This is a genomic window from Burkholderia sp. Bp9090, from assembly GCF_003857985.1.
Taxonomy (GTDB): Bacteria; Pseudomonadota; Gammaproteobacteria; order Burkholderiales; family Burkholderiaceae; genus Burkholderia.
The window spans coordinates 57,196-112,207 of the sequence record NZ_QTPV01000005.1; the positions used below are offsets into that span (position 1 = coordinate 57,196).

Below are 55,012 nucleotides of genomic sequence, written 5' to 3' on the forward strand. Positions count from 1 at the left end.
TGGCTAAATTTTATTTAGGAAAGTGCTTCGAGGCCTGCACGCACCGCGCATGCGGATCTGCGACATGTCGCGGCGGCCGAGCGCGCCGCGCACGCGAACCGGTTCGCTTGTACCATCGTCGGATGTTCGATCGATACCTCGACCTGTGGGGCCTCGTTCCCGACGGCGGCCCGATTCTGACCGCAAGCGGCGGCCTGTTGCCGGTCGTCTGGCACGCGCGGCCCGCGATGCTGAAGGTCGCCACTTGCGACGAAGAGCGGCGCGGCAATGCGTTGATGACCTGGTGGAACGGGCAAGGCGCCGCACAGGTGTGGCAGCACGACGGCGACGCGATCCTGCTCGAACGCGCACAGCCGGCGCCGTCGCTGGCAGCCTTGTCCGCATCGGGCCACGACGACGACACGATGCGCATCGCCTGCGACGTCGTCGCGCGGCTGCACGCGCATCGCGCGCCACGGGTGCCTCCGGTCGTACCGCTGCATGACTGGTTTTACGCGCTGCTGTCGAACGATGCCGACCACGACGCGCTGCGCCGCTCGGCGGCGGCCGCTCGTCAGTTGCTGGCAGGGCCATCCGTCGACGAAGTCGTGCTGCACGGTGACATTCACCACGACAACATTCTTCATTTCGGCGATCGAGGCTGGCGCGCAATCGACCCGAAAGGGCTGCGCGGCGAGCGCATGTTCGACTACGCGAACCTGTTCTGCAATCCCACGCATGACATCGCGGTCGATCCGGTGCGTTTCGAGCGGCGCGTTACGCTCGTGGCCGACGCCGCGCAACTCGACCGGCGCCGGCTGCTGCAATGGATTCTCGCTTGGGCTGGGCTGTCGGCCGTGTGGTTGATGGAAGACGGCCTGCCGGCCGATACGCGGCTGGAGGTCGCGACGCTCGCCGCGACCGCGCTCGGCCGGTAGCGGCGCAACGCACCACCAGCGCGCCGCCCACGAAAAAAAACCCGCCGGCATGCACCGGCGGGCTTTCGTGTCCGACCTGCTCGTCGCTTAGCGCGCCGGATTCAACGTCAGGTTCATGTGACGGTTCACATCCTTGTACAGCAGATAACGGAACCGCCCAGGCCCCCCCGAATAGCATGCCTGCGGGCAGAACGCGCGCAGCCACATGAAATCGCCGGCTTCGACCTCGACCCAGTCCTGGTTCAACCGATAAACGGCCTTCCCTTCCAGCACGTACAGGCCGTGCTCCATCACGTGCGTCTCGGCGAACGGAATCACGCCGCCCGGCTCGAAGGTCACGATGTTCACGTGCATGTCGTGACGCATGTCGCTCATGTCGACGAAGCGCGTCGTCACCCATGCGCCGTTGGTGCCCGGCATCGGGATCGGCTCGACGTCCTGCTCGTTGGTCACGAACGCTTCCGGCAGCGGAATGCCGTCGACGACCTGGTAGTGCTTGCGGATCCAGTGGAAACGCACGGCGGCATCGCTGACGTTGTGCAGCGTCCAGTCGGCGCCCGGCGGAATGAACGCGTAGCCGCCCGGCTTCAGCGTGTGCTGCTTGCCCTGCAGCGTCAGCTCGGCCTCGCCCTCGACGACGAACAGCACGGCTTCGGCGTTCTTGTCCTGCTCGGGCTTGTCGCTGCCGCCGCCCGGGTTCACTTCGACGATGTACTGCGAGAAGGTTTCGGCGAAACCCGACAGCGGACGCGCGATCACCCACAGGCGCGTGCTGGTCCAGAACGGCAGCCAGCTCGTGACGATGTCGCGCATCACTCCCTTCGGAATGACCGCGTACGCCTCGGTGAACATCGCGCGATCGGTCAGCAGATCGGTCTGCGGCGGGTGGCCGCCATGCGGCGCGTAATACGTTGTCTTAGACATAAAGCATCCAGGCAATGGGTTGGTCCGGCCCCGGGTCGCAACGGCAGGCGCGGCACGCGCGTGGGGCACGCATGCGGCGGCGGGACATCGTTGCCGGGGTGGCTTGAAAGCGCGGGCGCCTTCGTTCGGTCGGCCAGGCTTCGCGACGGGTCCGCCCGGTTCAGCGGGCGGGGCGCCCCATGCTTGCGGGTCCGGCGGCCGGGCCGCGGACACTCGGGGTGATGCGGCGGGGCACGGGGGACGGCACGGTTCGAGTCCGTACGCGGGCAGCGTTGACGATAGCGAAGTCGATCCTGATCGACCAATTAAATGTTGCGATGCCATCCATTCGATTTCCCACTACCCGCCGCGGTGCGCGACGGCCGGCGAACGCGTGCCGCGGATGCGTCGGCGCATGAGGGAAATCCTGATGACCGGACGCCAACGCGTCGACCAGCAAAATCGAATTAGGGTCGAACGAACCTGCCCGGCTGCATGTCGATGCAACGGGAGATGCCGTCTACAAGCGGGAAAAGTCAGGCGGGAGAGAAGGCGCCAAGCCGTCGAACGAGGCTGGGCATGAACTGCCGAAGGGGAGAAGCCGCCGGTCTTGCCGGCGACGGCCGCCCGGCTGAAGCTGCCGGGCCGGCTGTCGGATCGGGTGCCGACGCGTCGGGCGCGCCGGTGCGCAAAGCGCGCACCGTGCCGCGCCCGCGGGGATCAGTCCCAGTCGCGGTGATGGCGATGCTTGCGGTGACGATGGCCGCGATCGCCATAGTCGCCACGGTCGTACGAGTTGCGCGACAGGTTGCCGCCGAGCGCCGCGCCGGCGCCGCCGCCGACGGCTGCGCCCAGCAGGCCGCCCGTGCGGCCGCCCATCGCGTTGCCGGCCGCGGTACCCGCGCCGCCGCCGAGTGCGCCGCCGATGATCGCGCCGGTGCGTTCGCGACGGTTCGACGTCACGGCACCACCCGCGCCGCCGCCGATCGCGCCGCCGATCACGGAGCCCGTGCTGCCGCCGACCGCGCCGCCGACCGCTGCGCCGGCAACCCCGCCGAGCGCGCCGCCAAGCGCGTTGTTCATGTCACCGGCCATTGCCGGCAGTGCGGTCGCGCCGGTCAGCACGGCGACGACGAGAGTGGGGGCGATTTTCTTCCACATTCCCGTATTCTTCCTTGTTCGCAATCTGGTTATTAAAGGTCTGCTCGTTACGACGATCCGAATCGATCGACGTCGATGCCGGCATTGTGCCGAATCCCGGACCAATTCATTTCAATGAGCTTGCGGCGAAGAATAGCACCGGTCGTGTCCCCTTGCCGTCGACATTCTGGTAACAAGTTGTTTACCGCAACAGGACCGGAAAAGGTTGCCGAAAACCGCCTGCAAAGCCCGCCGGCACGGGCTCCGGCCGTGGGCCGGCCGCACTCGAAGGCGGTGCCGGAAGCGCCCGTCGCGCGGGTTCGGACACACGTGGCAACACATCGCGGGTGCGCCACGAGGCGGCCGGGATCGACCGGGCCATCCAGGGCGAACGAGGGTCAGTACACGCCCGGCAGCAGCCGCCACGTGTGTGCGCAGTACGCGTCGTATTCGGCGCCGAATTGCGCGCGCAGCAACGCTTCCTCGGAACGGATGCGGGCGACCAGCGGGATCATCGTCAACGCGACGAGCAGCAGCCCGATGCCCGAGCGGAACGCGCACGCCCAGCCGGCCGCATTGACGAGCAGGCCGAGATAGCTCGGGTTGCGAATTCTCCGATAGATACCGTCCGTCACCAGCGTGTGGCCCGGCTGGATCGCGACGAGCCCGCTGAAGCGCTTGCCGAGCACGAACACGGGCCAGATGCGCAGCACGCCGCCCGCGACGTACAGCACGACGCCGATCCAGCGCACCGTGTCGCCGCCGAAGGTCCATACGTCGAGCCGGTCGGTCAGCGCGGGCAGGTACGCGAGCAGGAACCCGCTGGCCGCAAAGGCCGCGAGCACCCAGCGGTTGTCGCGGTTCTCGCGTTCGCCGGCGCTCAGGTTGCCTTCGGTGAACAACGCGGCGACGGCCAGCGCGAGCGTCGCGACGGCAATGACGGTCAGTTGCGGATGCGAGAAGAAGGCGGCGAACCCGCCGATGCCGAGCACGGCGAGCCCGAGATAGACGAGCGTGGAGACGCTCGCCACGATTGCGACCTTGCGCGTAACGGCCATGGCTGCCTCGCCGGAGTGGGCTTTCCTGTGAAGTATAGGAACCCGGGCGGGCCATGCGCACGCGCGCCGTCATGCGGCGCGCGAGTCGTCCGTGCGGGAAGCGGCGGCCAAGCGTCGAACGACGGGGCCGCTCGACGTGCGGGCGGCGCCCGCGCCCGCCGCCCGGTCAGCGAATGCGGAAGTTGCCGCCGATGCCGACGCTGACGGGCGGTGCGTAATAGGCGGGTGCATAGCCGTAGTAGGCCGGCGCGGGCGCGTAGTAGCCGTAAGGCGGCGCGACATAGCAGCCGGACAGGCCGCCGATCAGCGCAAAGGTGATGAGGATTTTGTACATGACTCGATTCCCGGCGAAGAGGGCACGTTGCATCTCGCGAAAACCACGCCGTCGCAGCCTGCGACGGCCGGCACGGAAGAGACAACCGGCCCTTCCCGTCGCTCGATGCGGCAATGCGCGGAGTCTAGCGCCGGGGCCACCGGGACACGTTTCGCGAGCGGTTACACGTGTTACGTGGTGTGACCGCTGAAACAGGCGCGCACGGCGTCGCGGCACGCGCCCGCTGGCGCCGCCCGAACCACGCGCCGTCTACGCGTTACACGAAACGCGCGCGGATCCGCTCGGCGACCGATTCGAGCGTCGCCGAATCGGCGATGTCGCGCGCGTGCATCCGCAGCTCGACGCCTTCCCAGCGCGGAATCACGTGGAAATGCACGTGCGGGACCGTCTGGCCCGCCGCCGCGCCGTTGAACTGGCCGATGAACACGCCGTCCGGCCCGAGCGCCGCGCGCACGGCCGCCGCGACGCGCTGCGTCATGCGGATGCCGGCCGCGGCCGCCTCGCCGGACAGCTCGAAAATCTGCGCGGCCGGCTCCTTCGGGATCACGAGCACGTGACCGTCGGCCTGCGGCATGAGATCCATGATCGCGAGGGTTGCGTCGTCTTCGGCGACCTTCACGCACGGCAGTTCGCCGCGCAGGATCCGGGCGAACGGGTTGTTGTTGTCGTAGGACATGGGCGTTTTCCGATGTTTGCGATTGCGGTTTGACTGGGAACGATGCCGGACGATTATCGGCCGACGGCGGTCCGGATTTCAACTTGTCAGGCCGTGTCGCCATGGCGGCGAACAATGCGCGCCGACTCGCGTGCAATGCCCGTCGCCGGATGGAATATCCGGCCGTCGCGATCCGTTTATTTCGAGTGCGGACTCGCACGGCAAGACTGCGGATCCGCGCCGGACATCCGCGCGCTGCGCAGGCCGGCAGCCGGGATGACTGCTCGCGATCATCAACCGGAGTCATGCCATGGACCCTCTCCCCTCCTGTCGTTCGCCCGCCCCGCCCGTGTTTGACGCCGCGTTTGCCGATCACCCGCCGATCCTCGCCCACGCCTGCCGCACGATGGCGCGCACGCTATGCCGCGCGGCTTGCGGCGCGGGACTGATCGCGTTGTCGTCGGCTTTCGCGTGGGCCGGCGGCGGCAATTCGATCCTGCCGGTCTCGTCGGTCACGGCGTCGACCGTGCCCGCCAACGGCGACGTCAATCCGTACGGCATCGCGTTCGTGCCGCGCGGCGTGCCGAGCTGGAGCACGCTGAAACCGGGCGACGTCGTCGTATCCAACTTCAACGCGGCATCGAACACGCAAGGCACCGGCACGACGGTCGTCAAGCTGTCGCCCGGCAAGACGCCGGCAACGTTCTTCCAGGGCAGCAATGTCGGCCTGACGACCGCGCTCGCGGTGCTGCGCAGCGGCTTCGTGCTGGTCGGCAACGTGCCGGCACCGGACGGCAAGACCGTGGTCCCCCCGGGCTCGCTGCTCGTCATCGGTCCGCAAGGCAATCTCGTCACGCAACTGTCGAGCACCACACTGCTCGACGGACCGTGGGACATGACCGTGATCGACCGCGGCCAGCGCGTGACCGCGTTCGTGTCGAACGTGCTGAACGGGACGGTCGCACGGATCGAGCTGATGATCGGCAGCGACGGCGTCAGGATGCTGCCGGGCTCGCAGATCATCGCATCGGGCTACGTGAACCGGACCGATCCCGCTGCGCTCGTCGTCGGCCCGACCGGCCTCGCGTACGATCCCGACATCGACGTCCTGTATGTCGCCTCGACCGGCGACAACGCGGTGTTCGCGATCCAGAATGCCGCGACGACGCATCGCAACGGCGGCGTCGGACGGATGATCTACTTCGATGCGGCGCACCTGCACGGCCCGCTCGCGCTGGCGCTCGCGCCGAACGGCCATCTCGTGACCGCGAACGGCGACGCGGTCAACCCCGACCCGCTGCAACCGAGCGAGATCGTCGAATTCACGGTGGACGGGCGCTTCGTCGCGCAGATGCAGGTCGATACCGTGCCGGGCGCGGCATTCGGGCTCGCGTTCGGGCGCGGCAGCAAAGGCCAGCCGGAATTCGCGGCCGTCGACGACAACACGAATACCGCGACGGTCTGGACACTGCGTTCGGACAACGGCAACGCACAATGACGCATCACGCGAACGGGCCGCGTGCGGCCCGTTCGAACCTGCGCGATCGACACATGCGATTCGCAGACGCCGGGCACCATGCCGCCTGACCGACGCCGCCCGGCGTCACCCGCCCCCACGATTGCCACCGCTCGCGCGAACCTGCGACACTGCCGGATCGTTGCCATCGTTGCCGGCCGGCACGCCACCGAGGACGCTCGCGCATGACGATCCCCTTCAAATCGCTGATCCTGCGCGGTGCCGCCGTCGCGCTCGCCGCCGCGCTCGGCTACACCGGCTACATGCTGTCGCGGCTCGCGCCCATCGCGACGGGCTATGCCGCGAAGGCGCTGTGTTCGGGCGTGTTCGTGTCGGGCCGTCCGGCCGCGTCGGTGATCGACGTCGACATCATGGCCGGCGTGCATCCGCTGCTGAAGCTGGTGCGTCCGTCGATCGATCCCGAGCATCGTCGCGCCGTCGCGACCTTCGCCGGGTTCGCGCAACGCGAGGCGGACTTCCGGCCCGGGCTCGGCTGCACGCTTGCGCTCGGACCGTCGCCCGGCGGGCTGCCGGCCGCGCTGCCGCCCGCCACCGATCAGCCGCCCACGCACGAAGCGGCGCTGGCCGCACCGCCCGCCGGCATCGACGCACGCAAGCTGCAGGCCGCGCTCGACCGCGCGTTCGACGAACCCGATCCGGCGCGGCCGCGGCGCACCCGCGCGGTCGTCGTGATGTGGCGCGGCCAGGTGATCGCCGAACGCTATGCGCCCGGCTTCGCGGCCGACACACCGCTGCCCGGCTGGTCGATGACGAAGACCGTGACGGCCGCGCTGGCCGGCATGCTCGTCGCGCAGCACAAGCTGTCGCCGGACGCGTCGGCGCTGCTGCCCGAATGGCGCGACAGCGGCGATCCGCGCACGGCGATCACGCTCGACGAGCTGCTGCGGATGACGAGCGGCCTGCAATTCAACGAGGACTACGACGACCCGCTGTCCGACGTCGCCGTGATGCTGTTCACGCAGCCGGACACCGCGCGTTTCGCGTCGGCCATGCCGCTCGCCGCGCAGCCCGGCACGCAGTGGTACTACTCGAGCGGCACGAGCGCGATCGTCGCGCGCGTGATGCGCGAGGCGATGGGCGGCACCGAAGGCGACTACCTCGCGTTTCCGCGCCGCGCGCTGTTCGCGCCGCTCGGCATGCGCAGCGCGGTGTTCGAGCCCGATGCGGCCGGCACGCTCGGCAGCGCGTCGTTCATGTATGCGAGCGCGCGCGACTGGGCGCGCTTCGGGGAGCTTCTGCGGCAGGACGGAGTGTGGGACGGGCAGCGGCTGCTGCCGCAAGGCTGGGTGCGCTACCTGACGCGGGCGACGCCGCTGTCGACGCGCCAGGAATTCGGCGCGCATCTGTGGGTGAAGGTGCCGGAGCCGTTCAACGATCGCGATGCGCACGCGAGCCCGCTGCCCGTCGACGCGTTTCATGCGGTCGGCCATGAAGGCCAGTTCGTGAGCGTGGTGCCGAGCCGCGAGCTGGTGGTCGTGCGGCTCGGGCTGTCGCGGCCGGAATCCGCTTGGAATCACGAGGCGTTTCTCGCGCGCGTGCTCGAGGCCGTACCGGCATCGGGCTCGTGACGGCCGCGGCGCGGCGGCGATGCGGCGGCAAATCACGCCGCCGCGCCGCGCGCGACATGCGATGCGTTACGGGTTCGCGCTGCCCGCGTACTGCTGGAAACCTTCGCGCGTCGCCAGGCGCTCGATGTAGCGCTTCACTGCGGGGAAATCCGGATGCTCGAACGGCGTGCCGAACCAGCGGTTCACCGACAGGCCGATCGGAATGTCCGCGAGCGTGAAGCGGTCGCCGGCCACGAACGCGCCGGTCGCTTCGAGCTGCGCGTTCAGTATCTGCATGTGCTTCGTCCAGCCCACGATCGACTGCGCGATCGCCGCCGGGTCCTGGTGATCCGGCGACTTGCGCACGAGGCCGAGGAACGCGCCGACCCACGAGCGGTTCAGGTCCGTGCCCTGCCAGTCGATCCACTGATCGACCCGCGCGCGCGCCTGCGGCTCGGCCGGATAGAGCGCGTCGCCGCCATAGCGGTTCGCGAGATAGCGGATGATCGTGTTCGACTCCCACAACACGAAGTCGTCGTCCTTGATGACCGGCACGAGGCCGTTCGGATTCAGCGCGAGGTAGGCCGGGTCGTTGGTCGTGCGAAAGCCCGCGCCCCAGTCTTCCTGTTCGAACGGCAGGTTCAGTTCGGTGCACAGCCACAGCACCTTGCGGACGTTGATGGACGGGATCTTGCCGAGGATGTGCAGCATGCAGGCTCCTTGTGAGGTCGAATGCGAAGCGTTCGGGAGGCGCGACACGGCCCGGACGCGCTCCCGTCGAAGTTATACACGAGCCCGCGAGAATCGACAGCGCGTCAGGCGAAATCGCCGTTGCAGGCCGCGCTGCCTCGCTCACATCGGCTTGAGCACCATCAGGAAATAAACGCTGAGCATCGCGAAGAACGCCGGATAGCCGAGCAGCTCCCAGCGCTTCGCATAGCGCCAGTACCGTTCCGGCAGCGCGGCATCGCCGTTCGCATGCGCGAGCTTCGCCATCGCGGCCAGTTCGATCTGCAGCCATACGACCGGCAGCCAGCACGCGCCCGCGACCGCATACAGCACGATCGACGCGACCAGCCACGGCGTCGTCCACGGCCAGCCGGCCGTATGCGCGAGCCACAGCCCGGATGCGGGCTGGAACAGCACGGCCGGCGTCGTGAACCACCAGTCCGCGCGCACGACGAGGCGCGACACGGCGGCGATCGCCGGCACCGAGCGCGTGCGGTTCGCGAAGAACAGGTAGAACGCGGTACCGAAACCCGTGCCGACCATCAGCACCGAGGACAGGATATGCAGCGTCTTGATCACGAGATAGGTGTTCATGCGTGTTCTTCTTCTGAAAAGAGGATCAACAGGATCGCCAGAATCGGCACGTTCTTGAGCACGGGGCCGAACGGCTCGGCGAGCAGGCCGGGCATCGTGACCGCGATGACGGCCGAATACGCGACGATCAGCGCGCCCTGCGCGGCCCACAGCCGGCGGGACGGCGCGACGACGGTCGCCACGCCGAACGCGAAGTCAAGCGCGCAGGCCGCGTAGAGCGCGATCAGCGCGGGCAAGCCAGCCAGGTGCGCGCGGGCGAGCATCGCGAGGCTGTCGTGCCGCGGATGGATGAACGCGCTGACGATGGCCGTCCAGATCCAGACGATCGCGAGCGCGCCCAGCAGCAGCGGCCGCCGCCACATCGCGAGCGCGTCGCGGCGCAGCGCGGCCGCGTCCGCGCCGATGAAATGCCGCAGCCCGCGCGGCGGCCGGCCGAGCACGGCCGCGAGCGCCGCGGGGTCGCCGGTGTTGCCGCCGCGCAGCATCGTCCACGTGTCGCGGGTCAGCATCGCGCCCGGCAGCGCGCCGAGCACCGCGGCCGCCGCACCGACCAGCGGGCCCGGCAGCGCGATGCGCGCCGCCGGCGGGAAGCCCAGCGCGGCGCGATAGACGCTCAGCATCTCGCGATACTCGACTTCGTCGCTGCCGACCGCGTCGATGACCGGGTTGCCGGCCGCCGGCGCATCGACGAGCCGCGCGACGAGTTCGGCGAGATCGTCGATGTGCACGGGGCGCAGCGGCTGATGGCCGCCCGCCGGCAATACGTGCACGGGCAGGCTCGCGAGCATCCGGAAGAACCGTGCCGACGTGCCGGAAGCGCCGTAGACGAGCGCCGGGCGCACGATCCGGTAATCGAGCGGCAGCGTCCGCAGGAAGGTGTCGGCTGCGTATTTGCTGGCGAAATACGGCGTGTCGCCGCGCTCGACGCCCAGCGCCGAGATCTGGATCACGCGTCGCACGCGGGCACGACAGCACGCGGTGAAGAGCGCGCAGGGCGCCGCGCGATGCACGGCGTCGAACGTCGCGTCACGCCGGTCCGCAAGGATCCCGACCGCATTGATCACCACGTCGACGCCGTCGAGCCGGGCGAGCCACGCATCGGGATCGACGTCCTTCGTGAAGTCGATCGCGACGTCGTGCGGGCCGACCGCATGCCGCACGCCGCGCAGCACGCGATGGCCGCCGGCTTCGAGCCGCGCGCCCAGCGCCCGCCCGATGAAGCCGTTCGCGCCGCAGACGAGGATGTTCATGTCGCACTCCGCGGTGCGGCATGCCGGCGGATCGATCGCGATGCCCTGTTCATTTTCGTCCTCTACCTACAGTTATTTCTGTAATGACAGAAATTTCACTTTCAAAAAAAGCGGGCTGCGTGCCCGCACGTCCGGTACCGCTTACTTCGACGACTTGCGCCTGACCGTCTGGCTGATCTTCGCGCCGATGCCGAGCGCCTTCATCAGCGTGTCGGGCTTGAGCCGCAGCATCTCGTCCGACCAGGTCGTGAGCGTCTCGACGAACTGCAGCGTGTCGCGGATGCGCTGTTCGGTTTCGCGGCTCTCGTCGGCGATCTCCGGGCTCGTCAGGCAATCGCGCAGCACCGTGAGCGTCGGTTCGATCTCGCGTTGCCGCCGCCCTTCGACGATCAGCTTGAACAGTTCCCAGATGTCGGTCGACGTCTCGAAGTGGTCGCGCCGGTCGCCCAGCACGTGCACGACCTTCGCGAGCCGCCATGCCTGCAGTTCCTTCAGGCTCGTGCTGACGTTGGAACGCGCGACGTTGAGCGTCTCGGCGATCTCGTCGGCCGCAACCGGCCGGCCGGCCAGGTACAGCAGCGCGTGAATCTGCGAGACGGTGCGGTTGACGCCCCAGCGCGAGCCCATTTCGCCCCAGTGGAGGATGAATCGTTCGGCAATCGGTGTGAGTTCCATGTCGGGGAATTTAGTTTTTTCAGTTATTTCTGTCAAGAGAGAAATAACGGGCGGCGACGCGAATGGCTGCCTCGACGGTCCCGCCCGCGGGCGACTGCGACCGCGGCCACGGCTCACCTTTCCCGCCGTTGCGCCCGCTTCCATTACAATGCGCGGGATTTTTCCGATTTCAGGCCGTCCGCGCCTTTCTGACTAGAGGTTCTCCCATGATCATCAAACCGCGCGTGCGTGGCTTCATCTGCGTGACGACTCATCCGGTCGGCTGCGAAGCCAACGTCAAGGAACAGATCGACTACGTGACTTCGCACGGCCCGATCGCCAACGGTCCGAAGAAGGTGCTCGTGATCGGCGCGTCGACCGGCTACGGCCTCGCCGCCCGGATCTCGGCCGCATTCGGCTCGGGCGCGGACACGCTGGGCGTGTTCTTCGAGCGCGCCGGCAGCGAGACGAAGCCGGGCACCGCCGGCTGGTACAACAGCGCCGCGTTCGAGAAATTCGCCGCCGAAAAGGGGCTCTATGCGCGCAGCATCAACGGCGACGCCTTCTCCGACAAGGTCAAGCAGATCACGATCGACACCATCAAGCAGGATCTCGGCAAGGTCGACCTGGTCGTCTACAGCCTCGCGGCACCGCGCCGCACGCACCCGAAGACGGGCGAAACGATCAGCTCGACGCTGAAGCCGGTCGGCAAGTCGGTCACGTTCCGCGGCCTCGACACCGACAAGGAAGTGATCCGCGAAGTGTCGCTCGAGCCGGCGACGCAGGAAGAGATCGACGGCACCGTCGCCGTGATGGGCGGCGAGGACTGGCAGATGTGGATCGACGCGCTCGATGAAGCCGGCGTGCTGGCCGACGGCGCGAAGACGACCGCGTTCACGTATCTCGGCGAGCAGATCACGCACGACATCTACTGGAACGGCTCGATCGGCGAAGCGAAGAAGGATCTCGACAAGAAGGTGCTGTCGATCCGCGACAAGCTGGCCGCGCATGGCGGCGACGCGCGCGTGTCGGTGCTGAAGGCCGTCGTCACGCAGGCGAGCTCGGCGATCCCGATGATGCCGCTCTACCTGTCGCTGCTGTTCAAGGTGATGAAGGAAAAGGGCACGCACGAAGGCTGCATCGAGCAGGTGTACGGGCTCCTGAAGGACAGCCTGTACGGCGCGACGCCGCACATCGACGAGGAAGGCCGTCTGCGCGCGGACTACAAGGAGCTCGACCCGCAAGTGCAGGACAAGGTCGTCGCGATGTGGGACAAGGTCACGAACGAGAACCTGTACGAAATGACCGACTTCGCGGGCTACAAGACGGAATTCCTGCGCCTGTTCGGCTTCGAGATCGCCGGCGTCGACTACGACGCGGACGTGAACCCGGACGTGAAGATCCCGGGCATCATCGACACGACGGTCTGACGAAACGCCCCGCCGCCGCGCTCATCGAGCGGGCGGCGGGGTCGCGTTGCCGGCCGCGTCAACGCGGCGCCGGCTCCTCCAGATAGACGCCCGACGACAGCGTGGCCTTCACCTGCCGCGTGAACTCGTCGGTCGACACTTCCTCCTCCCCTGCTTCGATTGCCTCGTAGGCCTGGCGCACGACGTCGGCCGGCGTGGCCTTCGGCACGTCGAGGCCGGCCGTCAGGTCGGTATCGATGAACCCCGCATGCAGCCCGACGACCTGCGTATGCTGTTCGCGCAGCGAATGGCGCAGCCCGTTGGTCAGCGCCCACGCGGCCGACTTCGACACGCCGTAGCCCGACAGGATCGGCCGGTTCACCCAGCTCGCGACCGACAGCACGTTCAGGATCGCGCCGCCGCCATGGCCGGCCAGCGTTCCCGCGAAGGCGCGCGACATCGCCAGCATCCCGAACACGTTGGTTTCGAAGTGATCGCGCAACGCGTCGAGCGCGCCGTCGTCGGTCAGGCTGCCGAGCCGCGCGATGCCCGCGTTGTTGATCAGCAGCGTGACGTCGCGCGCGCTATCGGCGGCCGCGGCGACCGTCGCCGGATCGGTCACGTCGAGCCTCACGGGCACCACGCCCGGCAGCGTCACGCTGGCCGGATCGCGCGCGCCCGCATAGACCTTGCGCGCCCCGCGTTCGAGCGCCTGCTTCGCGAACTCTCGGCCGAGCCCGCGGTTCGCGCCCGTGACGAACACCACTGCACCTTCGATCTTCATGCTCGTTCCTTTCGGAGAAAGGATCCCGCTCGCGCCGGTTCGCCGCGCGCCCGGGATCCGGTGATAAACCACGCCGCCATTGCGGACCGAACCGTAGCTCCGCCGGTGCCGTGCCGGAAGCCGGGCAGTCCGCCGCCCACGCCACGCCGCACCGGGACCGATATCCATCCGTGCAGCGCCGGTCGCTTCGCTTCATTCGCGAAGTCGGCTACACTGGATGTCAATGTCGATCACCATTGTCTTTGCGGTGCATTGTGTCAGCGCGATTTCGACACGTCAATGGCGATCACCATTGTGTTTTTCAATCGACGCAATTGCCGGAATGAGGGAGGGATCGATGGGCGTCTCGAGACAACAGGCCGCCGAAAACCGCAACGCGATCGTCGCGGCCGCCGAGCGGCTGTTCCGGGTGCGCGGTGTCGACGCGGTGGGGTTGACGGAGCTGATGAAGGAAGCCGGCTTCACGCAGGGCGGCTTCTACAACCACTTCAAATCGAAGGATGCGCTGGTCGCCGCGGTGATGGAGAAAGCGATCCAGGACCGCGCGGATTCACCGAACGCCGGCAGCGTCGCGAAGCAGGCGACGGCGTACCTGTCGGCCGCGCATCGCGACAACGTCGAAGCCGGTTGCCCGCTGTCGGGTTTCGCGGGCGATGCGCCCCGGCTGACCGACGCGGCGCGCGCGTGCTACGCGCACGGCGTCGCCGCGTATCTCGACCGGCTGGAACGGATGGTGGCCGCCGAAGGCCCGGCCGCGGCGGACACGCGCCGCGACGCGATCGCCGTCTTCAGCCAGATGGTCGGTGCGCTCGTGCTGTCGCGCGCGATCGCCGGCACCGATCCGGCGCTGGCCGACGAGATCCTCGACGCGGGTCGGCGCACGCTCGGCGCGCAGCCCGACGATCCGGCCGTACCGGCGTAGCGGCACGACGGGCGCCGGTCGCGCGCGATCGCTATTGCACGGCCCTGGCGGCGTCCCACAACGGCCGCTGGCCGAGCGCCGCATGCCACGCTGCGAATTGCGTGCGCCACGACTCGAACGGCTCCGTCAGCGGATGACGCGGATCATCGCTCAACGCATACGCCATCCCCTCGATCAGCCAGCGCGGCTTGGTCGCGACCGCGAGGTTGCCGAGCACTTCGGCCTGCCGGTGGTGGATCAGCTCGTGGGCGAGAAAGTAGGTCTGCCAGCCGCGCGGCGCGACGACCACGCCGAAATCCCCGAGCGTCAGTGCCGCCCGTTCGCCGAGACCGAACTGGTCGGCGCACGCGCGCGTCGAGCAGAACACGACGCGCGGCGCGTCGCGAAACGGGCCGACGGCCGCGGCCGCGCGCGCGTAGCCGTCGCGATAGAGCTGCTGCGCGATGCCGAGCTTCGCGGCATCGTCGGTGCAGATGTCCGCGCTCGGGCATGACACGCCGGGCAGCAGCGCGGGCGCGACGACGCGCAGCGGCTTGACGAGCGCGTAGGCGGCGATCGGCACCGCGACGAGCAGGCCCGTGAGGGCGAAGGCGATACGGGAGCGTTTCATCGAGGCGGCAATTCCGTTGGCGTGGCGGTGACGTGTTCCAGCACGAATATATCGGAGCCGCGGCGGCGGCGGCCGGCTTTTCCGGTTCGCCCGGCTTCCGGCGGCGGTACTGCCGCGCCGCCGCGCCGCCGCGCATGCGCGCCGGTCGCGACCCGGATCGCGACCGCATCCGGCCCCGTTACGCGAGCTGCTTGTGAAAATACGTCGTCGCGCACAACGCGCCGTCGGGCATCAGCGCATAGTTCGGCACGACGCCGACGCGCTGCCAGCCGGCCCGCTCGTACAGGCGCTCGGCATCGCCGCCCGTCACGGTGTCGAGCACGAGCACGGTCTTGCCGGCGGCGCGCGCGGCGTCGTCGGCGGCCGCCATCAGCCGCGCGGCGACGCCCTGCCGTCGCGCATGACGCGACACGAGCATCTTCGCGAGGTCCGCTCGATGCGGCTGGTTTTCCGGCTGCGCGGTCACGAGTTGTACGGTGCCGACGATCCGGCCGGCCGCGTCCTCGGCGATCAGCAGGATGCGCTCGCCGCTCGCGACGCCGTCGGCAACCCTCGTCCAGAACGCGACGGCCGTCGAGCGTTCGATCGGCAACATGAAGCTGACGGACGCGCCGCCTTCGACGCAATCGATCAGCACGTCGGCCAGCGCGCCGATGCAGGCGCGGGCTTCGCCCGCGTCGACGCGGCGGACGGTCACAGGTTCTGTCATACCCTCTCCGGTATATCAGGCGGGGCACGCGTTCGGCCGACGTGCGCCCGGATCGAATGGAATGCCGCCGTGCGGTCGCACCCCGCGCAACATCGGCGGATGCCCGGCAACACGACGCCCGGCCCGGTCGGCGGGTGTTACCTCCCCATCATCCTAAGCGACGAAAATTCTCGTTGCATTGCCTATACTTAGCCGCATGGCTAACTTTGAACCCGGCATCAACGACGTATTCCAGGCGCTCGCCGATCCGACGCGCTGCGCGATCGTCAGCGCGCTCGGCAACGGCGTGCGGACCGTTTCGGAACTGGCCGCGCCGTTCGACATGGCGCTGCCGTCGCTGATGAAGCATGTCGCGGTGCTCGAGCGCAGCGGCCTCGTCACGACCCGGAAAACCGGCCGCACGCGCACCTGCGAGCTGGTCGGCGGCAGGCTGGCCGAAGCCGAGCAGTGGCTCGCCGCGCAGCGCACACTGTGGGAAGCGCGCGCCGATCGCCTGGTGGAATTCGTCGAACGCCGCCACCAGGAGGAGCACGCGCATGTCAACCCGCCACGTCGACCCCGCCGAAGCTCATGACCTCGTCATCACACGCACGCTGCACGCGCCGCGCCAGGCGCTCTGGCGCGCGTGGACCGATCCCGAACTGCTGAAGGAATGGTGGTGCCCGAAACCGTGGACCACCGAAGTCCGCGCGTTCGACCTGCGCCCGGGCGGCGCCTTCCACACGTTCATGCGCGGCCCCGACGGCGGCACGAGCGACAACCCCGGGTGCTTCCTCGACATCGTGCCGGAAGCGCGCATCGTGTTCACGTCGATGCTCGCGGGCGGCTGGCGGCCGCAGGTGCCGTGGCTGGGCTTCACGGCGATCATCACGATGGCGGATGACGCCGCCGGTTGCCGCTACGAGGCACGCGTGATGCATCCCGACGCCGCGACGCGCGAGCGCCACGAAGCCCTCGGCTTCTTCGAGGGCTGGAACACCTGCATCACGCAGCTCGACGAATTCGCGTCCGCATTGCGCTGAATCCGCACGTGCGCGGGCCATTGCATGCCGCCGCGCGCGCGCCTAGGATTCCTGAAGGAAGCGTGACGACACGCCGGCATCCGGCGTGCACCGTCGCGCGCGCTCCGCGGGAGGCCACACATGCTGCAGATGCACACGCATTCCACCCGGGTCAGCCGGCACCTGAACGCACCGCGCGGGCGCGTCTACCGCGCGCTGCTCGATCCGCACGCCGTCGAACAATGGAAGGTGCCGGACGGCATGACGTGCCGCGTGCTCGCCTACGACGCGCGCGAAGGCGGCGCGCTGCGCGTGTCGCTGAGCTACGACGAACCGTCGGACGGCACCGGCAAGACCACCGCGCACACCGACACCTATCACGGGCGCTTCGTGACGCTCGTGCCCGACGAACGGATCGTCGAAATCGACGTGTTCGAAACCGACGATCCGATGCTGCGCGGCGCGATGACGATCACGATCACGCTGTCCGACGAAGCTGGCGGCACACGCGTCGACGCGGTGCACGACGGTGTGCCGCCAGGCGTGCCGGCGGCCGACAACGAGACCGGCTGGCGCATGGCGCTCGCCCGGCTGGCGGCGCTGGTCGAGACGGGCTAGCTGGCGCGACGCGACGTGCGCGGTACGCGTCAACCGAGCCGGTACGCGTGCGAGACCGTCCCGCGGAACAGCGCATCGCGCTCGTCCGGGCTCGCGTGTGCGGTCAGCCGCTTGAACGCGTTCCAGCCGTTCACGTACGAATACGAGCCCTTGTCGACCGGAAAATTGCTCTCGAACATGCAGCGCTTCGCGCCGAATGCCTCGATGCACGTGAGCATCCACGGCTTCCACGCGGCGGCGAGCTGTTCGGACGACGGCGGCCGCGCGCCCTTCTCGAAATCGAACCCGTTGATCCGCATGCCGAGGCCACCGACCTTCACGAATACGTTCGGCAGCCGCGCGAGTTCGCGCATCGATGCCGACCAGCGCTGGAAGACTTCCGGCCGCTGGTCCGCGTAGCTCGCGATCCGCACGACGCCGCCGCAGTGATTGACGACGATCCGCGTGTCGGGGTTCGCCTTCGCCAGATCGAACAGCTCGGGCAATTGAGGAAAGAACAGCCACGCGTCGTACGACAGTCCGAGCGGCGCGAGCTGCGCGACGCCGGCCCGGTACGCGGGGTCGAGCAACAGCCCGCGCGGCACCGCCGACAACGGGTTGGCGAGCGACGGATCGGCATCCCAGGTACTCAGGTGTCGAACGCCGCGAAAGCGTCCGCGCCCCGCGTCGACATGCGCTTCGAGCACGTCGCGCACGCGCTCGCCGAGCCGCAGGTCCGCGTGCCCGACGATGCCTTTCGCGACGGCCGGGCCGCTGCGTTGCAGCGGCTCCGTCACGCCGGCGACGTAGGCCGTCTCGCCGACCGGCTTCAGTTCGGCCGGGCCCGCGTCGCGATAGCGCGTCAGCGCCTGCATGTAGACGGATGCCTGGACGTTGTGGCCGGATCGCGCGTCCTGCAGATAGTCGTCGAGCATGTAGATCCATCCCGGCCGCTCGTAGAAGTGATGATGCGCATCGACGATCGGCAGATCCGGATCGAGTGCGGGTTCGAGCGCAGATGCGAGCCAGTCGCTTCGCACTGCGAGATAGTTGCCTTGGGTCGTCATGCGGGAAGGTCCGTTTTCAGCCGGCGCGCGCGTATCGGCCCATGCAGGGAGCGCGAGCGATGCGGCGGCCGCACCGAGCAACCGGCGTCGTTTGATCGAAATGGTCGCATCCATGTCATTCGCTCCGGTCGAATGCGTACAGCGACAGCGTGAGCAGCGTCGTGATCGCCAGCACGATCGCGAGGCCGAGCATCCCGGCCGTGAAGGTGCCGAAGCCGTCCTTCAGGTAGCCAACGAGATAAGGTCCCGCGAATCCGCCGAGCGCGCCGATCGAATTGATCAGCGCGAGCCCGCCGGCCGCCGCCTGGCCGGACAGGAAGCGCGAGGGCAGCGTATAGAAGATCGTGCGGCCGGCAATCGTGCCGATCAGCGCGAGCGTGATGCCGACGAGTGCGGGCCCGAGCGTCAGGAAGTGGGTCGACACGCCGAGCGCCACCGCGCCGATGGCCAGCCCGATCGCCAGGTTCGCGACCGGGCCGCCGCGCCGGTCCACCCGCTTCGCCCACCACAGCAGCGCGACGGTCGCGAAGAAGTACGGCACCGCGGAAAGCCAGCCCGTCTGCATCGTCGACATGCCGTGTGCCTTGAGCATCTGCGGCAACCAGATGCCGATCCCGTAAGAACCCATCGTGAAACCGAACGAGATCAGCGCGAGCACGTACACACGCACGTCGCGCAGCGCGACGCCGAGGTGCTTCTTGCGGCCGGCGGCCGCGCCTTCGCGCTCGAACGCGCGCTGCAGCGCGGCACGCTCGTCGCTCGACAGCCACGCGGCATCCGCGGGCGAATCGGACAGCAGCTTCAGCACGAAAAAGCCGAGCGCGCACGCGGGCAGCCCTTCGACGATGAACATCCACTTCCAGCCCGCAAGGCCGAGCACGCCGTCGAGCTGCAGCAGCCACGTCGACAACGGGCCGCCGATCAGCGACGACAGCGGTGTCGACACGGTGAACCACGCCAGCACCCGCGTGCGGTAACTCGCCGGAAACCACACCGCGAGGAAAAAGATCACGCCCGGAAAGAAGCCCGCTTCGCCGATGCCGAGCAGCAGCCGGATCGCATAGAAACTCGTCGGCCCGGTCGCGAGCGCGGTCGCGGCCGCCATCAGCCCCCACGTGATCATGATGCGCGCGAGCCAGCGCCGCGCGCCGAAGCGGTACAGCGCGAGATTGCTCGGCACCTCGAACACGCAATAGCCGGCGAACATGATCCCCGCGCCCCAGCCGAACTGCGTCGCGGTCAAGCCGAGATCGCGGTTCATGGTCAGCGCCGCGAACCCGACGCTCGTGCGGTCGAGGTAGTTGAAGAAGTACGCGAGCGCGAGCAGCGGAATGAAACGCCACGCGGCCTTGCGCACGGCCCGTTGCTCGATCGACGCGTCGGTTTCGCGATCGGCGGCCAGCGCCGGGGAAGCGGATGTCATGGTTGTCTCCGTGGGTGCGGCGCTCCTCGCCCGCGCGATCGCACGGGCAGGACGCCTTTTGTTCGTTCGATGGATCGCGGCGGCGCTACGCGCTCGCCACTTCGTTCGCCGAAGGCGTATCGGCCGCCACGCCCGGCGGTTGGCCGTCCGCACCGTGTCCGTGCGACCCGGCGACGACGCCGGCTGCGATCAGCGCCCGGGCCTCGTCCGGCGTATAGCCGAGTTCGCCGAGCAACGCGCACGTGTCCTGACCGAGCGCGGGCGGCGCCGCGCGCAGGCGCAGGCGCTCGCCCGCGAGCGTGAGCGGCAGCAGCGCGGTGCGCGTGTCGACCGGCCGGCCGGCGCTGCTCGCGTCGGCCGGCAGCGTCACGGCTTCGAGCCCGCCCGTCGCGAGCAGATGCGGATCGTCGAACAGGTCCTGCGGCTTCGTGATCGGCGCATACGGCAGGCCGATCGATTCGAAGATCGCGCCGATCTCCGCGGCCGAATGCGCGGCGAGCCGCGCACGCAGTTCGGGCAGCAGCCACTCGCGGGCCTGCACGCGCAAGTTGTTGGTTGCAAGACGCGCATCGTCCTTCAGCGCGGCAAGGCCGAATGCGTCGCAGAACAGCGCCCATTGCGTGTCCGATACGACCGCGAGAAAGATCTGCTCGCCGTCCTTCACCGAAAACACGTCATAGACCGCCCACGCGGAAATGCGGCTCGGCATCGGCGACGCGGCCTGCCCCGTCACCGCGAACTGCATCATGTGCTGCGCGACGAGGAACACGTTGTTCTCGAACAGCGAACTCTGCACCTGCTGGCCGCGGCCGGTGCGTTCGCGCTGCGCGAGCGCGGCCATCGCGCCGATCGCGCCGAACATCCCGCCCATGATGTCGTTCACGCTCGAGCCCGCACGCAACGGCCGGCCTTCGGGGCCCGTCATGTACGCGAGACCGCCCATCATCTGCACCACTTCGTCGAGCGCGGTGCGATGTTCGTACGGCCCCGGCAGGAAACCCTTGTGCGACACGTACACCAGGCGCGGATTCAGCGCGGACAACGCGGCATGGCCGAGCCCGAGCCGATCCATCGTGCCGCACTTGAAGTTCTCGCTGAACACGTCTGCCGTCGCGACGAGCCGCCGCACGATCTCGAGCCCGCGCGGATCCTTCACGTCGACCGCGAGGCTCTTCTTGTTGCGGTTGAACATCCCGAAGAAGCCCGCGCCGGAACCGCGCAGCGCACGCGTGCTGTCGCCCGCGATCGGTTCGATCTTGATGACTTCCGCGCCGAGATCCGCGAGCAGCATGCCGCAGGTCGGGCCCATCACCATGTGCGTCATCTCGATCACGCGCACGCCTTCGTACGGCAGCGCCGCGGCCGGTTGGCGATCGTTCATTGCGCGACTCCCGTCAGGCAACCTTCCGGCTGGGCCGCCGACGGCGCACGGCCGTCCGCGTAACGGAATCCCTTCGGCAGCCCCGCGTCCGGCACGTGGCCGTACAGCGGCTCGGCAGGCAGCGCCGCGTGCAGGATCGCGCGCGCGGCGAGCAGCGCATCGGCGTCGATGCCCGTGTCGATCCCCATCGACTCCAGCAGGAACACGAGATCCTCGGTGACGATGTTGCCGGTCGCGCCCGGTGCATACGGGCAGCCGCCGAGACCGCCCAGGCTCGCGTCGATCGTCGTCACGCCGGCGTCGAGCGCCGCGACGACGTTGGCGAGCCCCTGCCCGCGGGTGTTGTGGAAGTGCGCGCCGCCCGCCTTGTCGCCGACTTCGCGTTGCAGGCGCGTGAACAGCCGGCGCACCTGCACCGGATTCGCATAGCCGCTCGTATCGGACAGACCGATCTCGTCGACCCCGCATTCGGCCATCGCAGCCGCCATCGCGATCGTCTCGTCGTCGGAGACAGCGCCGGCGATCGTGCAGCCGAACGCGACCGACACGCCGGCCTCGATCTGCACCGACGGAAACCGCGCATCGCGCAGCGCGACGATCGCGCGCACCTCGTCGATCATCTGCGCCGGCGTCTTGCGGATGTTCGCCAGCGAGTGCGCCTCGGTCACCGAGACCGGCAGCGTCAGCTTGTGGACGCCCGCCTCGAACGCGCTTTCGGCGCCGCGCAGGTTCGGCGCGAGCGCGGCGACGTGCAGCCCGGGAATCGCCAGCGCATGCGCGACGACTTCCCGCACGTCGGCCATCTGCGGCAACAGCCGCGCGGGCACGAACGACCCGACCTCGATCTCGCGCAGGCCGGCCGCGGCGAGCGCGGTGATCCAGCGCCGCTTGTCGGCCGTCTGCATCACGGCCTTGATGCTCTGCAGGCCGTCTCGCGGCCCGACCTCGCTGACCAGCACCTCTGGGTACCCGGAAACGCTCATTCGACACCTCATAGTTCTATCTAAAAGAACATCGTTCTGTTTGACGGAACTTTAGAGGCGCGTCGAATCGGCTGTAAGCGGGGTATACCCGTGAAATTGCGATTTTCTGGAACTTGTGTTCTATCAGACAGAACGATATAGTGGATCGACCGTCACCCAAGGACCTGCAAGCCGTGCCTCCGACCTCGCTCCCCGCAGAACCCACCGGCACCGCCCCCGACTCGTCGGCCGACGCCTCCAGCGGCGTCGCCGTCCTCGATCGCGCGTTCGCGATCCTCCATGCGTTCGGGCAAACCGACGACCGGCTGTCGCTCGCGGAACTGTCGCGCCGCACCGGGCTGTACAAGAGCACGATCCTGCGCCTGCTCGCCGCGCTCGAGCACGGCGGCTTCATGCGCAAGCTCGACGACGGCCAGTACGCGGTCGGACACGAGCCGCTGCGGCTCGCCGCGCTGTACCAGCGTTCGTTCCGGGTCGGCCCGGTCGTCGAGCCGCTGCTCGAGACGCTGAGCCGCGAACTCGGCGAAACGGCGTCGTTCTACGTGCGCCACGGCGAGATGCGCTCGGTGCTCTATCGTGTCGAACCCACGCGCACGGTGCGCGTGTCGATCCGGGTCGGCGAGGAGTTTCCGGTTCACCAGGGAGCGTCCGGGAAGGTGCTGCTCGCGTTCACCGACCCGCACGATGCGCGCTGGAACGACATACGCGAACAGTTGTGGGCCGCGTCGTACGGCGAGCGCGACCCGGAGACGGCGTCGGCGTCCGTGCCGGTGTTCGGCGCGGCCGGCGATTGCGTCGGCGCGCTCACGGTGTCGGGCCCGAAATCGCGGCTGGCCGCCGCGCCGGCGATGGCCGCGGCGCTCGCGCTGCTGTTGCCGCTCGCGCAGAAGGCGACCGTCGCGCTCGGTGGCACCGGCGCGCGCTACGACGCGCAGGCCGTGCGCGACAGTCTCGCGCGCTTCACCGCGGCCGCGGACGAACCCGCGCAGCCCTAGCCGGCACGCGCGTCCGGCGACGCGGCAGCGCAAACGCCGGCCGCATGCGACACTGGCCGCTGCCGCATGCAGCGCGCCGCCCGCCGGCGCGGCACATGCCACTGCCGTCCGGACACGCACAAGGGAACCCACGATGAACGCCCCGCGCACCGCCACCTGGTATTTCGATTTCGTCTCGCCGTTCGCCTACCTGCAGCAGGAACGGTTCGACGAGTTGCCGCCGGCGGCCGCCTACGAGCCGAAACCGATCGTGCTCGGCGCCGTGCTCACGCACTGGGGCCAGAAAGCGCCGGCCGAGATCGCGGCGAAGCGCATCTTCACCTATCGCCACGCGCAGTACCGCGCGGACAAGCTCGGCATTCCATTCCGGATGCCGCCCGCGCATCCGTTCAACCCGATCCGGCCGCTGCGTCTCGCGATCGCGATGGGCAACACGCCCGATGCGATCCGGCGAATCTTCCGGCACATCTGGCGCGACGGCCAGGACGTATCGACGCCAGAGGGTTTCGCCGCGCTGTGCGAGGCGGTGGGCTTTCCGGAAGGCGTGACGGCCGTCGACGCGCAAGCGGTGAAGGACGCGCTGCGCGCGAACACCGATCAGGCGATCGCGCATAGCGTGTTCGGCGTGCCGACCTTCGAACTCGATGGCGACCTGTTCTGGGGCGACGATGCGACCGACATGTTCGTCGATTGCGCGACGTCCCGCGCGTGGCTCGACTCGCCCGAAGTGCGCCGCATCAGCGCGCTGCCCGAAGGCATCCGGCGCGGCTGACGGCGCGCCTCGGCGCTGGCGGCTCACGTGTCGCGTCGTTCGACGCGCAGCCGCCTCGACGCGGTGCTGTTCTCGGCATGTTCATCGGGATGACGAGCGGCGCCGCGCTCGGCGGTTCGTTGCTCGCGCAACTTGACCGGCATGCGGTGATCGCGCCGGCGCCGACAACGTCGCCACCGGCACTGGCCGTGCGCACGTGGCGCCGTCGATTTTCGGCAGTGCGATTGCACGGCAGGCGGGTCCGCAGGGCTTGCCCGCCTTTTCTTTTATTTTCGATCGGTGCTGTGCGGCCCCGCGCGGCACGGCCGATTCGTGCGAGAGACAGCCGGCATTCGTTCATCCGATGCAATACTCGGAACGCGTCGCCGGGTTGCGCAGTTCAACCGATTATTTTTTCGCCCGCGCCCGGCCCCCGCGCGCAATCATCGGATCATTTCTCACGGCCGCACCGCACGGCCCTCCCGAATCCGGCCCCATCGGCAAAGTAGGTTTTCTCAGGGGATTCCCGGTATTTTTTCCCATTTTCTTCGAAATTACCGGTGACATACTTGCCCCCCATTGCGCTCCGGTGCGAGCGCGCTTCCTGATCCCTGCCGGTCGCATGTCCTGTGCTGCGTGTCCGCCGGGGTCGCAGAACATGAACAATTTCGACACCACGATCCAGATCTTCCTCACCCACATTACGTTCGGACCGCTGATGAATCATGCGATCCGCGTGATCGCCGGCCTCTATACGTTCAAGGGCTTCGTCCTGATCCCCGTGCTGTGCTGGCTGTGGTTCCAGCCGGGACCGCAGCGCGAACGGCAACGCGAGCTGGTCATCGCGACGGTCGCGAGCGGGCTCGTCGCGCTCGCGTTCGGCCGGTTGCTCGCGAAAGTCCTGCCGTTCCGCGTGCGGCCGATCTACAACCCCGACCTGCACCTGCACTTCCCGTCCGAGGAATTGCGTGCGGCCACGCTGCAGGCCTGGAGTTCGTTTCCGAGCGATCACGCGATGCTGTGGATGGCGATCGCGACGGGCATCTTCATCATCGCGCGACGCGCCGGCGTGTTCTCGCTGCTGTACGCGGTCGTGTTCATCTGCGTGCCGCGCGCGTATCTCGGCTATCACTACCCGACCGACCTGATCGCCGGCGCCGCGATCGGCATCGCGCTCGCGTGGCTGCTGACGCGCGATGCGATTCGATCGCGCTTCGCGCCGCAGGTGCTGGAGGCGATCCGGCGCTTCCCCGCGCCGGCCTATACGCTCGCGTTCCTGCTGTGCTTCGAGCTGATCACGCAGTTCGACGAACTGCTGACGCTCGCGCAGTCGGTCAAGCATACGGCGATGTAACGGGACGGCGCCGCCATGCATCCGCTGCTGTCGACACGACGCCCGGGCACACGCTGCCGGCCCTGCGCGGCGGCATCGCGCCCGGCGCGCCGCCGTCCGGATCGTCGCCGCCGCGGCGACGGCGGCCGCGCACGTCAGTCGCGGTCGGGCGCCCCGAGCGGGAAGAACGCGCGATACGGCCGCGCTTCGTCGACCGCACGCGCGAACGACGGCCGCGCAAGCAGCCGCCGGCGATATGCGATCACGTTCGCGAACGACGGATCGATCCGGTGCGTCCAGTCCGCGTAGAACAGGAACGGCGCCGCGCCGCAGTCGGCGAGGCTGAAGCGGTCGCCGGCCGCCCATTCGCGATCGGCCATCGTGCGATCCAGCCATGCGTACGACGTTTCGAGCATCGCGCGCGCATCGGCGACACCCCGCGCATCGCGCTCGTGTTCCGGCCGCAACGCATCGAACACGACCTTCTGCTGCGGGGTCGCGACATAGTTGTCGAAGAAACGATCCATCATCCGCACTTCCAGCGCCGCGCGCCGGTCGTCGGGCACCAGCCGCGCGGGGCCCGGGTGGTAGAGATCGAGATACTCGATGATGATCGTCGCCTCGATCACGGTACGGCCCGCGTCGACGAGCACCGGGAAGCGCTTCAGCGGCCACAGCGCGGCCAGTTCCTGCATCGGCTTCGGATCGTCGTGCGCGAGCACGCGATAGTCGAACGGCGTGCCGTTCTCGTACAGCGCGGTCAGCGCCTTCTGGCAATAGGACGAAAAGGGATGGGCGTAAAGCGTCGGCGTCATCGCGGGTCTCTCGGGGTTTCGGCGCCGCGTCATGCGGCGCCACGTGATCGGATACCTTGACGACGAACGGCGCCGGGCCGAATCGACACCGGGCCGAACATTTTTTTTCCGTTGCGCGGCATCGCGCCGCTACGACCGGCCATCCATCACGACGCGGCCTTCGCCGCGCCAGCGCAGCATCCCGCCGCCGAGGTTCGCGACGGCATCGAAGCCGGCCTTCAGCAGGATCACGGTCGCCTGCGCGGAGCGGCCGCCCGCGCGGCACACGGTCACGATCGGCCGGTCGCGCGCGAGTTCGCCGGTGCGCGCGGCCAGTTCGCCGAGCGGAATCGGCGTCGCGCCCGGCAGGTGGCCGAGCGGGCCGGTGAATTCGTCCGGCTCGCGCACGTCGACGACCTGCACCGCCGGCAGGTGATCCTCGAGCCACTGCGGATCGATTTCCCAGAATCCGGCGAACGTATAGACGAGCGGCGCCCAGTCGGGCGCCGCCTGCACGTCGGGCGCATTCGCGGCGAGTCCGCACTGCAGATTCGCGGGCACCGCGACGTCGATCTGGCGCGGATGCGCGAGCCCGAGGTTGCGCATGTAGCCCGCGAAATCGTCCTCGCTGAGATCGCCGCCGAGGCGCGGATTGAAACGCCGCTCCTCGCCGACGCTCGTGACCGTGAGCCCGCGATAGTCGTGCGCGGGATACAGCAGGCATGCGGCCGGCAGCGTGAAAAGCCGGCCGTGCACCGCGCGATACAGCGCGCGCGGGTCACCCTGCTGGAAGTCGGTACGGCCGGTGCCGCGAATCAGCAGGCAGTCGCCGGTAAACGCCATCGATTCATCGTCGAGCACGAGGCTGATGCAGCCGCTCGTGTGGCCCGGCGTCGCGCGCACGGTCAGGTAGCGCGGGCCGAATGCGCAGCGATCGCCGTCGTTCAGGTAGCGGTCGGCGCCCTGCGCGCCGCTCGCGGCCGAAATCGCGATCGCGCTGCCGGTGCGCTGCTTCAGCAGCCACGCACCCGTCACGTGATCGGCGTGCACGTGCGTATCGACGGTCGCGACGAGCCGCAGCCCGAGCTCGTCGAGCAGCGCCGCATCGCGGCGCACCTGCTCGAACACCGGGTCGATCAGCAACGCTTCGCGCGATGGGCGGTCGGCGAGCAGGTACGTGTAGGTCGACGATTGCGGGTCGAAGAGTTGCCGGAAGATCATCGCGAAGTCGCTCCGTCGGCTGGGCGTGTCGGTCGGGTGAAGGGTGCGGGTCGTGCAACCCGCACCGCGTGTGGCGCCGGCTCGCGGCGCACACGTTCATACAGCGTAGTTCAAAACACGCGCGCCACCGGCGTCGTTGCACGCGGCGAGACGTCACGCCGCATCCGGTCCGTCGCGCGTGCTGCCTTACACTACCGCCTGTTCTCGTCTTACGTTCACAAGAATTGCGTCGACATGTCTCTGACGATCGATCCGAAGCAAGCCGCCGCGCTGCTGGCCGTCGCCGACACCGGCAGCTTCGAGCAGGCCGCCGTGCGCCTGCACGTGACCGCGTCCGCCGTCACGCAGCGGGTCCGCGCGCTGGAGGCGAGCCTCGGCGCGCCGCTCGTGCTGCGCACGCGGCCGTGCCGGCCGACGGCGGCCGGGCAGCGCGTGCTGCAGCACCTGCGCCGCGTCGCGCTGCTGCAGGCCGACCTGCAAAGCACGCTCGCGACCGAGCGCGAATCGCCGATCTCGGTCACGATCGCGCTGAACTCCGACAGCCTCGGCACCTGGTTCCTGCCCGCATTGACGTCGGTGCTCGCGGGCGAGCGCATCCTGTTCGAGCTGATCGTCGAGGACCAGGACCACACGTTCGCGCTGCTCGAAAGCGGGATGGCCGTCGGCTGCGTGACGACCGAGCCGAAGCCGATGCGCGGCTGCGTCGCGACGCCGCTCGGCACGATGCGCTACCGGCTGCTCGCGGCCGCCGCGTTCGCGCTGCGCTGGTTTCCGCGCGGCCTGAACCGCACGGGCGCGCGCCATGCGCCGGTCGTCGCGTATTCGCGGCGCGACACGCTGCAGTCCTCGTTCCTGAAGGAGAAGCTCGGGTTGCCCGAAGGCGCGTATCCGTGCCACTACGTGCCGGGCACGCACGCGCATTTCGCGGCGGTGCGGCACGGGCTCGGCTACGCGATGGTGCCGGAACCGCTGCTCGGCGGCGCACCGCTCGACGCGCAGGGGCTCGTCGATCTCGCGCCGCTGCATCCGACCGACATCACGCTGTACTGGCACGCATGGACCGTGCAATCGCCGACGATGGCGTCGCTGTCCGCACGGGTGGTCGAAGCGGCGCGCCGGTTGCTCGCGCCGCTGCCGTGACGAACGGGTGATCGACACCGCCGGCGCGGCATGCGCGGCATGCGTGGCCAAGAGAAACGCCGCCGCGCCGCCTATACTTTTTCCATCGGCCCCGCGAACGCGCCGCGCGGCCGATCACGCACATCCGGCCGTTCCCTTTCCCGTGAGGAGAACATCATGCCCCGCCGCTATATCGATTGCCGCGAGTTTCCCAGCGCGATGAATTGCTCGGTCGCAATTTCCGCCGACTCCGACGACGAACTGCTGGAGGCCGCCGTGCAACACGCGGTCTCGGTGCACCAGCACACCGACAGCGCCGAACTGCGCACGCAGCTGAAAACACTGTTCCGCGACGGCACGCCGCCCGCCGACATGCTCCGGCAAGCGTAACCCGCCGGCACGCCAGATATCGACAGACGGGCTGCATCGCCGCCCCCGTCGCCTCCCTGCTCCTGCTTCGCGCCACGACGCGCCGGCGCCCCCGCCGGCCGGCGCACTCGGCTTTAAGTACGCCGCTGCGCGAAATACGCGCCGACCGCATCGATGAAGGTATCGATGTCCGCGCGCGCCACGTCGCAGTGCGTGACGAAGCGCGACGCGTACAGCATCTGCGTGAGGATCCCGCGCGCCTTGAGCCATGCCTCGAGCGGCGCGCAATCGGCTTCGGGGAATTGCGCGAACACCATGTTCGTCGCATGCGACAGCACCTTCACCGGCTCGATGCGCGCGAGGCCTGCCGCGAGATGCGCGGCGTTCGCGTGATCGTCGGCCAGCCGCTCGACATTGTGGTCGAGCGCATACAGGCAGGCCGCCGCGAGAATGCCAGACTGCCGCATCCCGCCGCCCAGCACCTTGCGCCAGCGCTGCGCGCGCTCGACCAGCGCGCGATTGCCGACCAGCACCGAACCGACCGGCGCGCCGAGCCCTTTCGAGAAGCAGATCGACACGGTATCGAACGGCGCGCACAGTTCCGCGATCGGACGGCCCGACGCGACGGCCGCATTGCACACGCGCGCGCCGTCGAGGTGCGTGGCCAGCCCGCGGCTGCGCGCGAGCGCGACGGCTTCCTGCACATAGCCGTCCGGCAACACCTGGCCGCCGATCGTGTTTTCGAGCGCGAGCAGGCGCGTGCGGGCGAAGTGATTGTCGAGCGGCTTGATCGCCGCGGCGATCTTCGCGAGCGGCAGCGTGCCGTCGGGCGCGTTCTCGATCGGCTGCGGCTGGATGCTGCCGAGCACGGCCGCGCCGCCGCCTTCGTACTTGTAGGTGTGCGCGAGCTGGCCGACGATGTATTCGTCGCCGCGTTCGCAATGGGCCATCAGCGCGGCGAGGTTGCTCTGCGTGCCGCTCGGGAAGAACAGGCCGGCTTCCTTGCCGGCCCGCTCGGCCGCGACCGCCTGCAGGCGCAGCACGGTCGGGTCGTCGCCCCATACGTCGTCGCCGACTTCGGCGGCAGTCATCGCGGCCAGCATCGCCTGGCTCGGACGTGTCACGGTATCGCTGCGTAAATCGATCATCTTCGTGCCCTGAGTGAACGCGGACCGGTACCGATGCGCCCGGCCCTGCCGAAACGAGACTCAGAGTGTACGCAATTCGCGCAGCGCTTGCCGATGCTTCGCGCCGGGCGAAAGCCACGTGACCGGGCGCCGCAGGTGCACGATCCGGATACAACCGGCACGACGCGACGCGGTCCACGCCGGCGCGGCATCGTCAACAACGCGGCGGCGGCCGGACACCCGGCATAGGCATAGGCCGCGCGTGCCAACGCGCGGCACCTTCGCGCACGCCGCATCGTTCCCGTGATGCGACGCGCCATATTGCCGCACGTGCGGCAGACCGCCACGCCACGGTCGCCTGCGGCGCGCGCCGCGATCTTGATACGAATCAACGATTTATCCCGAAACCGCGCGCGCCGGGCTGGACATCTGCGACGAGTTGGCGCATTTCGCGGCGCAACATCGCGGCACATACTCCAGCCAACCCCGATGCCCCCTCTGGCCGGGGTCCGCCGGCACCCCGCCGGCGGGTATCGTCAAGCCTCGGTCAACTGGTATGGACACCGCATTTTCGGCCCTCGATCTGGCCCGCCTGCAATTCGCGTTCACCGTCTCCTTTCACATCGTCTTCCCGGCGCTGAGCATCGGCCTCGCCAGCTTCATCGCCGTGCTCGAATATCGCTGGCTGAAGACCGGCAAGCAGTACTACAAGACACTCTGCCTGTTCTGGTCGAAGATCTTCGCGGTCGCGTTCGGAATGGGCGTGGTTTCCGGCGTCGTGATGAGCTATCAGTTCGGCACCAACTGGTCGGGCTTCTCGAGCTTCGCCGGCTCGGTCACCGGCCCGCTGCTGATGTACGAGGTGATGACGGCGTTCTTCCTCGAAGCCGGCTTCCTCGGCATCATGCTGTTCGGCTGGAACCGCGTCAGCCCGCGCGCGCACTTCGGCGCGACGCTGATGGTCGCGATCGGCACGCTGATCTCGACGTTCTGGATCCTCGCGTCGAACAGCTGGATGCAGACGCCGCAGGGTTTCGAGATCGTCGACGGCCGCATCGTGCCGACCGACTGGTTCGCGATCGTCTTCAATCCGTCGTTCCCGTACCGCCTGTTCCACATGGCGATCGCCGCGTTCATCGTCGCCGCGCTGGTGGTGGCCGCGACGGGCGCGTGGCACCTGCTGAAGGGCCGCCGCGACAAGGGCGTGAAGAAGATGTTCTCGATGGCGCTGTGGCTGCTGCTGGTGCTCGCGCCGCTGCAGGCCGTGATCGGCGACCAGCACGGCATCAACACGCTGAAGCACCAGCCCGCGAAGATCGCCGCGATCGAAGGGCTGTGGGAAACCGAAAAGGGCGGCACGGCGCTCAACCTGTTCGGCATTCCGGACATGAAGGCCGAAACGACCCGCTACGCGGTGCAGGTGCCGCACCTCGGCAGCCTGATCCTCACGCACAGCTGGGACGGCGAGATCCGCGGACTGAAGGAATTCCGCCCCGAGGATCGTCCGAACTCGACGGTCGTGTTCTGGAGCTTCCGGATCATGGTCGGCCTCGGCTTCGCGATGATCGGCCTCGCCGCGCTCGCGTGGCTGCTGCGCCGCCGCGGCAGCCTGTATGAATCGAAGTGGTTCCAGCGCCTCGCGCTCGTGATGGGCCCGACCGGCTTCGTGTCGCTGCTCGCGGGCTGGGTGACGACCGAAGCGGGCCGCCAGCCGTGGGTCGTGTATGGCGTGATGCGCACCGCGCAGGCCGTGTCGCCGCTGTCGGTGCAGCAGGTCAGCCTGTCGATGATGACGTTCGTGATCGTCTACTTCCTCGTGTTCGGCACCGGCGTGTACTACATGCTGAAGCTGATGAAGGCCGGCCCCGCGCTGCCCGACGTCAAGCACGACGCGCGGCACGGCGAGCCCGACACGCGCCCCGATCACACCGCGCGCCGCCCGATGTCGGCCGTCGACGAGCTGATCGAGACCGTCTGAGCCCCCCACTTTCGCAAACGAGAAAACCTATGGACGTCACCGTAATCTGGGCCGCGATCATCGCATTGGGGCTCTTCATGTACGTCGTGCTCGACGGCTTCGACCTCGGCATCGGCATCGTCTTCCCGTTCTTCCCGGACGAGAAGGAACGCGACCTGATGATGAACACCGTCGCGCCCGTGTGGGACGGCAACGAGACGTGGCTCGTGCTCGGCGGCGCCGGGCTGTTCGCGGTGTTCCCGATCGTCTATTCGACGGTGCTGTCGGCGCTGTACCTGCCGCTGATCTTCATGCTGGTGTGCCTGATCTTTCGCGGCGTGTCGTTCGAGATCCGCGCGAAGGCGCGGCGCACGAAGCAGCTGTGGGATCTCGCGTTCATCGGCGGCTCGGCCGGCGCGACGCTGTTCCAGGGGATCGCGCTCGGCGCGTTCCTGCAGGGCATCGACGTGAAGGACGGCGTGTACGCCGGCGGCGCGTTCGACTGGCTCACGCCGTTCAGCCTGCTGACGGGCCTCGGGTTGATCGTCACGTACGCGCTGCTCGGCTGCTGCTGGCTCGTCGCGAAGACGGAAGGCGACCTGCAGCGGCGCCTGCATCGCGTCGTGTGGCCGCTGACCGTTGTGCTGCTCGGCTTCATCGCGGTCGTCAGCCTGTGGACGCCGCTGCAGGATCCGGCGGTCGCGCAGCGCTGGTTCGATTCGGGGCTGTTCTGGCGCCTGCTGCCGGTGCCGTTCCTGGTCGCCGGGTGCGCGGTGTGGATGCGTCGCGCGGTACGCAACCGGCACGACATGACGCCGTTCGTGCTCGCGCTGGCACTCGTGCTGCTCGGCTACGTCGGCCTGCTCGTCACGATGTTCCCGTATGCGATTCCTCAGACGATGACGATCTGGGAAGCGGCGGCGCCGCGGTCGAGCCAGACCTTCACGCTGGTCGGCGCAGCGGTTATCCTCCCGATCATCATCGCCTACACGACGATGGGTTACTGGGTATTCCGAGGCAAGGTGCGCCATGAAGACCAGCATTACTACCACCACTGATCCTGCCGCCCGCCGGCCCGACGCGCCGCGGCCGCGGATGCGCGGCTGGATGTGGTTCGTCGTCCTGTGGGCGGGCGGCGTGCTCGGCGCCGTCACGCTCGGCTATGCGTTCAAGATCTTCATGAACCTGACGCTGTTCGCGGTGAAGTAAAAGGCAGCGCGCCGGCCGGGCGATCGCGTCACGCGCGCGGCCCGGGCGCGGCGCGCATCGGTCGCCCGATGGATGCGTGATCCGCTGCCTCTTCCTCCGCGTGCGTTATTGCGGCGCCCGCCGCACGACGCCGAGCTTCAATCCCAGCATGCCGAATATGCGGTTCATCGTCTGAACCGTCCCGTCGCTGCGGCCCTGCTCGATATCCTGAATCGTCTTTGTCGACACACCGGCGAGCTTCGCCATTTCGGCGCTCGTCAACCGCATCGTCTGCTTCAGATGACGCACGGATTCGCGCAGCGACCACTCGGGATGCGCGAGAACGTCCTCGATCGCTTGCCGGCGCAACGCGAGCTGATCGGGAAGCGACATCGCGTTATAGCGTTTGTCCATCGTGTCGCCCTCGCCTAGCGCAGTGCATCCAGTTCGCGGGCGAGCCGCTCGATGCCCGGTTTCAGGAAAGCATGCACATCGTGCTCCAGTCCGAGATCGACACCCCGATCGGCGATCTCCTGCAAGCGCGGCGCCATTGCGTGCAGCCGTGCCCGCAATGCGTCGCGATCCAGCGCGGCATGCGCCTCCCCCGCCTGCGGCTCGCTCGACCGGACGACCGCATCGAGTACCCGCGCCCAGTCTGGCTGACCACCGTCATTTCCTTCCCAGCGGATGCGCCGTGCGATGCCGTCGGGGTGCAGATACATCGGTGCGAAGTCGTACAGCGGCGTCAACGCAACGCGTCCATCGAAGTCGCGTTGCAATGCCGTGTTCCGTGCATGATTGTCTTTGTTCCCCAACGCGAGATTCGCGACGTCGCGGCACAGATACTCGGCCACCTCGGCTTGAGGATCCGTGCATCGGCGCACGAGATGCCCGCACACCTCGTCGTGACTCGGCACGACGCCGAAGCCGGCTTTTCCGGTCAGCGACGCAATACTTTCCTGAGCGAACCGGACAACGCTGCCACCAACGCGCGCGCGATCGAACCGCGGAATGAATAGCGACCGATCGCGCAGCGTCAGCGGCGCATGCACGCGCAATCCAAGACGCTGGGCCAATGCCATGTAGGGCGCTTCGTGACGAAGGATTTGTGCAAGACGCTCGTTCGTGCCACGTCCGAACTTGACGATGTAGTGCGCGACCGCGCGCGCATCGGGCAGCGTGTGATCGAGATAGAGCAGTCCGTCGTCGGCACGGGTCAGCAGCAGCTTCGGCCACTCGCCCTGCACACCCGAGGAGCCCGCGACGAAGAATCCATGTTCGGCGAGGTATTCGCTGAATGCGTCTCCGCGTGCGACAACGTCATCGTCGGTAAATCCTTGCCGCGGCCCCTGGCGCTCGGCGAGCCACTGCGCGGCTTCCTTGATCCGCAGATTGCCGATCGAGTTACCGGCTCCCGCGAGCAGCAACGGCCAGTCGGCACGCTCCTCGGCTGTTTCCGGCAGATCGAGGCGGCGCAACAACTCCTGACGGCCGAAGCCTTGCGGCAGCAAATCGATCAGGAAAATCGGCCAATGGGGCGTCACCAGTGGCTCGAGATCGACCGGAAAACCGCATGCCATCGCGTGCGCATCGCGGGCGAATTGATGTCGAACGATCCATTCGACGTCGTAACCCGTATAGGCACGACTGCGCCAGCTCTCGTCAGGCTCGCCGAAAAGGGTGACGACGCCGACGTCGCGCCAAATACCATCGGCGTGGAGCTGGATCGTGCAGGAAGCGTTCATTTCAGCAGAAATCTATACAAATCGTGCCGTTCATCGTAGCTGAATTATATAAATTTCTACCGAAATAGAAATCGAGCCCCTTGAACTCCGGAAGCAGCGGTCGAGGGAAACTGCCGCCGCTTACCGCCGCTCGCGCAGCGCCGCCTCGATCTTGCGATCGGTCTTGTACTGGCTCAGCGCATACACCGACCAGATCGCGGCCGGCAGCCAGCCGATGATCGTGAGCTGCAGGATCAGGCAGATCACGCCGGCGATCGGGCGGCCGATCGTGAAAAACTGGAACCACGGCAGCAAGAGGGCAAGCAGCAGACGCATCGGATTTCCTTTTCGCATCGTTGAAGAACAGCGTACGCGGCCAATATGGCGCGTCACGCACCCCATTTCAAGCCGGCGCGCCTGGCACGCAGCCGACGCTCCGCGCCGGAACGTCAGCGCCCCCACCTTCTTCACCCGCCGGCCGCAAAAAAACGGCCCTCGCATCGCGCGAGAGCCGTATCGAAATCGCTGGAGAAGACACCGCGCCGGATTCGGAACGTATGCCGCATGCCGCTCCGCACGAGCGTCTGCGTGCTCCCGTCAGCCGGAATGCCGACCTACGCCGAACCGGACAGCCACTGCGCGACCCGCGCGACGAGCAAGTCCGCTTCGTCGAAGTTCTCGACGCCCGCGACCTGCGGCGCGTCGCAGATCGCGAACACCGGCTTGCCCCATTGCAGCCCCAGCGCGATTTCGGACAGCGTGCCGAGACCGCCGCCGACCGCGATCAGGCACAGCGACGCGCGTGCGATCAGCGCATTGCGCGTGATGCCGAGCCCGGTCGGCAGCGCGACCGACAGGTACGGATTCGCGTCCCGCGCATCGTCCTCGGGCAGCAGCCCGATCGCGCATCCGCCCGCGGCCCGCGCGCCGCGCGCCGCGGCCTCCATCACCCCCTGCTTGCCGCCGCCGACGATCGCGATGCCCGTCCCCGCGATCGCGTGCGCGATCCGCTCGGCGACGGCGAGCTGCGCGTCGGTCGCGTCGCGCGGCCCGATCACGCCGACCGGCATCCGGTGCCGGCGTGCGCCGCGCTGTCGCTGCGCGAGCTGCGCCAGCGCGCCGCGCGTGTCGTCCGACCATTCAATGACGTCGTTGCCGTGCAAGTCCTTCCCCCAGTGCAAGAACGCAGGTGCAAAGCGCCGTCAGCACGATCGACAGTACGGCGGCCTGCGAGAAATCGGTCTGTCCGTCGGACAGCTTAAGGTACATCAGCAGCGGCAGGATGTTGACCTGCGTGCCGGCCAGCGCGAGCGCCGTGCCGTACGTGCCGAGCGCGATCGCACCAACGAGGCACCACGCCGACGCGATCGACGGCCACAGCTCGCGCCACGCGACGTCGAACCACGCGCGCCACGGCCGGGCGCCGAGCGTCAGCGCCGCCTCGAGCGGCCGCCGGTCGAGATTCGCGAGCGCCGGGTAGAGCATCAGCGCGACGCGCGGGATCAGGTAGTACGCGTAGGCGAACGCGAGCCCCGGCATCGTGTAGATCGCGCCGCCGACCACGGTCGGGTCCGCGCCGAGCGACGCCAGCAGCATCGTCACGAAGCCGGCGCGGCCGAACACGAGGATGAAGCCGTACGCGATCACGAGGCCGGAGAAGGCAAGCGGCACGCCGAGCAGCGCGAGCGACCAGCGGCGCCGCGCCGGCGACTGCCCGGCCAGCACGAACGCGACCGGCACGCCGACGGCGACCGACAGCGTGCCGGCGCCGATCGCGAGCGCCAGCGAGCGCACGATCGCGTCGGCGACGAGCGGATCGCCGAACACCGCGGCGAACGCACGGCCGCCGCCGTCGAACGCGGCGCCGACGAGCGCGGCGAGCGGCAGCACGAAGCACACCGCGAACAGCCCGGCCGCCGGCACCGCGCCGTAGCGGCGCAGGACGCCGCGCTGCATGGACGAAACCCGCATCGCGCGCCCCTTACTTGCCGAGCGTGGCCTGCGACCAGAGCTGGTCGACTTCGGCCTTGTGCGCCGCGGCCTTCGCGACGTCGAGCGGACGCACCTGCGGCGCGTTCGGCAGCTTCGCGGCGACATCCTGCGCCACCGGCGTGCCGGGCACGGCCGGACGCACGAAGCCCTGCGCGAACAGCCCCTGCCCGACGTCGCTCATCACGAGGTTGAGCCACAGCTGCGCGGCGGCCGGATTCGGGCCGTTCTTCACGAGACTCATCGCGTACGGCGCCGACACGCTGCCGTCCTGCGGAATCACGACTTCGGCCGCGTCACCCATGCCGTCCGCGTACTTGGCCTTGAGCCCGTCGTTCTCGTAGCCGATCAGGACCGGAATCTCGCCCTTGACGAATTTCGCGTACGGCGTCGTGCCCTCGACGCGCAGCACGTTGCCCGCCTGCTTGAGCTTGCCGAAGAAATCCGCGCCCGGCTTCGGGTTGTCGACGCTGCCGCCGTTCGCATAGGCGGCGGCGAACACGGCGACCTGCCCCTGCCCGGTCGAGCGCGGATCGAGATAGACGACCGCATTGCGATATTCGGGCTTCAGCAGGTCCGACCAGCGCTGCGGCACGTTCTTCACGAGCTTCTTGTTGACGAGCAGCGCGATGTTCAGCGAATGCACCGCGAACCAGCGGCCGTCGGCCGCGCGGAACACCGTGGGCAGCTTGTCGAAATTGACCGGCTTGAACGGCGCGACGACGTCCTTGGCCGTCGCATCGAGCGCCGACGCCGCGAAGTAGTACGCCGTGTCGGCCTGCGGGCGGCGGCGCGACTTGTCGAGCGCGACGACCGTGGCCGCCGAGCCGATGTCGTTGTACGTGATCTCGACCTTCGGGTAGCGCTTGCGGAATTCGGCGAACAGCGACTTCCAGTTCGCCCATTCCGGGCCCGTGTCGAACGACACGACGAGCCCTTCGTCGGCGGCCTTCTCGTACAGCGCGTCCTCGCCGGGATACAGCGGCGCGGCATGGGCCAGCGCCGGCGCGAGGGTCGCGAACGCGCAGAGCGCCAGCAGGCGGCGGCGCGTCGCATGAAGGAAATGGCGGCGTGCAGACATCGTGATTCTCCGTTGAATGAATGGGTCGCCCGCGCTCACGCGGCGGGCAGCACGAGCAGATGGCGCGGCTCGATCGACACGCAGCGCGCGGGCAGCTCGCGCCCTTCGCCGAGCAGTGCGTCGGTCGCGCCGGCCGGTACGAAGTCGAAGCGCTGGGTCGCGCCGAAGTAGCGCACCTCGCCGACCCGGCCGTCGATGCGGTTCGCGACGGACTCGGGCGGATCGGGCTGCAGGTGTTCCGGCCGGATCAGCACCTCGACCGGGTCGCCCGGCCGGTGCGCACCCGTATCCGCGCGCAGCGTCGTGAACCGCACGTCGACCGCGCCATGCGCGAGCACGCGGCCGCGCAGCAGCGTCGAATGGCCGACGAACCGCGCGACCTGCGCGGTCGCCGGACGCTCGTACAGGTCGCGCGGGGTGCCGGCCTGCAGCATGCGTCCGCCGTCGACGATCGCCACGCGATCGGCCATGCTGAGCGCTTCGTCCTGGTCGTGCGTGACGAGCAGCGTCGTCGCGCCGCATGCGCGCTGCAGCGCGCGGATCTCGTCGCGCAGCTGGTGGCGAATGCCGGCGTCGAGCGCCGCGAGCGGCTCGTCGAGCAGCAGCAGCTTCGGTTCGATCACGAGCGCGCGAGCCAGCGCGACGCGCTGCTGCTGCCCCCCGGACAGCAGCGCCGTGCTGCGTCCGGCCTGCGCGGCGAGGCCGACGCGTTCGAGCATCTCGAGCGCGCGGCGACGGCGCGGCGCCGCGGCCATGCCGCGCATCTTCAGGCCGTAGGCGACGTTGTCGACGACCGACAGGTTCGGAAACAGCGCGTAGTGCTGGAACACCATTCCGACCTCGCGCTGCCACACCGGCACGCCGGCCATGTCGCGGCCGCCGATCGCGATACGGCCGTCGTACCCGTCGAGCAGGCCGGCGGCGAGGCGCAGCAGCGTCGATTTGCCGGAGCCGCTGCGGCCCATCACGGCGAGCAGTTCGCCCTGGGCCGCGGACAGCGTGACCGCGTCGACGCCGTGACGGGCGCCCGGATACTGGAAGCTGACGTTTTCGAAATCGAGACTCATGACGGTTTCACTTCAGGCGTGGCACGGTGAGGACGGAGGCGAGCGTCGCGAGCACGGCAAGGACGAGCAGCACGACGGTGGCCGCGCAGGCCATCCCGGACGCGCCGTAGAACGCCTGCAGCAGCACGATCGGATAGTTGCGGTAACGGAAGCCCGCGATCAGGTTCGAGATCTGGAATTCGCCGATCGACAGCGCGGCGACCATCACGAGGCCGGAAAACAGGCTGTGCCGCAGGTTCGGCAGCACGACCGTGAAGAACTGGCGCAGCGGCGTCGCACCGAGCGTCGCCGCACACGCCTCGAGATGCGCGAGCCCCAGGTGGCGCAGGTCGCTCAGCAGCGTCTGCAGCAGGTACGGCAGCGTCAGCACCGCGTGCGCGGCGATCATCAGCGGCAGCGTGCCGAGCCACGGCAGCGCATCGCCGCTGAAGATCGCGATGTAGCCGAACCCGAGTGTCAGCGCCGGCACCGCGATCGGCATCAGCATCACGATGCGCGCCGCGAAGCCGCGGCCGGCCAGTGCGCGGTGATGCAGCGCATAGGCGAGCGGCAGCGCCAGCACGGCATTGATCGCGCAGCAGGCGAGCGCGACGACGAGGCTCGTGCCGAATGCGCGGGTGAAGCTGCGATTCGCGGCCAGGTCCGCGAACCAGTGCGACGTGATGCCGGTCGGCAGCAGCGTGTTCGTCCACGACTGGCCGACCGAGCCGATCAGCAGCAGCACGATCGGCAACGCGAGGTACAGCCCGAAAACCGCGACGAGCGCCTGCAGCAGCAGGCGTCCCGCGATCGCGCGCGGCCGTTTGTTACGACGAATCGGAATAGCTTCGGCAAGGGCCGGAGCGGCTGGCGGATGCATGGCGAATCTCGCTGACGGACACGGAATGGGTCACGCAACGCCCGCCGGGCAGGGCCGGCACGCGTTGTCATGACGGCCGCAGTGTGCGGATCCGACATGGCATCGTCATGAAAAAAACGTACAACGCCCGCATCGATCTGTGCGCGCAAGGAATAGTTCGCCGTGAAGCACCTGTTTCCCAACGTCGCGGAGCTGCACGCGTTCGCGACTTCCGTGAAGTACCTGAACTTCTCGTATGCGGCGCGCGAGCTCGGCCTGACGCCGAGCGCGGTCAGCCGGCAGATCGCGAATCTCGAGACGCTGTTCGGGGTGAAGCTGTTCGTGCGCGAGGGGCGCAATCTCGCGCTCACGCGGGCCGGGCAGGTTTATCACGCACGCGTGATCGGCCCGCTGCGCGAGATCGGCAACGCGTCGATCGAATTGCTGAGCGCGCGCGAGGACAGCGACCTGCTGACGATCGCAAGCGTGCCGACCTTCACGACGAAGTGGCTGGTGCCGCGCCTCGCGCGCTTTCTGGCCGGCGCGCCGGACGTCACGCTGAGTTTTCGCCGCCATCTCGCGCACGGCGACGTGTTTCCGTTCGGACTCGACGCGGCGATACGCTATGGGGACGGCGCATGGGAAGGCGTCCGCTGCGATTACCTGGACGGCCGCACGTTCGTGCCGGTCTGTTCCCGCGAATTCGCGGCGCGACATGCGCTGCGCACGCCCGCCGACACGGCCGCCGCGCCGCGGCTCGTGCACGAGCAGGCGGAAATCGCGTGGTCGCTCTGGGCGGAGCGCCATCGCGTCGCCCGGATGAACGCGCTGGCCGGGCCGCGCTTCGAACAGTATTCGGTGCTGATCCAGGCCGCGCAAGCCGGGCTCGGGCTCGCGCTCGTGCCGCGCTTCCTGATCGTCGACACGCTCGCGAGCGGCGCGCTCGTCGAACCGTTCGACGCGCCCGTCGACGTCGACGCGCAGGGGCACTACCTGTGCTATGCGCCGGAGCGCCTGGAGACGAGCGCCGCGTTGCGGCGCTTCAGGGAATGGATCCTCGGCGCATGCGCGGAGCGCTGAGCGTGCCCGGCATGGCCGGGCACGCCCGGACGGCACGGCGGCGCCGGTAACACGGCGCCGTGCCGCCCGTCCCGTTGCGTCAGTGGTCGATGCCGAGCCCCGGCAGCACGTGCGTGTTCTCGGCCACGACCGCGTGCAGCAGCTTCGGTTCGGCGCCGAGCAGCCCGAGGATCGTCGGCGCGACCTGCTTCGTGCCGACCACATCGCTCACGGTACGCGCACGATGGAGGCCCGGGTACGACACGAGCAGGCCGAGGTGGCTGTCGTCCGGCGCGTTGCCGCCGTGTTCCTCGTCCTTCTTCGTGCTCGACGTGTAGATCACGCCCGGATTCGGCTGGACGATGATGTCCGGCGTGCGGCCGTTGGCCGGATCGCCGAACCGGTCGGCCAGCGCCGCGCCGTACAGGATGGATGCCTGCGGGCCGTCGGCGCAGATCCCCGGCGCGTTGCAGCCGAGGTTCGACTTCAGCGTCTGCACCACGGCCGCGCGCTGGCTGCGGTCGCGCAGCCAGATCAGGCCGACGTCGTCGGTCTGCACGAAGCCCGTGCCGACCAGGCCCGAACCGTCGTTCAGGTTGCCCGTCGTCGTGTTGTTCTGGCCGAAGTTGCCGTTCGGGTCGACGTAGTTGTTCGCTTCGAGCAGCTTCGTCAGCGTGTCGCCGTTCTTCACGAGCTTCGTGTGATCGGTCGGCGACTGGCCGTGCTTCGCCGTGACGATCACGGCCGTCGACGTGTACAGGTTGCGCTGCTTCAGCTCGGCGACGATGCGGCCGATCGAGTTGTCGACGTACGTGATCGCGTTCGCGACCTGGCCGTTCGGCGTGAAGTTCGCGTCGAGATAGCCGCCGCCCTTCGCGACCGGCGCCTTCTGCGCGACGCTCAGCGTCTGGAAGTTGGCGCCGAACAGCGTCGGCACCGGCGCGTTTTTCGTGCCCGTCGAATCGCGGCCGTCGATCTGGTTGACCAGCGCCTGCACGTGCAGGTTGTCGAAGCGCGCCGTGTGCGAATAGACGTCGGTGTAGGCGGTGTTCGTCGCCGGGTCGATCGAGTTGATCTCGGTGCGCATCAGATCGTCGACGCCGGTGCCCGACGGGCCGTTCAGCCAGTCGTAGCCCCACGCGTGCTTGTCCGCCCACGCGGTGTAGGCGTTCGGCACGCCGGCCTTGACGGCCTCGAACACCGTGTTGGTCTTCACGTAGTTGTGCGGATAGACCGGCACGCACTGGCCGCCGACCTTCGCATGCGGAATCGCCTGCGGATTGAATGCGCCGCCGCCGTCGAGGTGCACGAGCGCGCCGCCGTTGAACGCATCGATGCCGGTCGTCTCGTCGAACACGACGTTCCAGCCCTGCTTGCCCGAGCAGGTCGTGTCGCTCGGCGCGTACAGGTTGCGGTCGTACGACACGTCGTAGAACAGGCCGGCCGTCTTCGGCGAGCCGCCCGTCACGAGCGCGGCGAGCCCCGGGAACGAGTCCGACAGGCCGGGCGTGTAGGCGTTCGTGTACGTGACGCCGCTTTGTGCGAGCACGGCGAGGTTCGGACACGTGTTCGCGCCGATGCAGCGTGCGAGATCCTGCTCGTGCAGGCCGTCGACGCTGATCAGCAGCACGTGCTTCACGACACGCCGGCCGTGGCCGGCGTCATCGCCCTGGCTGTTGCCGTCCTGCTGCGCCGCGTAGGCGCCGGCGCTTGCGAGCGCCAGCGCGCCCGCCACCATCACCGCCGTTTTTCGTTGCTTAGCGAACCTGGAAATCATCACCCCACCTCATCGATTGACGTTGAACTGCGTGACCTGCCATCAGGCGCGCAAAATATCGCCGCGCCGTGGGGCGCTCGCGTGAAGCGGGGCTTTCTGTTTTCTGTCAAACGTAACCAATCGCAAGTGACACGACGCGGTCGCAAAACGAGGCGACCCGGCGCACGCCGCGACGTGTGCGCGCGAGGTTCGCACCGGGTCGGTGCATCGGGCGCGCCGTCGCCCGCCGCGCGAATTTTTTTCACGCTTGGCGTATGACTATTGGCGTGTGATAAAGGGTTTTCCCTGACCCGGAGCACGAGTATGTCGACCCTGGAAGCTCTCCGGTTCGTGCTGGACGATGCACGCACCCCCGAAATCATTCGCCACCACGTCGTCGACGCGCTGCAGTACGCGTTGCGCAACTACGGCCAGGTGTTCACCGCGAAGGAAGTCGAATGGCTCACGCATTGGGACGATGCGCGCCTGCCGCTGGCCGCGAGGAAGGAACTGGACAAGCGCGAACCGGCGATCGAGGTGCGCTGACGGGAAGCGCGCCGCCGCGCCCGATTGCCGATCGGACGCGGCGGCGGCGGATGAGGGCGTAACGCTTACTGCAGGCCGAAGTCGACGCGCGTCGTCGCGCCCTTGTCCTCGATGCCCTTCGCATCGAGCTTCGGCGCCACGACGAACATGCGGCTCGCATCGATCTTGCCGTCGAGGTACTGGCGCACGGCCTGCGCGCGCTGCTGCGCGAGCGCGCGCAGCGCGTTGTCGTCGGCCGGCGCGTGATCGGCGAGCGCCTGCTTCATGTCCGCATCGGGCAGCGTCTTCTGCAGGCCGATCAGGTTGCGCGGCTTCTTGAAGTCGGCGTCCTTGTACGCGCGCGTCAGGTACTTGGTGTACTCGGCCGGTTCGACCTTCACCGACATCGGATCGATGCTCTCGCCCTGGCCGACCACGTCCTTCAGCTTCTGCTGGCGGACCAGCCGTTCGACGTACGCGTCGCGCAGCCCCGGCGTATCCTTCGCCGGATCGACGCGGCCGATCAGGTCCAGCCGGATCGACGGCTTCTCGGTCAGCATCTTCACGACGGTATCGAGCTTCTTCTGCTGCGCGTCGGTCAGCTCGTACGCGCCCGGCGCGAACTCGACGTAGCCGAGATCCTCGCCGCCGCTGCCGCCGAACGCATTCGCGAGCAGCGTGAACGGCGACGTGACGGCCTTCGCGATCAGGTTCAGCACCGCGCGCCAGATCAGCCCGCCGACGCTGAACTCCGGATTCGACAGCGAGCCCGACACCGGCAGGTTCACGTCGATCTGGCCGCGCGTGTTCTTCAGGAGCGAGATCGCGAGCTTCACCGGCAGCTTGGTCGCCGTGTCGTTTTCGACGTGATCGCCGAACGTGAGCTGGTCGATGAAGATGTGGTTGTTCGCCTGCAGCTGGTCGTTCGCGAGCTGGTAGTGCAGGTCGACGTTGAGCTTGCCCTTCGTGATCGGGTAGCCGGCGTACTTCGCCGAATACGGCGTCAGGTTGGTCAGCTCGATGTCGTGCGCGGTCGCCGTGAGATCCAGCGCGGGCTTGTCGATCAGCGGGTTCACCGAGCCCTTGATCGAGATCGGTCCGTTGCCCGCGAGGTTCGCGGCGACGTCGACTGGCGCGGACGTCGTCGAGTCCGTGCCGAACGCGCCGACCGTCCCCTTGATCGCGACCAGGTTCGCCGTGTAGTTCGGCTTGATGAAGTTGTCGGTGTAGGTCACGCGGCCGTCCTGCAGCAGGAGCTCGCCGAAATGCATGCGCACCGGATTCTGCGGCGGCGGCGCGGCCTTCACGACGACCGGCGCCGATGCGGCGGCCGGCGCCGACGCCTGCTGCGCGGCCGCGGCCGACGAGGCCTGCGCGGCGGCGGCCGGCGGCGTCATGCCCGGCGACAGCGGCACCGGTTCGGGCTTGCTCGCGTCGCGCGTCAGCGACTGCGCGGGGCCCGTCTCCTTCGCGACGACGTCCTTCAGGTTCAGCCGACCCTGCGCATCGAGCAGCACGCGGCCGTAGAAGTTCGAGAACGTCACGCGCGCGGCGTCGACGTCGGTGCCCTTCTCGTCGTGGTTCACCTTCAGGTTCGACAGCGCGAGCGAGCGCCAGCCGGCGAACGGGTCGGACGTCGCCTTGTCGAGCATCCGCACGTCGACCAGCGCGACATCGCCGCGATAGGTCGCGCGCGGCGTGTCCTTCACCTGCGCGAACGTCAGGTTGCCCTGCGCGTTGAGCAGCGCGCTCGCGATGGTCGCGTTCAGCGCGCTGCCGAAGTACGGCTCGAACGCGGCCGCGTCGAGGCGGTTGCCGTTGATCTTCAGGCCGAGCTTCAGCGGCTGCGCGGTCACGTCGCCCGACACGTTCACCGAGCCCTTGCGGTTCAGCGTCGCCTTCAGCTGCACCGGGAGCGGCTTCGTCAGGTCGTCGCTGATCTTCTGCACCGACAGGTCGAGCGGCTTGATCGCGAGCTTCACCGGGCGCGGCGTCGACAGGTCCGTGAAGTTCGCGGACGATTCCTTCACGTTCAGCGCGTCGATCCGGTAATGCCACGACGGCGCGGCCGCCGCGGCCTTGCGCGCGACCGTGCGCCTGGGCACCGCCGCCTGCGCGGGTTCGGCGAGCGCCGCCAGGTCGATCTTGCCGTCCTTCAGGCGCTTCACGTCGAGCGCGAGCCCGGTCGCGTCGACGCTCGCGATTTCCGCGCTGCGCGCGGCGACGTCGACCTTCGTGATCTTCGCGCTCGCGTCGGGCAGCACGATCGCGGGCGCCTTCGCGTCCGGCGTCGCGAGCTTCAGCGACTTCAGGCTCACCGTGCTGTCGGCGACCTGCGCGTCGAGCGGCGTCTTGCCCCAGTCGGCCTTCGCGTTGACGCTCGCGCCGAGCGTGCCGTCGAGCACGCGCGCGCGGGTCGCCTCGCCGAGATACGGCTGCAGCGCCGGCAGCGCGAGCGCATCGACCGTCAGCTTCGTGTCGGCCTGCTTCGCCGCCAGGCTGAACGCGCCTTCGGCCTTCAGGTCGCCGCCGCGCGACAACGACGTCGACAACGTGTATTTCGCGGGCGTCTTGCCCTGCAGCGTGAAGCCGTCGAGCGTCGCGGCCAGCTTCGTCAGCGACAGCGCGGTCGGCGTCGCCGGCACGCGGTCGTCGACGTTGATCGTGCCGCCGTCGATCGCGAAATGACGGATCGTCAGATCGAGCGGCGGCGCTTCCTTCGCGACGGCTTCGGCCTTCGCGCCGCTCGCGGCGGCGACGGCGGCGGCTTCGCTCGATGCGGCGGCACCCGGTGCGGCAGCGGCCGACGAGGCAGCGGCCGGCTTGCCGGCGGCCGCCTTCGGCGCCGCAGACGGCTGGCCGGCGAGCTTCTCGACGTTCAGCACGCCCTGCTTGTCGCGCGCCAGGTCGACGACCGGCTGATCGAGCCGGATCTCGTCGAAATGCAGCACGTTGCGCAGCGGCTCGAGGCCGGCGGCCGCGACGTGCACGCCGCGCGCGGCGAACAGCGGCGCGGACGCGCGGTCGGTCACCTTCGCGTCGTTGAGATCGACGGTGCCCGACACGCGCAGCGCGGGTGTGTCGCCGCTCATCACGAAGTTCAGCTTCAGGTCGCTGCTCAGGAGGCCGCTCGTGACGATCACCGGCAGCTTCGCCGGCACATACGAAATCAGCTTCGGCACGTCGAGCCGGTCGAACGTCAGCGCGACTTCCGACTCGCGCGACTGCGCGAACGGCTTCGTCCTGCCGTCGATCGCGATCGGGCTGCCGTCGAACCGCGCGCGCAGCCTCGGCTGCACGAAGATGTCGGTCTTCGACGGCAGCGTCGCGATGAACGGGATGCCGAGCGTCCAGTTGTCGACCACGTGCTTTTCGTTCAGCAGGCGGTCGTCGAAGTCGATCCGGCCGTCGTTGACCTGGATGTTCGACACCGAGAAAAGTGTCGGCTTGCTTTCGGGTTTGGACGGCGTCGAGAACTTCTCGATCAGGTCGGTGAAGTTGAAGCGCTGCGCGTCGTAACGGACGATATGGAAGCGCGGCGAGTCGACGCGCACTTCGTTGACGATCGGCGCGCCGCGGAACAGCGACGACCACGACGGCCTGACGACGAGCTTGCCGATGTCGATGAAGTCGCCCTGGCCGCCGCGCTCGCCGACGTGCACGCCGTCGGCTTCGAGGTTCAGCGTGTACGGGTTCAGCGCGACGCGCTGGACCGTGGACGGCCGGCCGAGCTGCTGGCTCAGTTGCTGTTCGGCGATGTGGCGGATCAGCGGCGGCGCCGCGAAGAACCCGAGCAGTCCGAATAAAACGAGGAAGATCAACACGCCGAGGCCGATACGCCGGGTCCGGCGCGAGCGTGCAACGCCGCCGAGGGCATGGAGGGTCGAGGGTACGGTTTCTTTGTCTGCGCTTGCCATGCTTGGATGCCTCGGGAATGGATGCCTGGCCGCGCCGGAAAACCGGCACGGCCGTGCACGCTATCCCGAAAGTATAGGCTCAGGTGGTAACGGAACGACGTTCGGGCGCGGCCGCCGCGCCCGCGGATCGGACAGCGGCGGCGCCCGTCGGTTCATTTCCGGACGACGACGGGCGGCATCCACGAGCCGTCGCTCGCTTGCGGCTTCGGCGCGTACAGCCGCAGCGCGAGCGCGAAATCGGTGCGCGGCGCCGGCAGCCAGTTGGCCGCATGCGTGCCGCCCGGCGATGCCGACACGACCACGTCGATCGAGCCGTCGTGGTTGCGGCGCAGCCGGTCGCGGTCGCCGAGCGAGCGGTGCGCCGAGCCGACGTCGGGCAGCGCACCGTTCGTCGCGTACGGCGTGAGCGTCCAGAACCCGCGCACCGGCGGCAGCGCGCCCGGCGCGAAGTGCAGCACGTAGCGGTTCGCGCCGTTCAGCGCATGGCCGTCGCTGTCGACGCGCACGAACGCGAGCGTTTCGTCGTCGCGCGTCGCGGTGCCGAACTGCGTGTAGGCCGCGTACGCGCGCAGCGTGTAATCCTGACCGTACTTGCCGGCCGTGTCGCCGATCCAGCTCCAGCCGTTCGCGTTGAGCAGGTTCGACGGCGGTGTCGCGAGCCGCGCGCGCGCCTCGGCGACGCCGGCCGTCGCGGCGTTCAGGCGATCGCCCGTCCACAGCACCGGGTAGCCGGCCGTCACGCCGATGTCCTTCAGCTGTTCTTGCGCGTGCGCATCGTCGGCCGGTGCCGGGTTGTCCTGCAGCGCCTGCGCGAAGCGCGTGAAGAACGCCTTCGGGTCGAGCGCGGCCACCTGCTCGGCCGGCGTGCCGCCGCTCGCCGCTTCCGACGGCGCGCTGCCCGCATGGACCGCGACCGACGCGCCGCGCGCGCTGCCCGTATAGACGGACAGCGGCACCACGCGGATCGTCCGCTGCAGTTTCTTCACGTTCGTGAGGTCGCGCCCGCCGCTCGTCTGCAGCCGCACTTCGAGCCACGCGTTGGCCGACGGCACGTCGATCCGCAATGCGCCCTTCGGCAGCGTGCCCTGCCAGTCCTTCGCGGCGAAGGCAATCGTTTGCGCTCGCACGGCGCCGCGAGCGCCACGCGTCGCCACGCTCGACGCCGACCACAGCACGTTCGTCCACATGTCGAGCGCGCGCGCATCCCAGTAACGGCCGCGGGTGTCCGGCAGCGTCACGATTACCGGCTCGGCGCCGACGTCGAGCCAGCCGGTCGAGTCGAGCGTGTCGACGCCCGGCAGCGGCGGGTTCAGCGCGCCGACGGGCGGCAGCGCCTGCGCGTGACGCAGCGTGTTGAGCGGCGCCTGGCCCGGCTGAGCGCCGTCGCCGCCCGTCGCGGCTTCCTTCGCGACGTCCATCAGCACGAGCGGATACGCGTATACATAAGAGTCGGCCACTTCGGCGCGCATCCAGCCGGTTTTCCGCTGGATCGCATCCGGTTGCGACGCGCATCCTGCCAGCAGCATCGCCAGGGCCAGCGACGCGCCTGCCGCGCGCCGCAGAGAAATTGATTCTCGTAGGTTTTCAATCATTGAGTACTGGCCGAATATCGTTCTTGTCAGTCAACGCCTTGTTCGACTCACGATCGACGAAGGCAAGGCACCCCAGCCTGCCCGGTCGCCGCTTCGCCGGGCGGACGCTGATGTCAGGCCGGTATCATAGCGCCTGAGGGCATCCCCCAATATGCCGAATAACGGGCGCAGCAGTAGCCGGCCTGTCGTCAGCCTGAATCTCCGCTGATCCGGCCCCTTGTACGAAGCGGTCCGCCGCCTGCGCTGGCCGGGCATGACAGGCGAGAATGCGTTGGCCGTCGACACGATCCTGTATTGCATCCCCCCTTGACCTTCCCATCATGGGAATGTTGATACTGACATCACTCGCGGCTCGATCCGCGCTCCTGGGGAATCCGACATGACTGAACCACTCGCCTCCGCAGCCCTGCAAACGGTCGAACTGACCGTCGACGGCATGCATTGCGGCGGCTGCACCGGCCGTGTGCAACGTGCGCTGGCTGCGGTGCCGGGCGTCGTCGAGGCCGCGGTCGATCTCGACGCGCATGCGGCCACGGTCACCGCGCATGATGCGGTCACGCCGGCGCAGCTCGTCGACGCGGTCGGCGCCGCCGGCTATCGCGCTGCCGTGCGCGAAGCGACGAGCGCAGCCCCGGCGGCCTCGCCCGCGGGGCACGCGACGCGCGTCGCAGCACCGCCGGTAACGGCAACGGCATCGCCCGCCACCGCCACCGCCACCGCCACCGCCACCGCCACCACGATCGAACTCGATATCGACGGCATGACCTGCGCGTCGTGCGTGTCGCGCGTGGAGAAAACGCTCGCGAAAGTGCCGGGCGTCACGCGCGCAACGGTCAACCTCGCGACCGAACGCGCGACGGTCGACGCCGCAGCGGACGTTTCCGCGTCGCAACTGGCGGATGCCGTCAGGCAGGCCGGCTATGGTGCGACGCCGCTCGCGCCGGATACCGCCGCCCTCCCTGCCCCGTCCGCGTCTCCGGCATCCGCCAGCCTCGAACTCGCCATCGACGGGATGACCTGCGCGTCATGCGTGTCGCGCGTCGAAAAGGCGCTGGAGAAGGTGCCGGGCGTCACGCATGCGTCGGTCAATCTCGCGACCGAACGCGCATCGGTGCATGGCACCGGCGCGCTCGACGCCGCCACGCTGATCGCGGCGGTCACGACGGCCGGCTATCGGGCGTCGCTCGCCGCCTCGCCGGACGCGGGCGCCTCGACCGACGCCACCGCCCGCGCCGGCACCGGCGCCGCCGCGCAAGCCCCCGACGCCCGCAAGCAACGCGAAGCGATCCGCGAGCGCAATCTCGTGATCGGCTCGGCCGTGCTGAGCGCGCCGCTCGTCGTGCCGATGCTCGTCGCGCCGTTCGGTTTCGACGCGATGCTGCCCGGCTGGCTGCAGCTCGTGCTCGCGTCGATCGTCCAGTTCGGCTTCGGCGCGCGCTTCTACCGCGCCGCCTGGCATGCGGTGAAGGCACGCACGGGCAACATGGACCTGCTCGTCGCACTCGGCACGTCGGCCGCGTTCGGCCTGAGCCTGTGGATGCTGCTGCGCGACCCCGCGCACCCCGGCCACCTGTATTTCGAGGCATCGGCCGTCATCGTCACGCTGGTGCGCTTCGGCAAATGGCTCGAAGCGCGCGCGAAACGCCAGACGACGGAGGCGATCCGCGCGCTGAACGCGCTGCGTCCGGACCGTGCGCGCGTCGTCGAGCACGGTGTCGAACGCGACGTGCCGCTCGCGCAGGTGCGCGTCGGCACGACCGTCAGCATCCGTCCCGGCGAGCGCGTGCCCGTCGACGGCCGGATCGTGTCGGGCCGCTCGCACGTCGACGAATCGCTGATCACCGGTGAAAGCCTGCCGGTGCCGAAGGACGACGGCGACTCGGTCACGGCCGGGTCGATCAACGGCGAAGGCGCGCTCGTCGTCGAAACCACCGCGATCGGCGCGGAAACGACGCTCGCACGCATCATCCGCCTCGTCGAATCCGCCCAGGCGGAGAAAGCGCCGATCCAGCGGCTCGTCGATCGCGTCAGCGAAGTGTTCGTGCCGGCGATCCTCGGCATCGCCGTGCTGACGCTGATCGGCTGGCTGATCGCCGGCGCCGGCACCGAAACGGCGATCCTCAACGCGGTCGCGGTGCTCGTCATCGCGTGCCCGTGCGCGCTCGGCCTCGCGACGCCCGCGGCGATCATGGCCGGCACCGGCGTCGCGGCCCGCCACGGCGTGCTGATCAAGGACGCCCAGGCGCTCGAACTCGCGCAGCGTACCACCGTGATCGCGTTCGACAAGACCGGCACGCTGACCGAAGGCAAGCCATCCGTGACGGCGTTCGACGCCGTCGGCATCCCGCGTGAGCAGGCGCTCGCGCTCGCGGCCGCGGTCCAGCGGCAAAGCGATCACCCGCTCGCGCGCGCGGTAGTCGCCGCACACGATGCGGACGTCTTGGCCCGCGGCGGCGGCGCGGGCTCGGCCGAGATCGTCGCGGCCGATGCGCGCGCGGTGGCCGGACGCGGCGTCGAAGCGCGTGTCGACGGGCAGCTTCTCGCACTCGGCAGCACCCGCTGGCGCGACGAACTCGGCATCGTCGTGCCGCCCGAACTCGACGCGCGTGCCGCGGAACTCGAACGCGCGGGCAACACGATTTCGTGGCTGATGCGCGCCGATGCGCCGCGTGCGCTGCTCGCGCTGATCGCGTTCGGCGACACCGTGAAGCCCGGCGCGCGCGACGCGGTCGCGGCCCTGTCGGCACGGGGCGTCGCGAGCGTGCTCGTGACGGGCGACAACCGCGGCAGCGCCACGGCCGTCGCGGCGACGCTCGGGATCGGCGAAGTGCATGCGCAGGTGCTGCCCGACGACAAGGCACGCGTGGTGGCCGAACTGAAGCGGACGCACGGCGGAATCGTCGCGATGGTCGGCGACGGGATCAACGACGCGCCCGCGCTCGCCGCGGCCGATGTCGGCATCGCGATGGCCACCGGCACCGACGTCGCGATGCACACGGCCGGCATCACGCTGATGCGCGGCGACCCGGCGCTCGTCGCCGATGCGATCGACATCTCGAAGCGGACGTACCGGAAGATCCAGCAGAACCTGTTCTGGGCGTTCGTCTACAACCTGATCGGCGTGCCGCTCGCGGCGCTCGGCTGGTTGAATCCGGTGATCGCGGGGGCAGCGATGGCGTTTTCCAGCGTCAGCGTCGTGACGAATGCGTTGCTGCTGAGGAGATGGAAAGGGCGGGCGCGATGAGCCGGCGCGGCGCGAAAACGGGCGGGACTGCAACCCGCACGCTCGCCGCCGCGCGCAGGATTCAACGGCTTCGACGAATCCAGAAACAATACGCGCCGATCGCGACCAGCATTGCGCCATCGACAATACCCAGCAACGGGAGCGGATTCGTCCACTTGTCCATATTGGTCGTCCGCGCGTAGTAGGGTGGTCCGTCGCCGTATGCCTCTTCGAGATTGATCGCGTTGAACGCAAAAACGAGCAGGATCGAAATCAGCAGCGCCACACCAATCAAGATATGCAACGGGCGTTTTCGCATGTCAGTATTGAATCGTCAGTGGAACGTAGCACTCGGGCGCGTCCTTCGTCGCCGCCTCGATGTCTCGATGTCTCGATGTCTCGAACGACATTTTCCATTCCGGAATGAAGATTGATGCATCCGGCGGATCCCGCGTTCGTGCCGCCATGGATGAAGAATCCACCGCGACCGAACGCTCGGGTTCCGGGCATGACATGAATGGTCAGTCGGTGATCGCCCCATGCTGCGTATGAGTACGCCAAACTGTTGGCCCGCTCATCATAGGATCCACACTGGATTTCGGTTGCCATGCAGGTTGGGCGCCCCGCGTTCAAAAGACCAAATCGGGCTCGCGGGCCCGTCCAGAGCGCGCCACGGCCCACGCGTGTGCTTACGTCAAATCGTGTCGAAACGAAAACGTTGCGCCTGCGGTGTCGAATCTTCGTCGTTAGCCAGAGACGACCGGCTTGATCAGCGTCGTCGTGATCGGCGCGAAGCCGCACGCCCGATACAGCGCACGGGCAGCCGTGTTGTGATTGAACACCGACAGCCCGATCTCGGTGACGCCATGGCGGCGTGCCTCGGCCTCCAGCGCATCGAGCGCGCGTGTGGCCCAGCCCTGGCGGCGCCGTGACGGGACGATGTCGAGGTCGTAGATGAACAGCGTGCGGTTCGGCCCTTCGGGCACGATCGCGTACCAGAGATCGCCGACCGTGTCGCCGCTGGCAGCGTCGATCAGTTGGACGAGTGTCTGGCCGGAAGTGAGCAGGCCGTCGGGCAGCAGCGTATCGAAGCAGGCGCGGGCGCGGCTCGCCGCGTCGTCGGCCGCATTCTGCCCGGACGACACGAGATCGCGCGCGTAGCCGTCGATGGCGCGCGTGCGGTATGCGTGGAATTCACCGGCCGTCATCGGCCGCATCTGCAGCATGGCCCGGGTGTCGCGAGGGAAGTCGGACTTCCAGTGTAGCGGGACGGTCACACCGGCGCGCGATGCGACGGCGGAAAGCGGGCAGGCAGTTGCAGCGAGCGCTGCGCCGGATCAGCGAATCAGCGAATCAGCGAATCAGCGACGATACAGGACGATCGGCACGAGATTCGCACGACGCACGCGCTCGGCTTCGGCGCGACGCGCAGCGTACGAATATTCCGCGTCGAGCGGCAGGTGCGGGGAGACGAACAGGTCGTCGATCTTTTGCAGCAGGGCAAGAATGAAGCTCATGTGAGACTCCTGACAGATGGCTCTAGGGTTTTCCCTTAGATGGACTTCATTCTAAGGGTTTTCCCTGAACTCTGCCAGCGCGCCGCATCAGTTTGCCGCACCCGTGCAACCGCCAACGGTCGGTCTCCCGCGACGCGCCTTGCCAGGCCGGGGTTTGCAGGTAGGGTCGGACGATTTAGTGCGTTCGACGCACGCGCTTCGCGGCCGCCGCCTCGCGGTTCGCATTGCGTTGCAGCCGGTCGACCTGTGACAGCATCGCTTCGTGGTGTTCCGCGAGCGTCATCAGCGTTGCCTGCTGCGTCGACAGATCGGCAGCCAGCCGGTCGATCCGCTGTTGCCGGGCATCCAGTTCCTGCTTCAGGTGCGCAATCTGCCGTGTTTGCAGCACCAGCGCGGTGAGCCCCGCGAACACGACGATCGCCAGTGCCAGCAGCAGCCGGTTGACGCGACGCATCTCGCGATCGGCCGCCTGCTTCATGCCGGCCGTGTCGGCCTGCAGGGTGGCGAGCCGATCCGACAGCGGGCGCAGATGCGTGTCGGGATCGAAGGCTGGCCCGCTCGACGCGGCCGGTTGCGCGCGATCCGCCGACGGCTTCGTCACGAACGACGCCGCGGACGCCACCGGCTGCACGACCGGCGAGGCCGGCGCTGCGGCTGCTCGCGCAGCATCACGGGTACTCGCGGCAATCGCGGCAGCGACCGGCCCGGCCGGTTCGGCGGTCGCTTGCGGTTCGGCGGACGGCGGAGTGTGCTGCGCCGGAGGCACCTCCGCCCCGGCGCCGACAGCCGCTGCTTCCGGCACACTACGCACCGCTGGCGCTGCCGCTTCGCGCGTGCCGGCAGTCGCACGTCGCTTGCCGCCGGAGGATGCGCGACGCCCCTTCGTGGTCTCACCGGGCGCCCGCGCCGCGTCATCGCGTGTGACCGGCACGGCGGCACCTTCGGCCTCCCCGCCCGCTTTCACGAGACGATCGGCGATGGCCGCATCGACCGCACCACCCACCGCATCGGCATTCGCGGTCGAACGATCGGCGCTCGTCCCGGCCGCGCCGCCGGCTTCCGACACGCTGCCGGCCTTCATCTGGCCGCCGCCCGTTGCCGGCTCACCAGCTGCGCGCGCGCCGCCACCATCGGACAGCCGCGCCCCGCCGGGCTTCGTCGTGTCGGCAGCGGGCGCGGGCACGACATCGGCACCGACCGCATCGCCGTTTCCACGCGTCGAAGCAGGCTCCGTCGTCGTCGCGACGTCGGGAGCCGGATCGACCGCATCGGCAGCGGCGCCCGACGTGGCGAATCCATCCAGCGTCGCCTGCCGAGCGGCGTCCTCGCCGTCCACAACGGCGGCCACCGTCTCGGCGTCCGCCACCGCGTCATCACGCGAGACGGCCGGCGCACGCGCAGCCGGCTCGCGCACCGGATCGCCGAACAGGTCGAGCGTGTGTTCGTCCCGCGGCGCATCGCCGCCCGCGTTGCCGGACCGCGCGGTTGCCTTGGCGGCGGTGTCTGCCGCGGCCGCGACGGAACGCGGGCGCGAACGGGCCGATGAACGGTCGGAGCGGGAATGGGAACGGGAGCGAGGCACGGAAACGGATTCGGTCATGGAGTCGGATTGCAGGCCCGCGAGCGCGGAACCGAAGGTCGAACGGAATCAGTGACCGGCCATTGT

General features: G+C 68.7%; 53 protein-coding genes and 1 pseudogene. 20 read left to right on the forward strand and 34 right to left on the reverse strand.

What is annotated here, in order from left to right; genetic code table 11:
* Positions 1-122 precede the first annotated feature (122 nt).
* Positions 123-917 carry an aminoglycoside phosphotransferase family protein gene (locus DIE16_RS06740; RefSeq protein ID WP_124892072.1) on the forward strand — a complete coding sequence of 265 codons (795 nt, stop codon included), beginning with the start codon at positions 123-125 and terminating at the stop codon, positions 915-917.
* A gap of 87 nt (positions 918-1,004) precedes the next feature.
* On the opposite strand, the gene DIE16_RS06745 is transcribed toward DIE16_RS06740, so the two are convergent.
* From DIE16_RS06745 to DIE16_RS06765, 5 genes are all read right to left on the reverse strand, one after another.
* Positions 1,005-1,841, reverse strand: a complete 837-nt coding sequence (locus DIE16_RS06745; RefSeq protein WP_124486110.1) for a bifunctional allantoicase/(S)-ureidoglycine aminohydrolase — start codon at positions 1,839-1,841, stop codon at positions 1,005-1,007.
* Positions 1,842-2,540: 699 nt separating this feature from the next.
* Positions 2,541-2,981 carry a hypothetical protein gene (locus DIE16_RS06755; protein WP_124486109.1) on the reverse strand — a complete coding sequence of 147 codons (441 nt, stop codon included), beginning with the start codon at positions 2,979-2,981 and terminating at the stop codon, positions 2,541-2,543.
* Positions 2,982-3,358: 377 nt separating this feature from the next.
* Positions 3,359-4,018, reverse strand: coding sequence for an isoprenylcysteine carboxylmethyltransferase family protein (locus tag DIE16_RS06760; RefSeq protein WP_124486108.1), 660 nt, complete (start codon positions 4,016-4,018; stop codon positions 3,359-3,361).
* Between the two features lie 166 nt (positions 4,019-4,184).
* On the reverse strand, positions 4,185-4,352 hold the full coding sequence (locus tag DIE16_RS36530; protein WP_185500310.1) for a hypothetical protein: 168 nt from the start codon (positions 4,350-4,352) through the stop codon (positions 4,185-4,187).
* Positions 4,353-4,608: 256 nt separating this feature from the next.
* Complete coding sequence (locus tag DIE16_RS06765; RefSeq protein WP_124892074.1) at positions 4,609-5,028, reverse strand: HIT family protein; 420 nt, start codon at positions 5,026-5,028, stop codon at positions 4,609-4,611.
* A 289-nt stretch (positions 5,029-5,317) separates the two neighbouring features.
* On the opposite strand from DIE16_RS06765, the gene DIE16_RS06770 reads away from it, so the two are divergent.
* The gene (locus DIE16_RS06770; protein WP_185500309.1) at positions 5,318-6,505 is read left to right on the forward strand and encodes a hypothetical protein; all 1,188 of its coding nucleotides are present in this window, start codon (positions 5,318-5,320) and stop codon (positions 6,503-6,505) included.
* Positions 6,506-6,708: 203 nt separating this feature from the next.
* Positions 6,709-8,112 (forward strand): serine hydrolase, encoded by a 1,404-nt coding sequence (locus DIE16_RS06775; protein ID WP_124892075.1) that lies wholly within the window; start codon positions 6,709-6,711, stop codon positions 8,110-8,112.
* 66 nt (positions 8,113-8,178) lie between these two features.
* Here the strand turns inward: DIE16_RS06775 and DIE16_RS06780 are convergent, their stop codons facing one another.
* From DIE16_RS06780 to DIE16_RS06795, 4 genes are all read right to left on the reverse strand, one after another.
* A complete protein-coding gene (locus DIE16_RS06780; protein WP_124892076.1) occupies positions 8,179-8,802 on the reverse strand; it encodes a glutathione S-transferase family protein in 624 nt (207 codons plus the stop codon).
* 141 nt (positions 8,803-8,943) lie between these two features.
* The gene (locus DIE16_RS06785) at positions 8,944-9,414 is read right to left on the reverse strand and encodes a DUF2269 domain-containing protein (RefSeq protein ID WP_124666353.1); all 471 of its coding nucleotides are present in this window, start codon (positions 9,412-9,414) and stop codon (positions 8,944-8,946) included.
* The gene (locus DIE16_RS06790; protein WP_124892077.1) at positions 9,411-10,664 is read right to left on the reverse strand and encodes an SDR family oxidoreductase; all 1,254 of its coding nucleotides are present in this window, start codon (positions 10,662-10,664) and stop codon (positions 9,411-9,413) included. The genes DIE16_RS06785 and DIE16_RS06790 overlap by 4 nt, the downstream gene beginning before the upstream one ends.
* 141 nt (positions 10,665-10,805) lie before the next feature.
* Entirely contained in the window at positions 10,806-11,339 is a 534-nt protein-coding gene (locus tag DIE16_RS06795) for a GbsR/MarR family transcriptional regulator (protein ID WP_006760784.1), read from the reverse strand.
* A 206-nt stretch (positions 11,340-11,545) separates the two neighbouring features.
* Between DIE16_RS06795 and fabV the strand changes: the two genes are divergently transcribed.
* The gene (gene fabV / locus DIE16_RS06800) at positions 11,546-12,748 is read left to right on the forward strand and encodes an enoyl-ACP reductase FabV (protein WP_124529225.1); all 1,203 of its coding nucleotides are present in this window, start codon (positions 11,546-11,548) and stop codon (positions 12,746-12,748) included.
* Positions 12,749-12,806: 58 nt separating this feature from the next.
* On the opposite strand, the gene DIE16_RS06805 is transcribed toward fabV, so the two are convergent.
* The gene (locus DIE16_RS06805; RefSeq protein WP_124892078.1) at positions 12,807-13,511 is read right to left on the reverse strand and encodes an SDR family oxidoreductase; all 705 of its coding nucleotides are present in this window, start codon (positions 13,509-13,511) and stop codon (positions 12,807-12,809) included.
* Positions 13,512-13,848: 337 nt separating this feature from the next.
* Between DIE16_RS06805 and DIE16_RS06810 the strand changes: the two genes are divergently transcribed.
* Complete coding sequence (locus DIE16_RS06810; RefSeq protein ID WP_124486103.1) at positions 13,849-14,433, forward strand: TetR/AcrR family transcriptional regulator; 585 nt, start codon at positions 13,849-13,851, stop codon at positions 14,431-14,433.
* Between the two features lie 31 nt (positions 14,434-14,464).
* Here the strand turns inward: DIE16_RS06810 and DIE16_RS06815 are convergent, their stop codons facing one another.
* Entirely contained in the window at positions 14,465-15,043 is a 579-nt protein-coding gene (locus tag DIE16_RS06815) for a hypothetical protein (RefSeq protein WP_124486102.1), read from the reverse strand.
* A gap of 178 nt (positions 15,044-15,221) precedes the next feature.
* Complete coding sequence (locus tag DIE16_RS06820; RefSeq protein ID WP_124892079.1) at positions 15,222-15,752, reverse strand: GNAT family N-acetyltransferase; 531 nt, start codon at positions 15,750-15,752, stop codon at positions 15,222-15,224.
* A 196-nt stretch (positions 15,753-15,948) separates the two neighbouring features.
* On the opposite strand from DIE16_RS06820, the gene DIE16_RS06825 reads away from it, so the two are divergent.
* From DIE16_RS06825 to DIE16_RS06835, 3 genes are all read left to right on the forward strand, one after another.
* Positions 15,949-16,326 carry a helix-turn-helix transcriptional regulator gene (locus DIE16_RS06825; protein WP_124892080.1) on the forward strand — a complete coding sequence of 126 codons (378 nt, stop codon included), beginning with the start codon at positions 15,949-15,951 and terminating at the stop codon, positions 16,324-16,326.
* Positions 16,289-16,774 carry an SRPBCC family protein gene (locus tag DIE16_RS06830; protein WP_124892081.1) on the forward strand — a complete coding sequence of 162 codons (486 nt, stop codon included), beginning with the start codon at positions 16,289-16,291 and terminating at the stop codon, positions 16,772-16,774. The genes DIE16_RS06825 and DIE16_RS06830 overlap by 38 nt, the downstream gene beginning before the upstream one ends.
* A gap of 120 nt (positions 16,775-16,894) precedes the next feature.
* Positions 16,895-17,371, forward strand: a complete 477-nt coding sequence (locus tag DIE16_RS06835; protein ID WP_044848511.1) for an SRPBCC family protein — start codon at positions 16,895-16,897, stop codon at positions 17,369-17,371.
* A gap of 29 nt (positions 17,372-17,400) precedes the next feature.
* Here the strand turns inward: DIE16_RS06835 and DIE16_RS06840 are convergent, their stop codons facing one another.
* The 4 genes from DIE16_RS06840 to DIE16_RS06855 all read right to left on the reverse strand — a co-directional run bounded on the left by DIE16_RS06840 (position 17,401) and on the right by DIE16_RS06855 (position 22,204).
* A complete protein-coding gene (locus DIE16_RS06840; RefSeq protein ID WP_124892082.1) occupies positions 17,401-18,531 on the reverse strand; it encodes an amidohydrolase in 1,131 nt (376 codons plus the stop codon).
* A gap of 1 nt (position 18,532) precedes the next feature.
* Positions 18,533-19,840: an MFS transporter gene (locus DIE16_RS06845; protein ID WP_124892083.1), complete on the reverse strand. Its 1,308-nt coding sequence runs from the start codon at positions 19,838-19,840 to the stop codon at positions 18,533-18,535.
* Positions 19,841-19,925: 85 nt separating this feature from the next.
* Positions 19,926-21,221 (reverse strand): CaiB/BaiF CoA-transferase family protein, encoded by a 1,296-nt coding sequence (locus DIE16_RS06850; RefSeq protein ID WP_124892084.1) that lies wholly within the window; start codon positions 21,219-21,221, stop codon positions 19,926-19,928.
* A complete protein-coding gene (locus DIE16_RS06855) occupies positions 21,218-22,204 on the reverse strand; it encodes a hydroxymethylglutaryl-CoA lyase (RefSeq protein ID WP_124892085.1) in 987 nt (328 codons plus the stop codon). Before DIE16_RS06855 ends, DIE16_RS06850 begins: the two co-directional genes overlap by 4 nt.
* A 173-nt stretch (positions 22,205-22,377) precedes the next feature.
* On the opposite strand from DIE16_RS06855, the gene DIE16_RS06860 reads away from it, so the two are divergent.
* From DIE16_RS06860 to DIE16_RS06875, 4 genes and pseudogenes are all read left to right on the forward strand, one after another.
* Positions 22,378-23,199, forward strand: a complete 822-nt coding sequence (locus DIE16_RS06860) for an IclR family transcriptional regulator (RefSeq protein WP_124892086.1) — start codon at positions 22,378-22,380, stop codon at positions 23,197-23,199.
* A gap of 133 nt (positions 23,200-23,332) precedes the next feature.
* A complete protein-coding gene (locus tag DIE16_RS06865) occupies positions 23,333-23,971 on the forward strand; it encodes a 2-hydroxychromene-2-carboxylate isomerase (RefSeq protein ID WP_044848505.1) in 639 nt (212 codons plus the stop codon).
* Between the two features lie 39 nt (positions 23,972-24,010).
* A pseudogene (locus DIE16_RS37510) lies at positions 24,011-24,177 on the forward strand (MFS transporter); the annotation flags it as partial.
* Positions 24,178-24,608: 431 nt separating this feature from the next.
* A complete protein-coding gene (locus DIE16_RS06875) occupies positions 24,609-25,304 on the forward strand; it encodes a phosphatase PAP2 family protein (protein WP_044848504.1) in 696 nt (231 codons plus the stop codon).
* 134 nt (positions 25,305-25,438) lie between these two features.
* On the opposite strand, the gene DIE16_RS06880 is transcribed toward DIE16_RS06875, so the two are convergent.
* Together DIE16_RS06880 and DIE16_RS06885 are read right to left on the reverse strand one after the other, a co-directional pair.
* On the reverse strand, positions 25,439-26,098 hold the full coding sequence (locus DIE16_RS06880; RefSeq protein ID WP_124892087.1) for a glutathione S-transferase family protein: 660 nt from the start codon (positions 26,096-26,098) through the stop codon (positions 25,439-25,441).
* A 129-nt stretch (positions 26,099-26,227) separates the two neighbouring features.
* Positions 26,228-27,298, reverse strand: coding sequence for an MBL fold metallo-hydrolase (locus tag DIE16_RS06885; protein ID WP_124486093.1), 1,071 nt, complete (start codon positions 27,296-27,298; stop codon positions 26,228-26,230).
* Between the two features lie 234 nt (positions 27,299-27,532).
* Here DIE16_RS06885 and DIE16_RS06890 point away from each other — a divergent pair, with 234 nt between their 5' ends.
* A complete protein-coding gene (locus DIE16_RS06890; RefSeq protein WP_124529199.1) occupies positions 27,533-28,438 on the forward strand; it encodes an HTH-type transcriptional regulator ArgP in 906 nt (301 codons plus the stop codon).
* A gap of 156 nt (positions 28,439-28,594) precedes the next feature.
* Complete coding sequence (locus DIE16_RS06895) at positions 28,595-28,807, forward strand: DUF1059 domain-containing protein (RefSeq protein ID WP_044848500.1); 213 nt, start codon at positions 28,595-28,597, stop codon at positions 28,805-28,807.
* Between the two features lie 113 nt (positions 28,808-28,920).
* Here the strand turns inward: DIE16_RS06895 and ltaE are convergent, their stop codons facing one another.
* Positions 28,921-29,934 (reverse strand): low-specificity L-threonine aldolase, encoded by a 1,014-nt coding sequence (gene ltaE / locus DIE16_RS06900; RefSeq protein ID WP_124892088.1) that lies wholly within the window; start codon positions 29,932-29,934, stop codon positions 28,921-28,923.
* A gap of 535 nt (positions 29,935-30,469) precedes the next feature.
* Between ltaE and DIE16_RS06905 the strand changes: the two genes are divergently transcribed.
* Genes DIE16_RS06905 through DIE16_RS06915 form a run of 3 tightly spaced genes read left to right on the forward strand, consistent with a single transcriptional unit; the run spans position 30,470 to position 33,079 of the window.
* The gene (locus DIE16_RS06905) at positions 30,470-31,891 is read left to right on the forward strand and encodes a cytochrome ubiquinol oxidase subunit I (RefSeq protein WP_044848498.1); all 1,422 of its coding nucleotides are present in this window, start codon (positions 30,470-30,472) and stop codon (positions 31,889-31,891) included.
* Between the two features lie 29 nt (positions 31,892-31,920).
* On the forward strand, positions 31,921-32,928 hold the full coding sequence (gene cydB / locus DIE16_RS06910) for a cytochrome d ubiquinol oxidase subunit II (RefSeq protein WP_124486089.1): 1,008 nt from the start codon (positions 31,921-31,923) through the stop codon (positions 32,926-32,928).
* Positions 32,900-33,079, forward strand: a complete 180-nt coding sequence (locus DIE16_RS06915; RefSeq protein WP_044848496.1) for a hypothetical protein — start codon at positions 32,900-32,902, stop codon at positions 33,077-33,079. The genes cydB and DIE16_RS06915 overlap by 29 nt, the downstream gene beginning before the upstream one ends.
* 105 nt (positions 33,080-33,184) lie before the next feature.
* On the opposite strand, the gene DIE16_RS06920 is transcribed toward DIE16_RS06915, so the two are convergent.
* The 8 genes from DIE16_RS06920 to DIE16_RS06955 all read right to left on the reverse strand — a co-directional run bounded on the left by DIE16_RS06920 (position 33,185) and on the right by DIE16_RS06955 (position 39,778).
* A complete protein-coding gene (locus tag DIE16_RS06920; protein ID WP_044848495.1) occupies positions 33,185-33,472 on the reverse strand; it encodes a helix-turn-helix domain-containing protein in 288 nt (95 codons plus the stop codon).
* 14 nt (positions 33,473-33,486) lie between these two features.
* Positions 33,487-34,803 carry a type II toxin-antitoxin system HipA family toxin gene (locus DIE16_RS06925; RefSeq protein ID WP_124666337.1) on the reverse strand — a complete coding sequence of 439 codons (1,317 nt, stop codon included), beginning with the start codon at positions 34,801-34,803 and terminating at the stop codon, positions 33,487-33,489.
* A 120-nt stretch (positions 34,804-34,923) separates the two neighbouring features.
* Positions 34,924-35,118, reverse strand: coding sequence for a YqaE/Pmp3 family membrane protein (locus DIE16_RS06930; protein WP_044848494.1), 195 nt, complete (start codon positions 35,116-35,118; stop codon positions 34,924-34,926).
* A 278-nt stretch (positions 35,119-35,396) separates the two neighbouring features.
* Positions 35,397-35,852, reverse strand: a complete 456-nt coding sequence (locus DIE16_RS06935; protein WP_124892094.1) for a TIGR00725 family protein — start codon at positions 35,850-35,852, stop codon at positions 35,397-35,399.
* A 70-nt stretch (positions 35,853-35,922) separates the two neighbouring features.
* Positions 35,923-36,753 (reverse strand): ABC transporter permease, encoded by an 831-nt coding sequence (locus DIE16_RS06940; protein ID WP_124486087.1) that lies wholly within the window; start codon positions 36,751-36,753, stop codon positions 35,923-35,925.
* Positions 36,754-36,763: 10 nt separating this feature from the next.
* A complete protein-coding gene (locus DIE16_RS06945) occupies positions 36,764-37,852 on the reverse strand; it encodes an extracellular solute-binding protein (RefSeq protein WP_124486086.1) in 1,089 nt (362 codons plus the stop codon).
* A 35-nt stretch (positions 37,853-37,887) separates the two neighbouring features.
* Positions 37,888-38,919, reverse strand: a complete 1,032-nt coding sequence (locus DIE16_RS06950) for an ABC transporter ATP-binding protein (protein ID WP_124486085.1) — start codon at positions 38,917-38,919, stop codon at positions 37,888-37,890.
* A gap of 7 nt (positions 38,920-38,926) precedes the next feature.
* The gene (locus DIE16_RS06955) at positions 38,927-39,778 is read right to left on the reverse strand and encodes an ABC transporter permease (protein WP_124529187.1); all 852 of its coding nucleotides are present in this window, start codon (positions 39,776-39,778) and stop codon (positions 38,927-38,929) included.
* 162 nt (positions 39,779-39,940) lie between these two features.
* Here DIE16_RS06955 and DIE16_RS06960 point away from each other — a divergent pair, with 162 nt between their 5' ends.
* Positions 39,941-40,837, forward strand: coding sequence for a LysR family transcriptional regulator (locus tag DIE16_RS06960; protein WP_044845028.1), 897 nt, complete (start codon positions 39,941-39,943; stop codon positions 40,835-40,837).
* 79 nt (positions 40,838-40,916) lie between these two features.
* On the opposite strand, the gene DIE16_RS06965 is transcribed toward DIE16_RS06960, so the two are convergent.
* Positions 40,917-42,593 carry an alkaline phosphatase family protein gene (locus tag DIE16_RS06965; RefSeq protein WP_124892089.1) on the reverse strand — a complete coding sequence of 559 codons (1,677 nt, stop codon included), beginning with the start codon at positions 42,591-42,593 and terminating at the stop codon, positions 40,917-40,919.
* A 303-nt stretch (positions 42,594-42,896) separates the two neighbouring features.
* Between DIE16_RS06965 and DIE16_RS06975 the strand changes: the two genes are divergently transcribed.
* Positions 42,897-43,118, forward strand: coding sequence for a hypothetical protein (locus tag DIE16_RS06975; protein WP_185500307.1), 222 nt, complete (start codon positions 42,897-42,899; stop codon positions 43,116-43,118).
* A 65-nt stretch (positions 43,119-43,183) separates the two neighbouring features.
* Here DIE16_RS06975 and DIE16_RS06980 read toward each other — a convergent pair whose 3' ends face one another.
* Together DIE16_RS06980 and DIE16_RS06985 are read right to left on the reverse strand one after the other, a co-directional pair.
* Entirely contained in the window at positions 43,184-47,014 is a 3,831-nt protein-coding gene (locus DIE16_RS06980; protein ID WP_124892090.1) for a DUF748 domain-containing protein, read from the reverse strand.
* Positions 47,015-47,166: 152 nt separating this feature from the next.
* The gene (locus DIE16_RS06985) at positions 47,167-48,606 is read right to left on the reverse strand and encodes a DUF1254 domain-containing protein (protein ID WP_124892091.1); all 1,440 of its coding nucleotides are present in this window, start codon (positions 48,604-48,606) and stop codon (positions 47,167-47,169) included.
* A 379-nt stretch (positions 48,607-48,985) separates the two neighbouring features.
* Here DIE16_RS06985 and DIE16_RS06990 point away from each other — a divergent pair, with 379 nt between their 5' ends.
* Positions 48,986-51,850 (forward strand): heavy metal translocating P-type ATPase, encoded by a 2,865-nt coding sequence (locus DIE16_RS06990; RefSeq protein WP_124520067.1) that lies wholly within the window; start codon positions 48,986-48,988, stop codon positions 51,848-51,850.
* Positions 51,851-51,911: 61 nt separating this feature from the next.
* Here DIE16_RS06990 and DIE16_RS06995 read toward each other — a convergent pair whose 3' ends face one another.
* The 4 genes from DIE16_RS06995 to DIE16_RS07010 form a co-directional block, all read right to left on the reverse strand.
* Positions 51,912-52,148 carry a hypothetical protein gene (locus DIE16_RS06995; protein WP_124520069.1) on the reverse strand — a complete coding sequence of 79 codons (237 nt, stop codon included), beginning with the start codon at positions 52,146-52,148 and terminating at the stop codon, positions 51,912-51,914.
* 427 nt (positions 52,149-52,575) lie between these two features.
* A complete protein-coding gene (locus tag DIE16_RS07005; protein WP_124486078.1) occupies positions 52,576-53,055 on the reverse strand; it encodes an N-acetyltransferase in 480 nt (159 codons plus the stop codon).
* Positions 53,056-53,190: 135 nt separating this feature from the next.
* Positions 53,191-53,346: a hypothetical protein gene (locus DIE16_RS36535; RefSeq protein WP_167359264.1), complete on the reverse strand. Its 156-nt coding sequence runs from the start codon at positions 53,344-53,346 to the stop codon at positions 53,191-53,193.
* A 175-nt stretch (positions 53,347-53,521) separates the two neighbouring features.
* Positions 53,522-54,946: a flagellar hook-length control protein FliK gene (locus DIE16_RS07010; RefSeq protein ID WP_124520071.1), complete on the reverse strand. Its 1,425-nt coding sequence runs from the start codon at positions 54,944-54,946 to the stop codon at positions 53,522-53,524.
* Positions 54,947-55,012 lie beyond the last annotated feature (66 nt).

Excerpts from the sequence above, each read along its gene's own strand:
- DIE16_RS06955 (WP_124529187.1), bottom strand. The coding sequence starts at position 39,778 with ATGCATCCGCCAGCCGCTCCGGCCCTTGCCGAAGCTATTCCGATTCGT.
- DIE16_RS06930 (WP_044848494.1), bottom strand. The coding sequence starts at position 35,118 with ATGCGTCTGCTGCTTGCCCTCTTGCTGCCGTGGTTCCAGTTTTTCACG.
- fabV (WP_124529225.1), top strand. The coding sequence starts at position 11,546 with ATGATCATCAAACCGCGCGTGCGTGGCTTCATCTGCGTGACGACTCAT.
- DIE16_RS06865 (WP_044848505.1), top strand. The coding sequence starts at position 23,333 with ATGAACGCCCCGCGCACCGCCACCTGGTATTTCGATTTCGTCTCGCCG.
- DIE16_RS06920 (WP_044848495.1), bottom strand. The coding sequence starts at position 33,472 with ATGGACAAACGCTATAACGCGATGTCGCTTCCCGATCAGCTCGCGTTG.
- DIE16_RS06875 (WP_044848504.1), top strand. The coding sequence starts at position 24,609 with ATGAACAATTTCGACACCACGATCCAGATCTTCCTCACCCACATTACG.
- DIE16_RS06815 (WP_124486102.1), bottom strand. The coding sequence starts at position 15,043 with ATGAAACGCTCCCGTATCGCCTTCGCCCTCACGGGCCTGCTCGTCGCG.
- DIE16_RS06905 (WP_044848498.1), top strand. The coding sequence starts at position 30,470 with ATGGACACCGCATTTTCGGCCCTCGATCTGGCCCGCCTGCAATTCGCG.
- DIE16_RS06790 (WP_124892077.1), bottom strand. The coding sequence starts at position 10,664 with ATGAACATCCTCGTCTGCGGCGCGAACGGCTTCATCGGGCGGGCGCTG.
- DIE16_RS06765 (WP_124892074.1), bottom strand. The coding sequence starts at position 5,028 with ATGTCCTACGACAACAACAACCCGTTCGCCCGGATCCTGCGCGGCGAA.
- DIE16_RS06975 (WP_185500307.1), top strand. The coding sequence starts at position 42,897 with ATGTCGACCCTGGAAGCTCTCCGGTTCGTGCTGGACGATGCACGCACC.
- DIE16_RS06760 (WP_124486108.1), bottom strand. The coding sequence starts at position 4,018 with ATGGCCGTTACGCGCAAGGTCGCAATCGTGGCGAGCGTCTCCACGCTC.
- DIE16_RS06945 (WP_124486086.1), bottom strand. The coding sequence starts at position 37,852 with ATGTCTGCACGCCGCCATTTCCTTCATGCGACGCGCCGCCGCCTGCTG.
- DIE16_RS07005 (WP_124486078.1), bottom strand. The coding sequence starts at position 53,055 with ATGCTGCAGATGCGGCCGATGACGGCCGGTGAATTCCACGCATACCGC.
- DIE16_RS06805 (WP_124892078.1), bottom strand. The coding sequence starts at position 13,511 with ATGAAGATCGAAGGTGCAGTGGTGTTCGTCACGGGCGCGAACCGCGGG.
- DIE16_RS36530 (WP_185500310.1), bottom strand. The coding sequence starts at position 4,352 with ATGTACAAAATCCTCATCACCTTTGCGCTGATCGGCGGCCTGTCCGGC.
- DIE16_RS06830 (WP_124892081.1), top strand. The coding sequence starts at position 16,289 with ATGTCAACCCGCCACGTCGACCCCGCCGAAGCTCATGACCTCGTCATC.
- DIE16_RS06845 (WP_124892083.1), bottom strand. The coding sequence starts at position 19,840 with ATGACATCCGCTTCCCCGGCGCTGGCCGCCGATCGCGAAACCGACGCG.
- DIE16_RS06885 (WP_124486093.1), bottom strand. The coding sequence starts at position 27,298 with ATGATCTTCCGGCAACTCTTCGACCCGCAATCGTCGACCTACACGTAC.
- cydB (WP_124486089.1), top strand. The coding sequence starts at position 31,921 with ATGGACGTCACCGTAATCTGGGCCGCGATCATCGCATTGGGGCTCTTC.
- DIE16_RS06795 (WP_006760784.1), bottom strand. The coding sequence starts at position 11,339 with ATGGAACTCACACCGATTGCCGAACGATTCATCCTCCACTGGGGCGAA.
- DIE16_RS06825 (WP_124892080.1), top strand. The coding sequence starts at position 15,949 with ATGGCTAACTTTGAACCCGGCATCAACGACGTATTCCAGGCGCTCGCC.
- DIE16_RS06780 (WP_124892076.1), bottom strand. The coding sequence starts at position 8,802 with ATGCTGCACATCCTCGGCAAGATCCCGTCCATCAACGTCCGCAAGGTG.
- DIE16_RS06895 (WP_044848500.1), top strand. The coding sequence starts at position 28,595 with ATGCCCCGCCGCTATATCGATTGCCGCGAGTTTCCCAGCGCGATGAAT.
- DIE16_RS06785 (WP_124666353.1), bottom strand. The coding sequence starts at position 9,414 with ATGAACACCTATCTCGTGATCAAGACGCTGCATATCCTGTCCTCGGTG.
- DIE16_RS06775 (WP_124892075.1), top strand. The coding sequence starts at position 6,709 with ATGACGATCCCCTTCAAATCGCTGATCCTGCGCGGTGCCGCCGTCGCG.
- DIE16_RS36535 (WP_167359264.1), bottom strand. The coding sequence starts at position 53,346 with ATGAGCTTCATTCTTGCCCTGCTGCAAAAGATCGACGACCTGTTCGTC.
- DIE16_RS06835 (WP_044848511.1), top strand. The coding sequence starts at position 16,895 with ATGCTGCAGATGCACACGCATTCCACCCGGGTCAGCCGGCACCTGAAC.
- DIE16_RS06995 (WP_124520069.1), bottom strand. The coding sequence starts at position 52,148 with ATGCGAAAACGCCCGTTGCATATCTTGATTGGTGTGGCGCTGCTGATT.
- DIE16_RS06840 (WP_124892082.1), bottom strand. The coding sequence starts at position 18,531 with ATGGATGCGACCATTTCGATCAAACGACGCCGGTTGCTCGGTGCGGCC.
- DIE16_RS06940 (WP_124486087.1), bottom strand. The coding sequence starts at position 36,753 with ATGCGGGTTTCGTCCATGCAGCGCGGCGTCCTGCGCCGCTACGGCGCG.
- DIE16_RS06770 (WP_185500309.1), top strand. The coding sequence starts at position 5,318 with ATGGACCCTCTCCCCTCCTGTCGTTCGCCCGCCCCGCCCGTGTTTGAC.
- DIE16_RS06925 (WP_124666337.1), bottom strand. The coding sequence starts at position 34,803 with ATGAACGCTTCCTGCACGATCCAGCTCCACGCCGATGGTATTTGGCGC.
- DIE16_RS06990 (WP_124520067.1), top strand. The coding sequence starts at position 48,986 with ATGACTGAACCACTCGCCTCCGCAGCCCTGCAAACGGTCGAACTGACC.
- DIE16_RS06855 (WP_124892085.1), bottom strand. The coding sequence starts at position 22,204 with ATGAGCGTTTCCGGGTACCCAGAGGTGCTGGTCAGCGAGGTCGGGCCG.
- DIE16_RS06915 (WP_044848496.1), top strand. The coding sequence starts at position 32,900 with ATGAAGACCAGCATTACTACCACCACTGATCCTGCCGCCCGCCGGCCC.
- DIE16_RS06965 (WP_124892089.1), bottom strand. The coding sequence starts at position 42,593 with ATGATTTCCAGGTTCGCTAAGCAACGAAAAACGGCGGTGATGGTGGCG.
- DIE16_RS06880 (WP_124892087.1), bottom strand. The coding sequence starts at position 26,098 with ATGACGCCGACGCTTTACGCCCATCCCTTTTCGTCCTATTGCCAGAAG.
- DIE16_RS06950 (WP_124486085.1), bottom strand. The coding sequence starts at position 38,919 with ATGAGTCTCGATTTCGAAAACGTCAGCTTCCAGTATCCGGGCGCCCGT.
- DIE16_RS06745 (WP_124486110.1), bottom strand. The coding sequence starts at position 1,841 with ATGTCTAAGACAACGTATTACGCGCCGCATGGCGGCCACCCGCCGCAG.
- DIE16_RS06755 (WP_124486109.1), bottom strand. The coding sequence starts at position 2,981 with ATGTGGAAGAAAATCGCCCCCACTCTCGTCGTCGCCGTGCTGACCGGC.
- DIE16_RS06740 (WP_124892072.1), top strand. The coding sequence starts at position 123 with ATGTTCGATCGATACCTCGACCTGTGGGGCCTCGTTCCCGACGGCGGC.
- ltaE (WP_124892088.1), bottom strand. The coding sequence starts at position 29,934 with ATGATCGATTTACGCAGCGATACCGTGACACGTCCGAGCCAGGCGATG.
- DIE16_RS06810 (WP_124486103.1), top strand. The coding sequence starts at position 13,849 with ATGGGCGTCTCGAGACAACAGGCCGCCGAAAACCGCAACGCGATCGTC.
- DIE16_RS06820 (WP_124892079.1), bottom strand. The coding sequence starts at position 15,752 with ATGACAGAACCTGTGACCGTCCGCCGCGTCGACGCGGGCGAAGCCCGC.
- DIE16_RS06935 (WP_124892094.1), bottom strand. The coding sequence starts at position 35,852 with ATGCCGGTCGGCGTGATCGGGCCGCGCGACGCGACCGACGCGCAGCTC.
- DIE16_RS06985 (WP_124892091.1), bottom strand. The coding sequence starts at position 48,606 with ATGATTGAAAACCTACGAGAATCAATTTCTCTGCGGCGCGCGGCAGGC.
- DIE16_RS06980 (WP_124892090.1), bottom strand. The coding sequence starts at position 47,014 with ATGGCAAGCGCAGACAAAGAAACCGTACCCTCGACCCTCCATGCCCTC.
- DIE16_RS07010 (WP_124520071.1), bottom strand. The coding sequence starts at position 54,946 with ATGACCGAATCCGTTTCCGTGCCTCGCTCCCGTTCCCATTCCCGCTCC.
- DIE16_RS06850 (WP_124892084.1), bottom strand. The coding sequence starts at position 21,221 with ATGAACGATCGCCAACCGGCCGCGGCGCTGCCGTACGAAGGCGTGCGC.
- DIE16_RS06890 (WP_124529199.1), top strand. The coding sequence starts at position 27,533 with ATGTCTCTGACGATCGATCCGAAGCAAGCCGCCGCGCTGCTGGCCGTC.